The 55,884-nt window shown below is 67.6% G+C and carries 51 protein-coding genes and 2 pseudogenes (2 of these 53 running past the window's edge); 20 read left to right on the top strand and 33 right to left on the bottom strand.

Annotated elements, in window-relative coordinates:
• Positions 1-1,306, top strand: the 3' portion of a protein-coding gene (locus PARN5_RS0118290) for a lysine--tRNA ligase (protein ID WP_018001223.1). Its footprint begins 287 nt before the window's first position; the window shows 1,306 of its 1,593 coding nt (coding positions 288-1,593); its start codon lies beyond the left edge, outside the window; its stop codon occupies positions 1,304-1,306.
• Positions 1,307-1,445: 139 nt separating this feature from the next.
• Positions 1,446-3,740, top strand: a complete 2,295-nt coding sequence (locus PARN5_RS0118285; protein ID WP_018001222.1) for a hypothetical protein — start codon at positions 1,446-1,448, stop codon at positions 3,738-3,740.
• Between the two features lie 39 nt (positions 3,741-3,779).
• On the opposite strand, the gene PARN5_RS0118280 is transcribed toward PARN5_RS0118285, so the two are convergent.
• The 6 genes from PARN5_RS0118280 to PARN5_RS0118255 all read right to left on the bottom strand — a co-directional run bounded on the left by PARN5_RS0118280 (position 3,780) and on the right by PARN5_RS0118255 (position 9,840).
• Positions 3,780-4,265 carry a pyridoxamine 5'-phosphate oxidase family protein gene (locus tag PARN5_RS0118280; RefSeq protein WP_018001221.1) on the bottom strand — a complete coding sequence of 162 codons (486 nt, stop codon included), beginning with the start codon at positions 4,263-4,265 and terminating at the stop codon, positions 3,780-3,782.
• 31 nt (positions 4,266-4,296) lie between these two features.
• Complete coding sequence (locus tag PARN5_RS0118275) at positions 4,297-5,304, bottom strand: oligopeptide/dipeptide ABC transporter ATP-binding protein (RefSeq protein ID WP_018001220.1); 1,008 nt, start codon at positions 5,302-5,304, stop codon at positions 4,297-4,299.
• A complete protein-coding gene (locus PARN5_RS0118270; protein WP_018001219.1) occupies positions 5,301-6,326 on the bottom strand; it encodes an oligopeptide/dipeptide ABC transporter ATP-binding protein in 1,026 nt (341 codons plus the stop codon). Before PARN5_RS0118270 ends, PARN5_RS0118275 begins: the two co-directional genes overlap by 4 nt.
• Before the next feature lies 1 nt (position 6,327).
• Positions 6,328-7,251 carry an ABC transporter permease subunit gene (locus tag PARN5_RS0118265; RefSeq protein WP_018001218.1) on the bottom strand — a complete coding sequence of 308 codons (924 nt, stop codon included), beginning with the start codon at positions 7,249-7,251 and terminating at the stop codon, positions 6,328-6,330.
• Positions 7,252-7,254: 3 nt separating this feature from the next.
• Positions 7,255-8,172: an oligopeptide ABC transporter permease OppB gene (gene oppB / locus PARN5_RS0118260; RefSeq protein ID WP_018001217.1), complete on the bottom strand. Its 918-nt coding sequence runs from the start codon at positions 8,170-8,172 to the stop codon at positions 7,255-7,257.
• Between the two features lie 63 nt (positions 8,173-8,235).
• Entirely contained in the window at positions 8,236-9,840 is a 1,605-nt protein-coding gene (locus PARN5_RS0118255) for a peptide ABC transporter substrate-binding protein (RefSeq protein WP_018001216.1), read from the bottom strand.
• A 144-nt stretch (positions 9,841-9,984) separates the two neighbouring features.
• On the opposite strand from PARN5_RS0118255, the gene cobU reads away from it, so the two are divergent.
• The 5 genes from cobU (at position 9,985) to PARN5_RS0118230 (ending at position 14,391) form a co-directional block, all read left to right on the top strand.
• Positions 9,985-10,512 carry a bifunctional adenosylcobinamide kinase/adenosylcobinamide-phosphate guanylyltransferase gene (gene cobU / locus PARN5_RS0118250; RefSeq protein ID WP_018001215.1) on the top strand — a complete coding sequence of 176 codons (528 nt, stop codon included), beginning with the start codon at positions 9,985-9,987 and terminating at the stop codon, positions 10,510-10,512.
• Positions 10,509-11,465, top strand: coding sequence for a nicotinate-nucleotide--dimethylbenzimidazole phosphoribosyltransferase (cobT, locus tag PARN5_RS0118245; protein ID WP_018001214.1), 957 nt, complete (start codon positions 10,509-10,511; stop codon positions 11,463-11,465). The genes cobU and cobT overlap by 4 nt, the downstream gene beginning before the upstream one ends.
• Positions 11,458-12,204 (top strand): adenosylcobinamide-GDP ribazoletransferase, encoded by a 747-nt coding sequence (gene cobS / locus PARN5_RS0118240; protein WP_018001213.1) that lies wholly within the window; start codon positions 11,458-11,460, stop codon positions 12,202-12,204. Before cobT ends, cobS begins: the two co-directional genes overlap by 8 nt.
• 117 nt (positions 12,205-12,321) lie before the next feature.
• Positions 12,322-12,861, top strand: a complete 540-nt coding sequence (locus PARN5_RS0118235) for a TRAP transporter small permease subunit (protein WP_018001212.1) — start codon at positions 12,322-12,324, stop codon at positions 12,859-12,861.
• 12 nt (positions 12,862-12,873) lie between these two features.
• Positions 12,874-14,391 (top strand): TRAP transporter large permease subunit, encoded by a 1,518-nt coding sequence (locus tag PARN5_RS0118230; protein ID WP_018001211.1) that lies wholly within the window; start codon positions 12,874-12,876, stop codon positions 14,389-14,391.
• Here the strand turns inward: PARN5_RS0118230 and PARN5_RS0118225 are convergent.
• Genes PARN5_RS0118225 through hisA form a run of 4 tightly spaced genes read right to left on the bottom strand, consistent with a single transcriptional unit; the run spans position 14,388 to position 16,682 of the window.
• Positions 14,388-14,882 (bottom strand): MgtC/SapB family protein, encoded by a 495-nt coding sequence (locus tag PARN5_RS0118225; RefSeq protein WP_018001210.1) that lies wholly within the window; start codon positions 14,880-14,882, stop codon positions 14,388-14,390. The two genes, PARN5_RS0118230 and PARN5_RS0118225, sit on opposite strands and share 4 nt — an antisense overlap.
• Before the next feature lies 1 nt (position 14,883).
• Entirely contained in the window at positions 14,884-15,198 is a 315-nt protein-coding gene (locus PARN5_RS0118220) for a phosphoribosyl-ATP diphosphatase (protein ID WP_018001209.1), read from the bottom strand.
• On the bottom strand, positions 15,195-15,956 hold the full coding sequence (hisF, locus tag PARN5_RS0118215) for an imidazole glycerol phosphate synthase subunit HisF (protein WP_018001208.1): 762 nt from the start codon (positions 15,954-15,956) through the stop codon (positions 15,195-15,197). Before hisF ends, PARN5_RS0118220 begins: the two co-directional genes overlap by 4 nt.
• Positions 15,957-15,965: 9 nt before the next feature.
• Positions 15,966-16,682 (bottom strand): 1-(5-phosphoribosyl)-5-[(5-phosphoribosylamino)methylideneamino]imidazole-4-carboxamide isomerase, encoded by a 717-nt coding sequence (gene hisA, locus PARN5_RS0118210; RefSeq protein ID WP_018001207.1) that lies wholly within the window; start codon positions 16,680-16,682, stop codon positions 15,966-15,968.
• 171 nt (positions 16,683-16,853) lie between these two features.
• Here hisA and PARN5_RS0118205 point away from each other — a divergent pair, with 171 nt between their 5' ends.
• Positions 16,854-17,240 carry a DUF2147 domain-containing protein gene (locus PARN5_RS0118205; RefSeq protein WP_018001206.1) on the top strand — a complete coding sequence of 129 codons (387 nt, stop codon included), beginning with the start codon at positions 16,854-16,856 and terminating at the stop codon, positions 17,238-17,240.
• A gap of 12 nt (positions 17,241-17,252) precedes the next feature.
• Here PARN5_RS0118205 and PARN5_RS0118200 read toward each other — a convergent pair whose 3' ends face one another.
• From PARN5_RS0118200 to PARN5_RS0118185, 4 genes are all read right to left on the bottom strand, one after another.
• Complete coding sequence (locus PARN5_RS0118200; protein ID WP_018001205.1) at positions 17,253-18,146, bottom strand: bestrophin family protein; 894 nt, start codon at positions 18,144-18,146, stop codon at positions 17,253-17,255.
• 7 nt (positions 18,147-18,153) lie between these two features.
• Positions 18,154-18,951: a family 1 encapsulin nanocompartment shell protein gene (locus PARN5_RS0118195; protein WP_018001204.1), complete on the bottom strand. Its 798-nt coding sequence runs from the start codon at positions 18,949-18,951 to the stop codon at positions 18,154-18,156.
• A gap of 1 nt (position 18,952) precedes the next feature.
• Positions 18,953-19,990 (bottom strand): Dyp-type peroxidase, encoded by a 1,038-nt coding sequence (locus PARN5_RS0118190; protein ID WP_018001203.1) that lies wholly within the window; start codon positions 19,988-19,990, stop codon positions 18,953-18,955.
• A gap of 144 nt (positions 19,991-20,134) precedes the next feature.
• Positions 20,135-21,796, bottom strand: a complete 1,662-nt coding sequence (locus PARN5_RS0118185; protein WP_018001202.1) for an OFA family MFS transporter — start codon at positions 21,794-21,796, stop codon at positions 20,135-20,137.
• 325 nt (positions 21,797-22,121) lie between these two features.
• On the opposite strand from PARN5_RS0118185, the gene PARN5_RS0118180 reads away from it, so the two are divergent.
• Together PARN5_RS0118180 and PARN5_RS0118175 are read left to right on the top strand one after the other, a co-directional pair.
• Complete coding sequence (locus tag PARN5_RS0118180; RefSeq protein ID WP_018001201.1) at positions 22,122-23,492, top strand: sigma-54 dependent transcriptional regulator; 1,371 nt, start codon at positions 22,122-22,124, stop codon at positions 23,490-23,492.
• Entirely contained in the window at positions 23,485-25,455 is a 1,971-nt protein-coding gene (locus PARN5_RS0118175) for an ATP-binding protein (protein WP_018001200.1), read from the top strand. Before PARN5_RS0118180 ends, PARN5_RS0118175 begins: the two co-directional genes overlap by 8 nt.
• An 18-nt stretch (positions 25,456-25,473) precedes the next feature.
• On the opposite strand, the gene PARN5_RS0118170 is transcribed toward PARN5_RS0118175, so the two are convergent.
• From PARN5_RS0118170 to PARN5_RS0118150, 5 genes are all read right to left on the bottom strand, one after another.
• Complete coding sequence (locus tag PARN5_RS0118170) at positions 25,474-26,778, bottom strand: sigma-54 dependent transcriptional regulator (protein WP_051071043.1); 1,305 nt, start codon at positions 26,776-26,778, stop codon at positions 25,474-25,476.
• Positions 26,779-27,135: 357 nt separating this feature from the next.
• Positions 27,136-27,264: a hypothetical protein gene (locus PARN5_RS25165; RefSeq protein ID WP_018001198.1), complete on the bottom strand. Its 129-nt coding sequence runs from the start codon at positions 27,262-27,264 to the stop codon at positions 27,136-27,138.
• Positions 27,261-28,235, bottom strand: a complete 975-nt coding sequence (locus PARN5_RS0118160; protein WP_018001197.1) for a CoA ester lyase — start codon at positions 28,233-28,235, stop codon at positions 27,261-27,263. Before PARN5_RS0118160 ends, PARN5_RS25165 begins: the two co-directional genes overlap by 4 nt.
• A 43-nt stretch (positions 28,236-28,278) precedes the next feature.
• Positions 28,279-29,169, bottom strand: coding sequence for a bifunctional methylenetetrahydrofolate dehydrogenase/methenyltetrahydrofolate cyclohydrolase FolD (folD, locus tag PARN5_RS0118155; RefSeq protein ID WP_018001196.1), 891 nt, complete (start codon positions 29,167-29,169; stop codon positions 28,279-28,281).
• Between the two features lie 87 nt (positions 29,170-29,256).
• Positions 29,257-30,933 carry a formate--tetrahydrofolate ligase gene (locus PARN5_RS0118150; RefSeq protein WP_018001195.1) on the bottom strand — a complete coding sequence of 559 codons (1,677 nt, stop codon included), beginning with the start codon at positions 30,931-30,933 and terminating at the stop codon, positions 29,257-29,259.
• Positions 30,934-31,656: 723 nt separating this feature from the next.
• Between PARN5_RS0118150 and PARN5_RS0118145 the strand changes: the two genes are divergently transcribed.
• The 5 genes and pseudogenes from PARN5_RS0118145 to PARN5_RS24370 form a co-directional block, all read left to right on the top strand.
• Positions 31,657-33,876, top strand: a complete 2,220-nt coding sequence (locus PARN5_RS0118145; RefSeq protein ID WP_018001194.1) for a heavy metal translocating P-type ATPase — start codon at positions 31,657-31,659, stop codon at positions 33,874-33,876.
• 960 nt (positions 33,877-34,836) lie between these two features.
• Positions 34,837-36,240 carry a cytochrome ubiquinol oxidase subunit I gene (locus PARN5_RS0118140; RefSeq protein WP_018001193.1) on the top strand — a complete coding sequence of 468 codons (1,404 nt, stop codon included), beginning with the start codon at positions 34,837-34,839 and terminating at the stop codon, positions 36,238-36,240.
• 1 nt (position 36,241) lies between these two features.
• Entirely contained in the window at positions 36,242-37,246 is a 1,005-nt protein-coding gene (gene cydB, locus PARN5_RS0118135) for a cytochrome d ubiquinol oxidase subunit II (RefSeq protein ID WP_018001192.1), read from the top strand.
• Entirely contained in the window at positions 37,246-37,362 is a 117-nt protein-coding gene (locus PARN5_RS23700; RefSeq protein ID WP_018001191.1) for a DUF2474 domain-containing protein, read from the top strand. The genes cydB and PARN5_RS23700 overlap by 1 nt, the downstream gene beginning before the upstream one ends.
• Before the next feature lie 435 nt (positions 37,363-37,797).
• Positions 37,798-37,911, top strand: a pseudogene (locus PARN5_RS24370) (IS481 family transposase); the annotation flags it as partial.
• Here PARN5_RS24370 and PARN5_RS0118125 read toward each other — a convergent pair.
• The gene (locus PARN5_RS0118125) at positions 37,908-38,561 is read right to left on the bottom strand and encodes a GntR family transcriptional regulator (protein ID WP_018001190.1); all 654 of its coding nucleotides are present in this window, start codon (positions 38,559-38,561) and stop codon (positions 37,908-37,910) included. The pseudogene PARN5_RS24370 and the gene PARN5_RS0118125 overlap by 4 nt on opposite strands.
• Positions 38,562-38,715: 154 nt before the next feature.
• On the opposite strand from PARN5_RS0118125, the gene PARN5_RS0118120 reads away from it, so the two are divergent.
• The 3 genes from PARN5_RS0118120 to PARN5_RS0118110 are packed head-to-tail and all read left to right on the top strand — an operon-like array spanning position 38,716 to position 43,005.
• Complete coding sequence (locus PARN5_RS0118120) at positions 38,716-40,095, top strand: SLC13 family permease (RefSeq protein WP_018001189.1); 1,380 nt, start codon at positions 38,716-38,718, stop codon at positions 40,093-40,095.
• 33 nt (positions 40,096-40,128) lie between these two features.
• Positions 40,129-41,487 (top strand): malonyl-CoA decarboxylase, encoded by a 1,359-nt coding sequence (locus tag PARN5_RS0118115; protein WP_018001188.1) that lies wholly within the window; start codon positions 40,129-40,131, stop codon positions 41,485-41,487.
• A gap of 12 nt (positions 41,488-41,499) precedes the next feature.
• On the top strand, positions 41,500-43,005 hold the full coding sequence (locus PARN5_RS0118110; protein ID WP_018001187.1) for a malonyl-CoA synthase: 1,506 nt from the start codon (positions 41,500-41,502) through the stop codon (positions 43,003-43,005).
• 195 nt (positions 43,006-43,200) lie between these two features.
• Here the strand turns inward: PARN5_RS0118110 and PARN5_RS0118105 are convergent, their stop codons facing one another.
• The 6 genes from PARN5_RS0118105 to PARN5_RS22585 all read right to left on the bottom strand — a co-directional run bounded on the left by PARN5_RS0118105 (position 43,201) and on the right by PARN5_RS22585 (position 46,323).
• On the bottom strand, positions 43,201-43,980 hold the full coding sequence (locus PARN5_RS0118105; RefSeq protein ID WP_026155551.1) for a DUF1217 domain-containing protein: 780 nt from the start codon (positions 43,978-43,980) through the stop codon (positions 43,201-43,203).
• Positions 43,977-44,381 (bottom strand): flagellar biosynthesis repressor FlbT, encoded by a 405-nt coding sequence (flbT, locus tag PARN5_RS0118100; protein WP_018001185.1) that lies wholly within the window; start codon positions 44,379-44,381, stop codon positions 43,977-43,979. The genes PARN5_RS0118105 and flbT overlap by 4 nt, the downstream gene beginning before the upstream one ends.
• Positions 44,378-44,746, bottom strand: coding sequence for a flagellar biosynthesis regulator FlaF (gene flaF, locus PARN5_RS0118095; RefSeq protein ID WP_081615035.1), 369 nt, complete (start codon positions 44,744-44,746; stop codon positions 44,378-44,380). Before flaF ends, flbT begins: the two co-directional genes overlap by 4 nt.
• Before the next feature lie 65 nt (positions 44,747-44,811).
• Positions 44,812-45,654: a flagellin gene (locus tag PARN5_RS0118090; protein WP_018001183.1), complete on the bottom strand. Its 843-nt coding sequence runs from the start codon at positions 45,652-45,654 to the stop codon at positions 44,812-44,814.
• A gap of 166 nt (positions 45,655-45,820) precedes the next feature.
• Positions 45,821-46,135, bottom strand: coding sequence for a hypothetical protein (locus PARN5_RS0118085; protein WP_018001182.1), 315 nt, complete (start codon positions 46,133-46,135; stop codon positions 45,821-45,823).
• Positions 46,132-46,323 (bottom strand): hypothetical protein, encoded by a 192-nt coding sequence (locus PARN5_RS22585; protein WP_018001181.1) that lies wholly within the window; start codon positions 46,321-46,323, stop codon positions 46,132-46,134. Before PARN5_RS22585 ends, PARN5_RS0118085 begins: the two co-directional genes overlap by 4 nt.
• Before the next feature lie 179 nt (positions 46,324-46,502).
• Between PARN5_RS22585 and PARN5_RS23690 the strand changes: the two genes are divergently transcribed.
• A complete protein-coding gene (locus PARN5_RS23690) occupies positions 46,503-47,630 on the top strand; it encodes a flagellar hook-length control protein FliK (protein ID WP_081615034.1) in 1,128 nt (375 codons plus the stop codon).
• A 9-nt stretch (positions 47,631-47,639) separates the two neighbouring features.
• Entirely contained in the window at positions 47,640-48,305 is a 666-nt protein-coding gene (locus tag PARN5_RS0118070; RefSeq protein ID WP_036744995.1) for a flagellar hook capping FlgD N-terminal domain-containing protein, read from the top strand.
• A gap of 82 nt (positions 48,306-48,387) precedes the next feature.
• On the opposite strand, the pseudogene PARN5_RS0118065 reads toward PARN5_RS0118070, so the two are convergent.
• The 7 genes and pseudogenes from PARN5_RS0118065 to PARN5_RS0118030 all read right to left on the bottom strand — a co-directional run.
• Positions 48,388-49,532, bottom strand: a pseudogene (locus PARN5_RS0118065) (IS3 family transposase).
• 216 nt (positions 49,533-49,748) lie between these two features.
• On the bottom strand, positions 49,749-50,141 hold the full coding sequence (locus PARN5_RS22575; protein ID WP_018001178.1) for a DUF4186 domain-containing protein: 393 nt from the start codon (positions 50,139-50,141) through the stop codon (positions 49,749-49,751).
• A gap of 43 nt (positions 50,142-50,184) precedes the next feature.
• Positions 50,185-51,834 carry a glycerol-3-phosphate dehydrogenase/oxidase gene (locus PARN5_RS22570; protein WP_018001177.1) on the bottom strand — a complete coding sequence of 550 codons (1,650 nt, stop codon included), beginning with the start codon at positions 51,832-51,834 and terminating at the stop codon, positions 50,185-50,187.
• Positions 51,831-53,354, bottom strand: a complete 1,524-nt coding sequence (locus PARN5_RS0118045) for an FGGY-family carbohydrate kinase (protein WP_018001176.1) — start codon at positions 53,352-53,354, stop codon at positions 51,831-51,833. The genes PARN5_RS22570 and PARN5_RS0118045 overlap by 4 nt, the downstream gene beginning before the upstream one ends.
• Positions 53,355-53,462: 108 nt before the next feature.
• Positions 53,463-54,410: a D-ribose ABC transporter substrate-binding protein gene (locus PARN5_RS0118040; protein WP_018001175.1), complete on the bottom strand. Its 948-nt coding sequence runs from the start codon at positions 54,408-54,410 to the stop codon at positions 53,463-53,465.
• A gap of 87 nt (positions 54,411-54,497) precedes the next feature.
• On the bottom strand, positions 54,498-55,535 hold the full coding sequence (locus tag PARN5_RS0118035; protein ID WP_018001174.1) for an ABC transporter permease: 1,038 nt from the start codon (positions 55,533-55,535) through the stop codon (positions 54,498-54,500).
• A 25-nt stretch (positions 55,536-55,560) separates the two neighbouring features.
• A protein-coding gene (locus tag PARN5_RS0118030) for a sugar ABC transporter ATP-binding protein (RefSeq protein WP_018001173.1) crosses the window boundary here: on the bottom strand, positions 55,561-55,884 show its 3' end. Its footprint extends 1,200 nt past the window's final position; the window shows 324 of its 1,524 coding nt (coding positions 1,201-1,524); its start codon lies off the right edge, out of view; the stop codon is at positions 55,561-55,563.

The raw sequence follows: 55,884 nt of genomic DNA, 5'->3' as shown, positions 1-55,884 counted from the left end.
GGAGATGCTGCGCCAGCACCTGCAGGAGCCGCTGACCACCGTGCCGGACCCGTTCGGCGAATACGACAGTTTCGGCGGCCATAACAACGCCATGCTGCGCCGGTTCCTCGACACCTTCGGCTTCGAATATGAATTCATCAGCGCGACCGAATTCTACAAGTCGGGCCAGTTCGACGCCACGCTGCTGAAGGCGGCCGAGAAATACGACGCCATCATGGAGGTCATGCTGGCGTCCCTGCGCGAGGAGCGCCAGCAGACCTATTCCTGCTTCCTGCCGATCAGCCCCAAGACCGGCAAGGTGCTTTACGTGCCGATCAAGCATGTCGATGCCAAGGCCGGCACCGTGACCTTCGACGACGAGGACGGGCAGGAGCTGACCCTGCCGGTCACCGGCGGCCATGTGAAGCTGCAATGGAAGCCGGATTTCGGCGCCCGCTGGGCGGCGCTGGACGTGGATTTCGAGATGTATGGCAAGGACCATTCCACCAATACGCCGATCTATGACGGCATCTGCAAGATCCTGGGCGGGCGGCCGCCCGAGCATTTCACCTATGAGCTGTTCCTGGACCAGCACGGCCAGAAGATCAGCAAGTCCAAGGGCAACGGCCTGTCGATCGACGAATGGCTGACCTATGCGGCGACCGAGAGCCTGAGCTATTTCATGTTCCAGAAGCCCAAGACCGCCAAGCGGATGTATTTCGACGTCATCCCCAAGGCGGTGGACGAATACCACCAGCAGCTGCGCGCCTGGCCCGACCAGACGCCCGAGCAGCAGCTGGCGAACCCGGTCTGGCACATCCATGGCGGCAATGTGCCGGCCAGCGACATGGTGGTGCCGTTCCAGATGCTCTTGAACCTCGCCTCGGTCGCCGGGGCCAAGGACAAGTCGGGGCTGTGGGGCTTCATCCGCCGCTATGCGCCCGAGGCCAGCCCCGAGACCAATCCGACGCTGGATGCGGCGGCGGAATTCGCCGTGCGTTACTTCAACGATTTCGTGGCGCCGACGCGGGTGTTCCGCCAGCCTTCCGAGGTCGAGCGCCGGGCGCTGGAGGACCTGGCCGGCCGGCTGGCGGCCTGGGAGCAGCCCGCCGATGCCGAGGCGCTGCAGACCATGGTCTTCGCCATCGGCCGCGAGCACGGGTTCGAGCCGATGAAGGACTGGTTCCAGGCGCTCTACCAGGTGCTGCTGGGCGCCGACCAGGGGCCGCGCTTCGGCGGCTTCATCGCGCTTTACGGCGTCGCGGAAACCCGCGCCCTGATCGAGCGGGCGCTGGCCGGCGCGCTTGCCGCCCCGGCAAGCGCCTGATCCGGCTTTGAAAATGCCCGTTGCGCGTAGCGGCGTTGCCGCGCGCGGCGGGTTAACGACTGGTTAACGCGGGATTGCCAAATTCTGAACAGACCGCGCGGGCATCCGCCTCGCTTGATCTGGATTAGGGAGAATTGGCATGACCATTGCGATTATCGGGAACCAGTCGCTGATGCCGCGCGCCTTCCGGCTGGGACTGAATCAGTGGTCCCAGACCGACGGGCGGGCGGGCTCTCCGACCTGGGCGGGGGCGGCCAATGCCGCGCTGGTCCCGGCGGACGAGGATTTCGGCAGCTGCCTCGAGATCCTGAAGCAGGAGACGGTGACATCGCTGCGCTACATGCAGCGCACGCCGATCAACCCCGGCAGCTATCTGCGCATCTCGGCCCGGGTCAAGGCCATCGCCGGCAACCTGCCGCAGGTGCGCATCGCGGGCTTTGCCGGCAATGCCGCCGGCACCAATGTCGCCGGCGTGACCCAGACCGGGCCGGCGGTGACGCTGCCGGGCTATGGCCAGGTGGTCGAGGTCGCGGCCGTGGTCGGCACCGGGCGCCGTGACGGCGTCGACATGGCCTGGGGGCGCAATGCGGTCTTCGGCCATTTCGGCCTGGACCTGATCGGCGACAACAACGGCTCGATCCGCATCGAGAGCATCGTCATCGAGGATGTGACGGCGGCCTTCGTGCCCGACATGCTGGACTGGGTCGACGTGCGCGATTTCGGCGCCATCGGCAATGGCACGGCGGACGACCGCGCCGCCTTCGTCGCCGCCGACCAGGCTGCGGCCGGACGCGGCATCCTGGTGCCGGCCGGCGTGTTCTACATCGGCTCGGACCTGAGCATCGCCTCGCCGATCCGCTTCACCGGCACGCTGAAGATGCCGCGCGCGGCCCGGCTGGCGCTGACGCGCAGCTTCGACTTTCCAAGCTATGCCTCGGCCTTCGGCGACGAGACCGAGGGGCTGAAGCGCGGGCTTCAGGCGCTGCTGGGCTTTACCGACCATGCGGTCCTGAACCTGTGCGGCCGCGTCGTCCACCTGACCGAGCCGCTGGTCATCACCGATGCCGTGCCGGGCATGACCAGCTTCGCCAACCGCCGGGTGATCGCGAACGGCCAGATCGCCATTGTGGCGGGCCCGGCCTGGGACACGGGCAGCGTCACCTCGGTCGCGACCTATGCCGTCAACCAGTCGCTGACGCTGTCGGGCGTCGCCAATGTCGCCAATATCGAGATCGGCTCGCGCGTCATCGGCAACGGCGTCGGGCGCGAGGTCTATGTGCGCGAGAAGAACGTGGCCCAGGGCACGCTGACGCTGTCCAATCCGCTTTACGGTGGTCCGGGCACCCGGACCTATACGTTCGAGCGCTATCGCTATGCGCTGGATTTCTCGGGCATGGAGCAGCTCAGCCGCTTCAACTTCGACGACATCGAATTCCTGCTGGAGGGCAATGCCAGCGGCATCATGCTGGCCAAGACCGGCACGATGAACTGCATCCGCGACTGCTATTTCACCCGGCCCAGGGATCGCGGCATCACCTCGATCGGCACCGGCTGCCAGGGCATGCTGGTGGACCGCTGCGAGTTCCTGTCGAACGAGATGGGCGACCTGGCGCAGAACCGCAAGAGCATCGCCATCAACATCAACAACAACGACACCAAGATCCGCCACAGCCGCTTCATCCGCTTCGCGCATTTCGCGGTGATGAACGGCGGCGGCCACATGATCGAGGGCAACCACTGGTTCCAGGGCGACAATGCCCAGAACGGCGTGCGCTTCGGCGGGCTGATCCTGACCCAGACCAATGTGCAGGCGACGATCACCGGCAATTACATCGACAATTGCTCGATCGAATGGACCAACGAGCACGACGCGGCGCCGGATTTCCTGGGCGACGAATATTCCTTCGGCGGGCTGACCATCACCGGCAACACCTTCCTGGCCTCGAACACCACGCTGGGCTTCAACTGGCTGGTGGTGAAGCCCTATGGCACCGGGCATTTCATCCACGGGCTGGCGGTGATGGGCAATGTGTTCAAGTCGCTGAACAACAAGATCACCCGCATCGACAAGGTCGACACCACCTTTGCCGACCTGAACTACCAGCGCATGCGCAATATCCAGTTCCAGGGCAATATGTTCAACGGCGTGAACACCTATGTCGCCAATCCGGTCGACATCAGCCACAGCCAGGCCACGGCCTCGAACCGCTGGGTGATCACGGTGGACAAGGCGCTGCCGTTCAACGGCTGGGTGCGCAACGTGCAATCCGTGGTCGCGACCAGCGCCATCACCAATGCCGCCAATGCCCGGATCAGCGAGATGCCCTGGGTGCAGACGCAGCTGTCGGCGAACCAGCGCCAGATCGCGCTGAACTGGAACGCGGCGGCGCGGGGCTCGGTCAGCATCCGGGCGCGGATGGACAACCCGGACTAGGGTTTTCTGGAAAAGGGTTCTCCCGAGGCCTCCGGCGGATCACTCCGCCGGGGGTTTCAGCATGTCGGCGGGCCCGAGCCGGAAGGCCTGGCCGAAGCCGGCGTTGAGGAGCCCTGAGAGCGGCTCGATGCGCCAGAAGCGGAAGTCGGGCAGGTCGAGATAGACCTTGGCCTTGGGGTCGCGCGCCAGCCACAGCGCCCGGCGCGCCTCGTCCGCCGGGGCGGGCCGGGCGCGGCCCAGGATCGACAGCCGGGCATGGGTCATGGCGTCGCCCTTGGCCGCTTCGGCCACCAGCATCAGGCCGACACGCGGATCGGCGGCGATCGCGCGGCTATGCGCCGCGAGGCCCGAGAGCAGCGCCAGCGGCGCGCCGTCGGCATCGGTCTGCAGCGCGATGCGCGTCACCAGCGGCGCGCCGGTTTCGGGGTCGAGCGTGCCGAGGCTGGCGTGGCGCGCCTGGGCCAGCAAGTCGCGGGCCATGGCGCGGGCGTCGTCGGTGGTCTGGCGAATCGGATCCTGTGTCATGGCCGGATGATGCGCGGCGCCATGGTTGCGTTCAACCGGCCGCGGCCAGTTCCTGCGGCGTCAGCGCGCCGGGGAAATGGCAGGCGGTCAGATGCGCGCCGCCGGTCAGCGCCGGTCGTTCAGCCGCGCAGCGGGCTTCGGCGCGCGGGCAGCGGGTGCGGAAGACGCAGCCCGAGGGCGGGTTCATCGGGCTGGGCAGCTCGCCGCCCAGCGGGATCATGCGCTTGTCGCGCTCCAGCGCCGGGTCGGGGATCGGCACGGCCGAGAGCAGCGCCTGGGTATAGGGATGCTGCGGGTCGGCATAAAGCGCCTGCGCCTCGGCCAGTTCCATCACCCGGCCCAGATACATCACCAGCACCCGGTCGCTGATATGCTTCACCACCGAGAGGTCATGCGCGATGAAGATCAGCGCCAGGCCGAGATCGCGTTGCAGGTCGCCCATCAGGTTGATGACCTGGGCCTGGATCGAGACATCCAGCGCCGAGACCGGCTCGTCGCAGATCACCAGCCTGGGCTCGACGATCAGGGCGCGGGCGATGCCGATGCGCTGGCATTGCCCGCCCGAGAATTCATGCGGATAGCGGTTGATCTGGTTCGGCAGCAGGCCGACGCGGTCCATCATGTCCTTGACGCGGGTCTTGACCTCGGCGCGCGACGGGCCCTTGCGATGGGTGACCAGCGGCTCGGCGATGATCTGGCCCACGGTCATGCGCGGGTCGAGACTGGCCAGCGGATCCTGGAACACCATCTGGATTTCGCTGCGGTATTTCAGCATCTTGCGTGGCGACAGCCCGATCAGGTCGGTGCCGTCCTGCCAGACCGCGCGCCCCGTGGCCGGCACCAGCCCGATCAGCGCCCGCGCCAGCGTCGATTTGCCCGAGCCGGATTCGCCGACCACGCCCAGCGTCTCGCCCGGCATCAGGTCGAAGCTGACGCCACCCACGGCATGCAGCTGGCGCGGCTTCGACCAGGGCAGGGCGCCGGGCTGCGGCACATCGAAGGTCACGCGCAGGTCGCGCGCGGAAAGCAGCGGGGTCATGGCTGAAGCTCCTCGATGGCGGCGGCTTCCGGCTGGTCGGGCAGCAAGGGCGGGCCGGCGCGGACCTCGGCGACCGGGGCGTGGCAGGCGCGCTCGCGCCCGGGGGCAAAGGCGTCCAGGGGCGGCATCGTCTCGCATTCCGCCCGCACATAGGCGCAGCGCGGCGCGAAGGGGCAGCCGGGCGGCGGCGCGGTCATGTTGGGCGGGCTGCCGGGGATCGCCATCAGCCGCTCGCCCTGCTGGTCCACGCGCGGGATCGCGGCGAGCAGCCCCTGGGTATAGGGATGCGCCGGGTTGGCAAAGATCGGCGCGACCGGCGCGCGCTCCATGATCCGGCCGCCATACATGACCATGACCCGCTCGCATGACCCCGCGACCACGCCCAGGTCATGGGTGATGAGGATCATCGCCATGCCGAATTCGCGTTGCAGATCGGCCAGCAACGCCATGATCTGCGCCTGCACGGTTACGTCCAGCGCCGTCGTCGGCTCATCCGCGATCAGCAGTTCCGGCCGGCAGAGCAGCGCCATGGCGATCATCACCCGCTGGCGCATGCCGCCCGAGAACTCGTGCGGATAAAGCCGGATGCGCCCGCGCGCGTCGGGGATCCTGACCGCGTCCAGCATGCGCGCCGCCTCGGCCACGGCGGCCGCCTTGCCCAGGCCCTTGTGCAGCATCAGGACCTCGGCCATCTGGTCCGAGACCCGCATATAGGGGTTCAGGCTGGTCATCGGGTCCTGGAACACCATGGCGATGCCGCGGGCGCGGATGCGGTTCAGCACCTGGGGCGGGGCGTTCAGGATCTCGGCGCCGTCGAAGCGGACCGAGCCCGTGGCGCGGCCGTTCCGCGCCAGAAGCCCCATGATCGAGAACGCCAACTGCGACTTGCCCGAGCCGCTTTCGCCGACGATGCCCAGGGTCTGGCCCTTGGCCACGTCCAGGTCGATGCCGTTCACGGCCGAGACCTCGCCATCGGTGGTGGCGAAGCGCACGTTCAGGTCGCGGATTTCCAGCAGCGCCATGTCAGCGATCCTTCGGGTCCAGCGCATCGCGCAAGCCGTCGCCGACGAAGAAGAAGGCGAAGAGCGTGATGCAGAAGAAAAACAGCGGGAACATCAGCTGCCAGAGCGTGCCGTAGTTCATCGTCCCCGCGCCCTCGGAGATCAGCGCGCCCCAGGAGGTCAAGGGCTCCTGCACGCCGAGGCCGAGGAAGCTGATGAAGCTTTCCGACAGGATCATCAGCGGCACCAGCAGCGTGGCATAGACCGCGACCACGCCCAAGAGGTTCGGCACGATATGGCGCAGCACGATCCGCCACCCCGGGACGCCGGCGGCGCGGGCGGCCTCGATGAATTCGCGGTGTTTCAGGCTGAGGGTCTGGCCGCGCACGATCCGGCTCATGTCCAGCCAGGAGATCAGGCCGATGCCCAGGAACAGCATCGACATCGAGCGGCCGAAGATCACCAAGAGCAGGATCAGCACGAACATATAGGGGATCGACATCAGCACATCGACCGCGCGCATCATCACCGCATCGGTGCGGCCGCCGACATAGCCGGCGGTGGCGCCGTAAAGCGTGCCGACGATCACCGCGATGCCGGCGCCGATCAGCCCGACCAGCAGCGAGACCTGGGTGCCCTGCACCGTGCGCGAGAACAGGTCGCGGCCCAGGTCGTCGGTGCCGAAGTAATGCCCGTTCTGCCAACTGGGCGCGCCCAGTTGCGCGGCCTGGCCCATGACCGAGAAATCCATCTCGTCATTCGGCCAGGCGGCGAGCTGATTGCCGAAGATCGCGAACAGCCCGACCAGGATCAGCACGGCCAGGCTGACCATGGCCGCCCTGTTGCGGCGAAAGCGGCGGCGGGCGTCGGCCCAGGGGCTGCGGCCCTTGACTTCGGGCTGCGACAGGCGGGCGGCCAGCGACTGCATTTTCCGAGTCTCGATCATGGCTCAATACCGGATCTTCGGGTCGATCCATGCGTAAAGCACGTCCACGACCAGGTTGAAGAAGATGGTCAGCGCGCCCACCAGGATGGTGATGCCCATCATCACCGCATAGTCGCGGTTCAGCGCCGAATCGACGAAGCTGCGGCCGATGCCGCCAGTCGAGAAATACATATCGACCACGACCGAGCCGGTGATCATGGTGACGAAGGCCGGGCCCAGGTAGCTGATGACCGGCAACAGCGCCGGTTTCAGCGCATGGCGCAGGATGACGCGCGACTCGGGCAGGCCCTTGGCGCGGGCGGTGCGGATGTGGTTGGAACCCAGCACCTCCAGCATTGACGACCGGGTGATGCGCGCAATCGAGGCCATGAAGCTGGTCGAGAGCGCCACCACCGGCATGATCCAGTAGATCGGCCCACCCCAGCCGCCGCCCGGCAGCCAGCCCAGCCACAGCGTGAACACCAGGACCAGGATCGGCGCCATGACGAAGTTCGGCAGCACCTGCGCCCCGATCGAGACGCCGACGGCGAGGTAGTCGAGCCAGCTGTTCTGCCGGATCGCCGCCGCGACGCCCAGGGACACGCCCACCGCCACCGCCACGACGAAGGCGATGCCGCCATAGGTCAGCGTCACCGGGAAGCCGGCGGCGATGATCTGGTTCACCGAGCGGTCGGGATAGACGAAGCTGGGGCCGAAGTCGAAATGCGCGACGATGCCCCAGACATAGTTGACGATCTGCCGCCACAGCGGATCGTCGAGCCCGTATTTGGCGTTCAGGTTGGCCAGCACCTGCGGCGGCAGGGCGCGTTCCTGCGTGAAGGGGCCGCCGGGCGCGGCGTGCATCAGCAGGAAGGAAACGACGATCAGCAGAAGCAGCGTCGGGATGGCGACCGCGAGCCGCCGAAGGATGAAGCCGAACATGCGCAGGTTCCCAAGGACAGGTGCCGGACGTGTTCAGGGGCGGCGCCGGGCCGCCCCCGAGACTTACTTCTGGATGCGGTAGATGTCCTTGGCATACCAGTCGTTCATCACGTTCTCGGTCGGCAGGCCCTTGATGTCGTCGCGGATCATGTCGACCTTGGCATATTGATAGATCGGCACCAGCGGCATGTCCTCGGCCAGGATCTTCTCGGCCGCGGTATATTGCTGGTTCGGATCGGCCGAGGTTTTCGACTGGTCCATCAGCTTGTCGAATTCCGGGTTGGAATATTTGCCGTAGTTCATGCCCGTGCTGCGGAAATAGTCGAGGAAGGTCGAGGCCTCGTTATAATCCGCGCACCAGGCATAGCGGGCCATCTGGAAATCCTGCGACTGCATGCGGTCGGTGTGCACCTTCCACTCGACGTTGTTCAGCTCGATCTGCACGCCCAACTGCTTGTAGAACTGCTGCGCGGCGACGGCGATCTTCTTGTGGTTCTCGTCGGTGTTGTATTGCAGGGTCAGCTTCAGCGGCTTGTCGGGACCATAGCCGGCCTCGGCCAGCAGTGCCTTGGCCTTTTCCAGCCGCTCGGCCTGGGTCCAGCCGGCATAGTCGATCTCGGGCATCTGGAAGCCCTCGATGGCCCAATGCGTCCAGTTGTAGGCCGGTTTCTGGCCGCCTTGCAGGATCTGGTTCACCACCACGTCGCGCTGCATGGCATAGCTGAGCGCCTTGCGCACGCGCACGTCCTTCAGCGCCTCGGGGGCCTTGTCGCCGACGTTGAACAGATAGGCATAGGTGCAGGAATAGGGGATCGAGATGGCCTGATCCGGGAACTGCTCCTTGAGCCGCGGATATTGCCCGGCGGGGATCTGCACCCGGTCCAGCTCGCCGGCCTGGTAACGGGTCAGGGCGATGTTGTTGTCGTTGACCGTCAGGCCCTTGATATGCTCCATTACCACATTGGCGGCGTCCCAGTATTCCGGGTTCTTGTCCATGCTGATCTGCACACCCAGGTCGTGGCTTTTCAGCACATAGGCGCCGTTGCCGACCAGCTTGCCGGGCTGGGTCCAGGCGTCGCCCTCGGCCTCGACGACCTTCTGGTTGACCGGGAAGGTCGAGGCATGCGTGACCATCTTGGGAAAATAGGGCGTCGGCGCGGTCAGCTTGACCTGGAAGCTGTGCTCGTCCACGGCCTTGACGCCCAGTTCCTCGGGCTTCTTCTCGCCCTTGACCACGGCCGTGGCATTCTCGACGTTCATCAGTTCCATGAACCAGGCATATTCGCTGGCGGTGGCCGGATCGGCCAGGCGACGCCAGCTATAGACGAAATCGCCCGCGGTGACCGGATCGCCGTTCGACCATTTCGCCTCGGGGCGCAGGTGGAAGGTATAGGTCAGCTTGTCGTCCGACAGGTCGAAGCCGGTCGCGACCCCGGGGATCGGCGCGCCCTTGGGATCCTCGTTCAACAGGCCCTCGAACAGCTGCCGGATGATGTCCGAACCCTCGACATCGGTGTTCTTGTGCGGGTCGGCGGTCTTGATCGCATCGAGCAGCCAGAAGGTATAGCTCTGGTTCTCGGCCAGCTTCTCGCCCTCGGCGGGCTGGACGGCAAAGGCGGGCAGGGCGATGGCGCAGGCCAGCGCGGTGGTCAGGAACAGGCGGGTCATGAAGGCACCTCTCTCGAATGTTGCGGGCGCGGTTCTTTTCGGGGGATTTGCCGCGCGATGGATCGAAATTGACCTGAAAAGCTGTAAGACAGCAAGAGCGATTTCCGGCTTTCGCGCGCCCCTGTCCTGTGAAACAAGATCAGCATGAACAAGGTTTCGCGCATCACCATGGTGACCGGGGGCGCCCGTTCCGGCAAGTCCGCGCTGGCCGAAAAGCTGGCGGCGCGCGCGCCGGGGCCGGCGATCTATATCGCCACGGCCGAGGCGCGGGACGACGAAATGACGCAGCGGATCGCGCTGCATCGGGACCGCCGCGGCCCGGACTGGCGCACCATCGAGGCGCCGCGCGAGCTGTGCCGCGCGCTGGCGGATACGGACGGGCAGGGGGTGCGGCTGGTCGATTGCCTGACCCTGTGGCTGGCCAATATCCTTGACGGCGATCCCGGCCCCCGGGTCGAGGCGCTTTGCGCCACGCTCGGCGCGCAGAAAAGCCCGGTGGTGCTGGTAACGAACGAGCTTGGCCTGGGCATCGTGCCCGACAATGCGCTGGCCCGGCACTTTCGCGACCAGCATGGCTGGATGAACCAGGCCGTGGCGGCCGTGGCCGACCAGGTCTGGATGGCGGTCAGCGGCTTGCCCCTGCAGCTGAAACCTTCACGAGGAATGCCTTGAAAAACTATGATGATTCAGCCGCGGCAGCCGCGCGCGACCGCCAGGACCAGCTGACCAAGCCGCCGGGCTCGCTGGGCCGGCTGGAAGAACTGGCGGTGTTCATGGCCGGCTGGCAGGGCCGCGACCGGCCGCGCATCGACCGCGCGCAGGCGCTGGTCTTTGCCGGCAACCACGGCATCGTGGCGCAGGGCGTGAACCCGTTCCCGGCCGAGGTCACCGCCCAGATGGTCGAGAATTTCCGCAATGGCGGCGCGGCGATCAACCAGCTGTGCCGGCTGGCGGGCGCCGATCTGCAGGTGATCGCGCTGGATCTGGACCGCCCGACCGCCGATTTCACCCGCGGCATGGCGCTGGAGGTGGCGGATCTGGTCGCCTCGATCCAGACCGGCAAGGATGCCGTTGACCCCGAGGCCGACGTGATCCTGCTGGGCGAGATGGGCATCGGCAATTCCACCGTCGCCGCCGCGCTGGCCGCCGCGACCTTCGGCGGCACGGCCGAGGATTGGGTCGGCCCCGGCACCGGCGCCGACGACGCCGTCATGGCCAACAAGATCCGCGCCGTGGAGGCCGGGCTGAAGCGCCACAAGGGTGCGGCGACGGCGGCCTCGATCCTGGGCAGCTATGGCGGGCGCGAGCAGGCGGCGATCTGCGGCGCGGTGATCCGGGCCCGCGAACTGGGCATCCCGGTGATTCTGGACGGCTTCATCTGCTCGGCGGCGGCGGGCGTCCTGCTGGTCAACGACCGCAACGCGCTGGACCATTGCCTGATCGGCCATGAAAGCGCCGAGCCGGGCCACCGCCGGCTGATCGCCGTCATGGGCAAGACGCCGGTGGTGGGCCTCGACATGCGGCTGGGCGAGGGCTCGGGCGCGGCGGTGGCGCTCCTGGTCCTGCGCGCGGCGCTGGAATGCCACAACGGCATGGCGACATTTGCCGAGGCGGGGATTGGCTGACCGGGCCGGGCAGGCGGCGACCGCGCTGGTCTGGCTGACCCGGCTGCCGCTGGGCAGGCTGCTGCCGGCCCGGCCGGTGCCGCTGGCGCAGGCCGCCTGGGCCTTTCCGCTGGCCGGGATCGCCGTGGCGCTGCCGGCGGGCGGGCTTTTCTGGCTGGCCGGAGAACTGGGCCTGCCGCCCTTGGCCGGGGCGCTGCTGGCGCTGGCCGCCATGGCGGCGCTGACCGGGGCGCTGCACGAGGACGGGCTGGCGGATTTCGCCGATGGCTGCGGCAGCGCGGATCGCGCCCGCGCGCTGGAGATCATGCGCGATTCCCGCATCGGCAGCTATGGTGTCGTGGCGCTGATCCTGGGCTTTGGCCTGCGCGCCGCGGCGCTGGCGGCCATGGCGCCGGACTTGGGCCTTGCCGCGCTGGTCGCGGCGGCGGCGCTGTCGCGTGCCGGCATGGCGGTGGGGCTGGCAATGCTGCCGCCCGCGCGCGCCGATGGGCTCGGGCGGCTGGCCGGGCGGGCCTCGGCCGGGCAGGCGGGGGCGGCGGCGCTGATCGGCGCGGCGCTGCTCTGGTGGCCGGCGGGGTTGTCGGCCGGGTGGCTCGCGGCGCTGCTGGGTTGCGCGCTGGCGCAGGGATGGGTCGGCCGCAGCGCGCGGCGTCGGCTTGGCGGACAGACCGGCGACGTGCTGGGCGCCATGCAGCAGGCCGGCGAGATCGCGGTGCTGCTGGTGCTTGCCGCCACGTAAACCGACCCGTGCTTGACCGGGTTTTTCCATCCGGCATAGAAAACGAAAGAACGACCGGCGCGAACCGGCGCGCGGCCCGCCAAGCGGCCGCGCAACGACAGGGAGAGGAGTTCAGCCATGGGTGCCCTTCTGGGCCTGTCGCGCGGCATCGACCGCGCCAATCTGCTGATCGGTCGCGCCGTGGCCTGGCTGGTCCTGACCGCCGTTCTGGTCAGCGCCGGCAATGCCATCATCCGCAAGATCTTCAACACCTCGTCCAACGCCTGGCTCGAGGTGCAGTGGTATATGTTCGGCGGGCTGGTGCTGCTGGGCGCGGCGGCGGCGCTTTACCGCAACGAACACGTCCGGGTCGACCTGATCTATGGCGCGGTCTCGGACCGGACGCGGCTGTGGATCGACCTGTTCGGCATCCTGTTCCTGCTGCTGCCCTTTGCCTTCGTCGCGGCCTGGCTGACCTGGCCGGTCTTCGTCGAATCCTGGCGCATCAACGAGGGCTCGTCGAACGCCGGCGGGCTGGTGCGCTGGCCGGCAAAGCTGCTGCTGCCGGTCGGCTTCGGCCTGCTGTTCCTGCAGGCCCTGTCCGAACTGGTCAAGCGCATCGCCGCGCTGCGCGGGCTGATCACGCTGGAAACCAAATACACCAAGCCGCTGCAATAGGAGCCCGCGAGCATGTTCGATTATGGCTTCCTGCCGCCGGCGATGTTCCTGTGCATGATCTGCTTCATGCTCTACGGCTTTCCGGTCGCCTTCACGCTGGGCGCGGTCGGGCTGCTGTTCGGCGCCATCGGCATCGCGACCGAGCATTTCCACCCCTCGTTCCTGTCGGCGCTGCCGCATCGCTTCTTCGGCATCATCTCGAACGACCTGCTGCTGGCGATCCCGTTCTTCACCTTCATGGGCGCGGTGCTGGAGCGGTCGGGCCTGGCCGAGGATCTGCTGGAAGGCACCGGCAAGCTGTTCGGCGGCGTGCCGGGCGGCCTCGCCTATGCGGTGATCGTGGTGGGCGCGGTCCTGGGCGCCATCACCGGCACGGTCGCGGCCTCGGTCATCACCATGGGGGTGATCTCGCTGCCGGTCATGCTGCGCTATGGCTACAACCCGCGGCTGGCGACCGGGGTGATCGCCGCCTCGGGCACGATCACGCAGCTCATTCCGCCCTCGCTGGTGCTGGTGGTGCTGGCCGACCAGCTCGGCCGCTCGGTCGGCGATATGTATCTGGGCGCCATGGGGCCCTCGGCCGCGCAGGTGCTGATCTTTCTGCTGTTCATCCTGGTCTTGTCGATCCTGAAGCCGCAGGACATGCCGCCGCTGCCCAAGGAAGTGCGGGGCGATCTGGACCTGAAGCTGGTGCTGAAGGTGCTGATGGGCATCGTGCCCTCGATCCTGCTGATCTTCCTGGTGCTGGGCACGATCTTCGTCGGCCTGGCCACGCCGACCGAGGCGGGCGCGCTCGGCGTCGTCGGCGCCTTCGTGCTGGCGCTCTTGCATGGCCGGATGACCCTGACCATCCTGCGCGAGGCGGTCTATGCCACCGCCGACCTGACGGTGATGGTGGTGTTCATCCTGATCGGCTCGACCGTGTTCAGCCTGGTGTTCCAGGGCATGGACGGCGGCTTGTGGATCGAGCACATGCTCTCGGGCCTGCCGGGCGGGCCGATCGGCTTCCTGATCTTCGTCAACGTCTTCATCTTCTTCCTGGCCTTCTTCCTCGACTTCTTCGAGATCGCCTTCATCGTCGTGCCGATGCTGGTGCCGGTGGCGCAGTCGCTGGGCATCGACCTGGTGTGGTTCGGGGTGCTGCTCTGCATCAACATGCAGACCTCGTTCATGCACCCGCCCTTCGGCTTCGCGCTGTTCTACCTGCGCTCGATCGCCAGCCGCGACGTCAGGACCACCGACATCTACATGGGGGCGATCCCGTGGCTGGTCATGCAGCTGATGCTGGTGGTGATCGTGATCTTCTGGCCCGGGCTGGTGACGGGGTTGCTGGACAAGGGGCCGGCGGTGGACCTGGACAGCATCCGGATCGAGCTTCCCGCCGGGGGCCTCGGCGATCTGGGCCAGCCCGGCGGCCTGGGCGCCCCGGCAGGCCTGGGCGAGTCCCCGGGCCTGGGCGCGCCGGCCGGGCTGGGCCAGCCGCAGGTTTCGCCGCAGCCGGCGCCGGTCGGCCAGCCGCAGTTCGACTAGCGCGGCTCGTCCTTGGGCGGGGTCGGCACCATCTGCCGGATGAGGTAGAGCACGATCAGCGCCAGCCCGGTCACCAGCATGGCCAGCCGCAGGTCGCCCATGCCGCAGCTGAGCCCGATGGCGCCGCAAAGCCACATCGAGGCGCCGGTGGTGATGCCCTTGACCGAGCCCCGGTTGATGACGATGGACCCGGCAGCCAGGAAGGCCACGCCCGCCGTCACCGCCTCGATCAGCCGCAGGGGATCGGTGCGCTGCTGGTCGGAATGCGCGGCGCCGAACTCGGCCAGTTCGACCGCGACCAGCGTGAAGCAGGCGGCGGCCAGCGCGATCAGCATATGGGTGCGCAACCCGGCGGCGCGGGCATGGGCCTCGCGTTCCCAGCCGATGCAGCCGCCCAGGCCAAGCGCCATCAGCAGGCGCAGCACCATGACCGGAAATGGCAGACTTGACGGTCGCAGGAATTCCTCGGCCAGCAAGTCCAGCATGGTCATGTCACTTTCTTGACGCTTTTTCCTCGATCCCTGAACGCCCCTCGCGGCGGTCCAGTTCATTTTCGACCTCGGCCAGCGTGACATTGCGCGCGGCCAGCATCACCAGCAGGTGGTAAAGCGTGTCGGCGGCCTCCGCGATCAGCTTGTCGCGGTCGCCCTTGACCGCCTCGATGATCGCCTCGACCGCCTCCTCGCCGAATTTCTCGGCGCATTTCTCGGGGCCCTTGGCCAGCAGCTTCGCCGTCCAGCTGGTGTCGGGATCGGCGAACTTGCGTTCCTCGATGGTCTCGGCCAGGCGCTGTAATCCGCTCGTCATGTCAACCTCACCGGGATGCCGGCGGCGGCCAGGTGTTCCTTGGCCTCGCGCACCGAGAAGGTGCCGAAATGGAAGATCGAGGCGGCAAGCACGGCGCTGGCATGGCCTTCCAGCACGCCCTCGGCCAGATGCTCGAGCGCGCCGACGCCGCCCGAGGCGATGACCGGCACATTGACCGCATCGGCCACGGCGCGGGTCAGCGGGATGTTGAAGCCGGATTTCGTGCCGTCGCGGTCCATGCTGGTCAGCAGGATCTCGCCCGCGCCCTTGGCCGCGACGGTCTTGGCGAATTCCACCGCGTCGATGCCGGTGGGTTTCCGGCCGCCATGGGTGAAGATCTCCCACTTGCCGGGCGCCACGGTCTTGGCGTCGATGGCGCAGACGATGCACTGGCTGCCGAAACGGTCGGCGGCCTCGGCGATCACGTCGGGGTTCGCCACGGCGGCCGAGTTGAAGCTGACCTTGTCGGCGCCGGCCAGCAGCAGGGCGCGCACGTCCTGGTGGCTGCGCACGCCGCCGCCCACGGTCAGCGGCACGAAACAGGCCTCGGCCGTGCGGGTCACCAGGTCGAACATGGTGCCGCGGTTTTCATGCGTGGCATGGATGTCGAGAAAGCAGATCTCGTCCGCGCCGGCGGCGTCATAGGCGCGCGCCGCCTCGACCGGATCGCCGGCATCGACCAGATCGACGAAATTCACCCCCTTGACCACGCGGCCGTCGGCCACGTCCAGGCATGGGATCACCCGGGTCTTCAGCATGCCGCCCCCTTACGCCAGCGCCCGCAGCGCCTCGGCCAGATCGATGGCGCCATCGTAGAGCGCCCGGCCCGAGATCGCACCCGCAATCACGCCGGTCGCGCGCAGCGCGTCCAGATCGGCCATCGAGCTGACCCCGCCCGAGGCGATGACCGGGATGTTCACCGCCCGCGCCAGGGCCTCGGTCGCGGCGATGTTCGGACCTTGCATGGCGCCGTCGCGGTCGATGTCGGTATAGATGATCGCGGCGACGCCGGCGTCCTCGAACTGTTGGGCAAGATCGGTTGCCGTCACGTCGGTCTCCTCGGCCCAGCCGCGCGTCGCGACGCGGCCCTTGCGGGCGTCGATGCCGACGGCGATCTTGCCCGGGAAGGCCATGGCGGCCTCGCGCACCAGGGCCGGGTTCTCGACCGCGACCGTGCCCAGGATGACGCGCGACAGCCCGCGCTCGATCCAGGCCTCGATGGTCGCCATGTCGCGGATGCCGCCGCCCAGCTGCGCCGGGACCGAGATGGCCGAAAGGATCGCCTCGACCGCCGCCGCGTTCACCGGCTTGCCGGCGAAGGCGCCGTTCAGGTCCACCAGATGCAGCCATTCCGCGCCGGCATCCTGGAAGGCCCGGGCCTGTGCCGCCGGATCGGTGCCGAAGACCGTGGCCGCCTCCATGTCGCCGCGCAGCAGGCGCACGCAATTGCCGTCCTTGAGGTCGATGGCGGGATAGAGGATCATCGCATCTCTCCTGATGGGTCGCGGCTCCTTTGCCACAGGACGCGGCAAACCGGAAGGGCCCGGCCGGATTCGGCGGAAGATCATCGCCGACCTCACGTCATTCTTGATCGGGCCGGGGACCGCCGGTCATGCTGGCCCCCGGCAACCATGCCCCGGGGAGGGGGAATCATCATGAGAACACTGGCTATCGCCGCCGCGCTGGCCCTGGCCGCAGGCGCGGCCCAGGCCGAGGGCATCGACGGCATCTTCCAGACCCAGGCCAATGACCAGGGCAATATCGGCATGGTGCAGTTCTATGACTGCGGCGGCAAATATTGCGGCAAGCTGGTGAAAAGTTTCGACAAGTCCGGCAAGGAAATCGCCTCGCCCCATACCGGCAAGAACATCGTCGCCGGCATGAACGACGACGGCGGCGGCAAGTTCTCGGGCGGCACGATCTGGGATCCGGGCGCCGACAAGACCTACAAGTCGAAGATGCAGCTTCAGGGCAAGGCCTTGGACGTGTCGGGCTGCATCGCGGTGTTCTGCAAGACCCAGCATTGGACGCGGGTGAAATAGCCGTCTCCGGGCTTACATCGGCTGGCGCTTCGGCGCCGGCGGCTGGGGCAGGGGGCTGGTGCCCATCGCCTCCATCATCTCGCGCTCGACGGTCCGGGCGAGCGTGTCGAGCGGCAGGGCATAGGGGGTCGGGCCAAACGGATCCTCGAGCTGGTGGCCAAGCGCGTCGAGGCCGAAGAAGGTATAGGCCACCAGCAGCACCGGCAGCAGCGTCCAGATGCCCAGCGACCCCGCCAGCGCGAAGGGCAGAAGCAGGCAGAACACCAGCGCCGTGCGGTGCAGCAGCAGCGAATAGGCAAAGGGCACCGGCGTCGTGGCGATGCGCTCGCAGCCGGCCTGGGCCACCGACAGCGCCTGGAGATGGCCCTCGAGCACCGACCAGCGGATCGGGTCCAGCCCGCCCGGCCCCAGCGCCGCCGCCAGCCGCGCCCCGGCCTCGCGCAGCACCGCATCGGTCGGGTTGACCCGGCCGGCCAGCGACAGCTCCGGCTGCCAGCGCGCGATGGCGGCCCGCTCGTCCCGGCCGCGCAGCCGCGCCGCCAGCCCGGCGGCAAAGCCGCAAAGCCCGCGCAAGAGCGGCTCCCGCAGCTCGGGCGGCAGGCCGGCGCTGGCCCGCGCCAGGCCGCGGCAGCCGGTCAGCACCTGGCCCCAGAGCTGCCGCCCCTCCCACCAACGGGCGTAGCAGGTGCCGTTGCGAAAGCTCATGAACACCGACAGGGCGATGCCGATCAGGGTGAAGGGAAAGGCGCTGATCGTGGCGAAGATGCCCGGGTGCAGCCCGGCTGCCAGCACCGCCACCAGCGACACCGCCCCGATCGCCGTCAGCCGGCCCAGGATCGAGGGAATGATCGAGCCATGCACCGTGAACAGGATGTCGCGCAGGCTGGGCTGCGAGCGCCGGATCATCGCCGTCTCAGGCCTCCAGCACCACGACTGCCTCGCCGGTCTGCATCTGGAAGGTCAGGCTTTCCTGCAGATACAGCGTCACCGTCTGCGCGTCATGCGCGAGGTAACCGATGGCGATGTCCTGGCCCAGCCAGAGGTCGAAATCGCCGCCGCGCGTCGTCACCACCGCGCCGCCCTGCAAGGCCTGGCTCCAGGCCACTGGCGCGTCGACCAGCTTTTCCAGGTGCTTGAGCACCGGATAGCCGTCCTCGGCCCCGCCGCTCGCCGCCGTGAAGCCGGCGGTGCCCAGGACCAGCGCATAGGGCCCGTTCACCCCGGCCAGCCGCAGGGCGCTGACCGCGCGCGCCACCGCCTCGGGATAGTCGGCGACATCCTCGGGCAGGGGCACGGCCGGATTGCTGGTCTCGGGCAGGATGCCCTTGATGCCGGCCTCGGGATAGCCATGGAACACCAGCCGGTCCTCGGCCAGGGCGAGCTGGCGCGCGGCATCCTTCAGCGGCTGCCAGTCGCTGTCATTGGCGCCGCGCGCCACGTCGTCCACGGCGGCGCGGGTCAGGCTGAAGGGCACGCGCAGCTCGACCAGCGGGTTCACCTCGCGCTGATGGCAGGCGACGCCCTCGGCCAGGGCCGGCGCGGGCTTCAGGTGGCCGGTGCCCACGGCGGAGAGCGCAAAGCCCTCGGGCCCGTGCAGGTCGACGACGCGGCGCGCGCCCAGGTAGCGTTTCAGCGTGCGCGCGGCCTCCTCCTCGATCTGCGCCCAGACGGCGCTGCTGATCGGGGCCAGTTCGCGATAGAGATTGTCCATGTCAGTTCCCCTGTCCAGTCTCGCGTTTCAAGGATCCCAGGCCCAGCGAGCCGTCGGGCGGTGCCGCGGCTGCCGGGGCCGGCGCAGCGGCCTGCGCCACGGGCTCTCCGGCGCCGATACGTTCCAGCACATCGACGGTCGGCACGAAGAACAGCCCGCCCGTCACCGCCGTCGAGACATCGAGGATGCGGTCGTAATTCCCCGGCGGCAGGCCGATGAACATATTCTCCAGCATGGTCTCGATGCGGCCCGGCTCGCGGGCGTAGCCGATGAAATAGGTGCCGGCCTCGGCCCGGCCGGGGCTGCCGAAGGGCATGTTGTCGCGCAGGATCTGCAACTGATTGCCCTGCGCATCGTTGATGTTGGTCAGCACGTTATGGGCCGAGCTGGCCTTTTCGGCATCGGGGAACTCGATATCCGAAAGCTTGTGGCGGCCGATGATGCGTTCCTGCGCGGCCACGCCCATCGCCTCCCATTTCGCGAGGTCGTGCAGGTATTTCTGCACGACGACATAGCTCGAGCCGGTGAAGGCGGGGTCTTCGTCGCCGACCAGCACGGCCTCGGTCCGCTGGGCGCCCTCGGGGTTCTCGGTGCCGTCGACGAAGCCCAAGAGGTCGCGGTTGTCGAAGAACTTGAAGCCCTGAGTCTCGTCCTCGAGCGTCGTGACGGGGCCAAGGCGCAGCATGAGCTGGCGCGCGAGTTCGAAGCAGAAATCCGGCCGCGCGGCGCGGATGTGCAGCAGGATGTCGCCCGGCGTCGCCGGCGCGTGATGCACGCCCGAGAGGGCGCGGAACGGGTGCAGGCCCTGCGGCGTCGCGCCCATCTCCAGGCGCTGCCACAGCGCATGGCCGATGCCCATCACGCAGTTGAGCCCGGCGGCGGGGTTGCGAAAGCCCACCGCGCGCACGAGCCCCGCCAGATCGGCGCAAAGGTCGCGGAAGGCCTGCAGCGCCGCCTCGTCCTGGTCCAGCGACAGCGTCAGGAAAATCGCATTCGCCGTCAAGGAGGCGTCCGCGGGCTGGCTGGCGATGGGCGGCATCAACGAATCTCCTGCTGGCTTGAGGGGAAGGAAAGCCCAAACCGGCGGGCGGGAAAAGGGCCAGCCGGGCAGCGACCATGGATCCGGTGCGCCAACCATGCGCCCAGGCAGGGCTTCGCCACCGCCGGCCGGCACGGCCCGCCGTCAGTGAAACAGCGCCGCGGTCTTCTGCGCCGTCATCCACACGCCCCAGGCCAGCGGGATGCCGACCGCCGCCCAGGCCAGCAGCGCCGGCAGGTCGAAACGGCCGCGGTCGATGCCGAAGGAGCCGCTCCGGACTTCGGCGGTCTTGTGCTCGCGCGCCTGCAGGGCCGCCAGTTCCTCGGGCTTCATGAACCATTTCTCGTCCAGCGGCCGCACCAGCAGGTTGCAGATCAGCCCCAGCGCCAGGAAACCGGCAAGGATATACATCGTATAGTCATAGACCTGCGCCCGCGGCACGCCGGCGGCGATCTGCGCCTCGCGCAGATAGTTCACCACCACCGGCCCGACGATGCCCGCCGTGGCCCAGGCGGTCAGCAGCCGGCCGTGGATGGCGCCGACGAACTGCGTGCCGAACACATCCGCCAGATAGGCCGGCACCGTCGAGAAGCCGCCGCCATACATCGAGATGATGACGCAGATCATCGCCACGAACAGCACCTGGTTGCCGGAATGCGCCACGCTGGGCGCCAGGGTGTAAAGCGCGATGCCCAGGATGAAGAAGATGAAATAGGTGTTCTTGCGCCCGAACCGGTCCGAGGCCGAGGCCCAGCCCAGCCGCCCGCCGATGTTGAACAGCGACAGAAGCCCCGCGAAACCGGCGGCGATGGCGGCGATGGCGGCCTTCTGCCCGGTGTCGAGCTGGGTAAAGTCCAGGTCGGGCCGGCCGATCAGATGGCCGGCGAAGATCTCCTGCAGCATGGGCGAGGCCATGCCGATGACCCCGATCCCGGCCGAGACGTTCAGGCACAGCACCAGCCAGATCAGCCAGAACTGCCGGGTCTTGTGGGCGTCGCGCAGGTGGACGTGGTGCTGGGTGATCATCGCGGCCTTCCTGGCCGAGACCTTGGGCTGCCAGCCCTCGGGCTTCCAGCCGGCCGGCGGCACGCGATAGGCGAAGGCGCCGGCCAGCATGAAGACCAGATAGATCGCCGCCATGGCAAAGAAGGTCTGCCAGACGCCGACCTCATGGGCCGACTGGAAATGGTTCATCAGCCGGTCGGCCAGGGGTGCGCCGATCATCGCGCCGCCGCCGAAGCCCATGATCGCCATGCCGGTCGCCAGCCCGCGCCGGTCGGGGAACCACTTAATCAGCGTCGAGACCGGCGAGATATAGCCCAGGCCCAGCCCGATGCCGCCGATGACGCCCGAGCCGAGCCACATCAGCCAAAGCTGGTGCGTCATCACCCCGATGCCCGAGATGACCATGCCGCCGCACCAGCAGCAGGCCGCGACCACGCCGGCCTTGCGCGGCCCCGCGGTTTCCAGCCAGCCGCCCCAGATCGCGGCCGAGGATCCCAGCAGCACGAAGAACAGCGTATAGATCCAGCCCAGGTCGGCGATGCGCCAGTCGCAGCTGGTGGTGAACAGCGCCGAGACCAGGCTCATGCCCTCGCAACTCACCGGGTCGCTGACGCCGATGGCGCGCGACAGCGGCAGCCAGAACACCGAGAAGCCATAGGCCATGCCGATGCACAGGTGGATCGCCAGCGCGGCGGGCGGCACCAGCCAGCGGTTGAAGCCGGGCTTCGCGATCGTGCGGTCTCGGGACAGCAGGCCGGCGGAAGCGCCGATCTCTGTCCAGCTTTCCTGAAGATCCGTCATGTGTTGTTTTCCTCCCTGGGCATGCGACCTGGGGCGCGCGCGTTGCCGCCGGCTCCTCTTCCGGCGTGCGGCTCGCGGTCGCGGATGCGCGTGAAAAGGGATGAAGCCAGATCAGCCTGTTGATATCAATTGACAATATGTCCGCCTTGCCTGGACAATCTGTCCCGCGCCTGGCGCCGGGACGCATCGACGGACAGGCTGTCCGCGGCACCCGGACCGCTTGTCCGTTGACCTGCGCCCCGCCCGGGTCCATCCGGCAAGAGCCGGGCGCTTGCCAAGCCGGGCGGGGGAATGCGACTGTGTCTTCTCGGGGGGAAGGGGTGTGATGCAGGCGGAAACCGACCCAAGGCCTGGAACGCAAGGCGCATTCGGCGAGGCGACCGCCCAGGCCGCGATCCTGGTCGTCGAGGACGAGCCGGGCATGCGGAATTTCCTCGAGCGGATCCTGGCCCCGAAATGCCGCGCCATACGCCTGGCCGCCAATACCGCCGAGGCCAGCGCCCTGATCGCCGAGACCGACTTCGACCTGGTCATCCTGGACAACCTGATGGAGGGCCAGCGCGGCGTCGACTGGCTTTCCGAGCAGCGGCGGCTGGGTTTCTTTCCGCCCGCCATCCTGATGACCGCCTATGCCGACATGGAAACCGCCATCCAGGCCCTGCAGGCCGGGGCGTCGGATTTCCTGCTGAAACCCTTTCGCACCAACCAGCTGCTGAACGGCATCACCCGCTGTCTCGAGGGCGAGAGGCTGCGGCGGGAAAACCTGGTGCTGCGCCAGGAGCTGCGTAACAGCCTCGACCAGGACCGGCTGCGCAGCGAGCTGGTCGGCGGCTCTCCGGCCATCGAGGCGGTGCGGCAGGTGATCGCCCGCGTCGCCGCCACGCCCTCTTCGGTTCTGATCACCGGCGCCTCGGGCACCGGCAAGGAGGTGGCGGCGCGGATGATCCATGCGCTGTCGGATCGCGCCGACCATGCCTTCGTGCCGGTCAATTGCGCCGCCATCCCGCAGGACATGCTGGAGACCGAGCTTTTCGGCCATATCCGCGGCGCCTTCCCCGGCGCCCAGCAGAACCGCGAGGGGCTGTTCATGTCCGCGCGCGGCGGCACGCTGTTCCTGGACGAGATCGCCGAGCTTTCCGTCGGGCTGCAGGCGAAGCTCTTGCGCGTCATCGAGGATCGCCGCATCCGGCCGCTGGGGTCCGAGCGCGAGACCCCGGTGGACGTGCGGCTGATCTTTGCCGCCAATGCCGATCTCGACAAGGCGGTGGCCGAGGGGCGGCTGCGGGCCGACCTGCTCTATCGCATCAACGTGCTGCATATCGCCATGCCGACGCTGGTCGAGCGCGGGCCGGACCTGTTCGACCTGGTGCATCTGTTCATGGACATCCTGTCGCGCCAGCTCGGCATGCGGCCCGTGCCGATCACCGCCGAGGTGCGGGCGAACCTGGCCACCTATGACTGGCCCGGCAATGTGCGCGAGCTGCGCAATGCCGTCGAGCGCGCGCTGATCCTGGGCCGCTTCCCGCCGCTGGCCGCCCAGCTGGGCCGCCGCGACAGCCAGACCCTGGCCGAGATCGAACGGCGGGCGATCATGGGCACGCTGGCGGCGCTGGACGGCGACCGCGAGGCGGCGGCGTCGCGGCTGGGCATCTCGCGCAAGACCATCGACCGGCGCCTGGCGGACTGGAATGGCTGAGGCGACCCGCCGCTGGCGTCATTCGGTGCGCTACCGCCTGCTTGCCATCGCGCTCTTGCCGGTGCTGGTGATCCTGCCGGTGTTCCTGGGCATCACCATGTATCAATGGTCGCTCAAGTTCGACCGGCTGCTGACCGCCAAGGTCAACAGCGACCTGACCATCGCCCAGCAATATCTGCAGAACATCCTGGAAACCGCCGGCGAGCGGATCGAGATGCTGGCGCGTTCCGAGGAATTCGCCCATAGCGCCGACCTGGCCGGCTTGCTGGACCTCTACCGGGTGCGGCTGGGGCTCGACTATCTCTACCTCGCCAGCCCGGCCGGTGGCATGGTCGCCGCCAGCCCGCGGGGGGCGCGCCCGCTGCATGTGCCGGGCGCGGCCCCGGTGCGGGGCGCGCGCAACCTGATCGAGATCCTGGACCAGGCCGAACTTCGCGCCATCTCGCCCGGGCTTGCCGCGCGGGCCGAGATCGTCATGGTCGATGCCACCGGCCAGAAGCCGCAGCAGACCGAGACCCGCGGCATGGTCGTCCAGTCGGTCGTCGCGGCCAACCGGCCGGATACCGGCGCGCCGGCGATCATGGTCGGCGGCATCCTGCTGAACCGCAACCTGTCCGTCATCGACCGTATCAACGAGCTGATCTATCGCCCCGACACCCTGCCGCCGGGCGCCCATGCCACGGTCTCGCTGTTCCTGGGCGACATGCGCATTTCGACCAATGTCACGGTGGCGGGCGGGGCGCGGGCACTGGGGACCCGCGCCTCGGCCATCGTGCGCGACCGGGTGCTCGGCCAAGGCCAGGTCTGGCTGGCCCGGGCGCAGGTGCTGCAGGACCGCTATATCTCGGCCTATGCCCCGGTCGAGGACAGCGCGCGCCAGCGCATCGGCATGATCTATGTCGGCATCCTCGAGCGCCCCTTCGCCGAGGCCAAGCGCCGCACGGTGCTGCTGGTCCTGGCCGCCTTCCTGCTGGTGGCGCTGGTCACGGTGCCGGTGTTCCTGGGATGGGCGGGCAGCATCTTCCGCCCGCTCGAGAAGATCGCCGAGACCTTTGCCCGGCTGGGCAGGGGCGACCTTTCCGCCCGGACCGGCGTCACCCGCGGCGCGGACGAGATCACCGGGCTTGCCATGCTGCTGGATACCTTGCTGGCGCAGTTGCAGGACCGCGACCGGCAGCTGCGTGCCTGGAACGACGCGCTGAACCAGCGGGTCGAGGAACGCACCGTCGCCCTGCGCCGGGCCGTGCATGAACTGCAGGTGGCGACGCATCAGCTGGTGCAATCCGAAAAGCTGGCCGCCCTGGGCGAGATCTCGGCCGGGATCGCGCATGAGATCAACAACCCGCTGGCGGTGATCCAGGGCAATCTGGACGTGCTGCGCGAGATCCTCGGCCCGGCGGCCCGACCGGCCGAGACCGAGCTGCGGCTGATCGACGAACAGATCCACCGCATCTCGCAGATCGTGACGCGGCTCCTGGACTTCGCCCGGACGGACGAGCCGGGCGAGGGCGACCCCGCAACCGATCCGGTGCAGGCGGTCGCGGATTGCGAACCGCTGGTCCGGCACATGCTGGCGCGCGGCACCGTCGCCCTGCGCCACGACCTGCGCTCGACGCGGATGGTGCGGATCGGCCGGGTGGCGTTGCAGCAGGTGCTGGTGAACCTGATCGCCAACGCCATCCACGCCATGCCCGAGGGCGGCGAGATCCGCATCGCCAGCCGCGACGCGACGCTCGACGGGGCGCAGGGCGTCTCGCTGGAGCTTTCCGACACCGGCACCGGCATCCCGCCCGAGATCCTGGGGCAGATCTTCGAGCCCTTCGTCACCAGCCGCGGCCGCAAGGGCGGCACCGGGCTGGGCCTGTCGATCTGCCGCCGGCTGATCGAGCGCCAGGGCGGCAGCATCACGGTCGAGAGCGACGCGACCGGCAGCCGCTTCCGCATCTGGCTGCCCGCGGCGTGATCGCGCCGCGCGCGCCGCTTACAGCCCCCAGCGCGCGCATTTCCGCTCGATGGTCTTGCGGGACACGCCCAGCCAGTCCGCGGCGCGCGAGCGGTTGCCGCCGGCCAGTTCCAGCGCCTGCAGGATGTGCCGGCGCTGCACCGCATCCAGCGGCTCGATGTCCTGCGGCGTGGCCGGCCCCAGCGTCTCCAGCGGAAAGCGGCCGAAGATCAGCGACCGCTCGACGAAGTTGCGAAGCTCGCGGATATTGCCGGGCCAGGGGTGGCGCAGCAGCGCCGCGCGCACCTGGGAATCGATCGGCAGGGGCTCCAGCCCCAGTTCCGCGGCCAGCCCGGCCATGAAGAAGGCGGCCAGGTCGATGGTGTCCGTGCCGCGCAGCTTCAGCGGCGGCATCTCGATCTGCAGGACGTTGACCCGAAAGAACAGGTCCTCGCGGAACCGGCCGGCCTCGACCTCGGCCGCGAGCGTCTTTCCGGTGGCAAAGACGAAGCGCAGGTCCAGCGCCCTCTCGCGCTCCGAGCCGACCGGGCGGATGGTCTGCCTGTCGAGCACCCGCAGCAGCGCCGCCTGCGCCGGCCTGGGCAGTTCGGCGATCTCGTCGAAGAAGACGGTGCCGCCCTCGGCCGAGACGAACAGGCCCGTCCGTCCCTGGTCCGCGCCATGCGGCGCATGGCCGAACAGCTCCGCTTCCAGCATGTCGGCGGGGATGGTGGCGCAATTGATCGCGACGAAGGGCCGGTCGGCGCGGCCCGAGAGCGCATGCAGGAAGCGCGCCGCCTCCTCCTTGCCGGTGCCCGAGCCGCCCGAGATCAGCACCGGCGTCGGCAGCCCGGCCACGCGGCGCAGCCTGTCGCGCACCGCCTCGATGGCGGGCGAGTTGCCCAGGAGCTGGCTGCGCTGGCTCAGCCGCGCCCGGTCGAGTTCGTGGCGCAGCAGCAGGTTCTCGCGCCGCAGCGCGGCCAGTTCCATGCTGCGCCGCACCGCGTTCAGCACCTGGTTGGCGCGGCACGGCTTGAACAGGAAATCCGCCGCCCCCGCCCGCATCGCCTCGACGGCGGTATCCAGGTCGGGAAAGGCGGTGATCATGATGGCCTCGAACCGCCAGCCCTGATTGCGCTGCTGCACCAGCCAGTCGATGCCGCGCGGGCCGGGCATGCGGTTGTCCAGCAGCACGATGTCGAAGCGCTGCTGTTGCAGCATGGCGCTGGCGATCCCGACATCCGCCGCCTCCAGCACCGCGCGGCAATGGGGTTGCAGCGTCTTGACCAGGAAATTGCGCATCCCCGGTTCGTCGTCGACGACCAGCACGCTTGCCTGGCGCATCAACGGGTCGGATCTGTCGGCGGCGGGCGCCGTCGCCTGGGCTTCCAATGCAACCTCCCGTTCCGTCCGGTCCCTGCGGACGCCTGCCTTTCGTGATACAGCAAGACGGCCCCCGAAACGAGCAAGACTCGCGATGCGCAATCGGGGCGGGCCGCGATGGCCCGGCCCTGTTTGCCTTGTGGCTCTGCCTTCTTGGCGTCGCCATAGAACATGCGGGTGTTGCCCTTGTGGAAGCGGGTTCACGATGCCCGAATGGCCGGTGCCCTGTTTCGACACGAAGACCTGCTTGGCCTCCCAGACCTCCAGGGCCGAGCGCGTCATAGGGCCGATGCGCCGGTCCCTTTCCTCGGCCGCAGGTCAGCCGGCATCACCCCACCCGGATGCTGCCGCGGCGCGGCGCACCGCCAGCGCCGGGTCGGCGGCGCTGACCGCAGCGGCGAAAAGCCGCTGCGCCATCGTCCGCATCTCGGTCAGGCCGACGCTCACGCTGCGATCTGCCTGGCCTTGGCGACCAGCACCTCGGCCTGGCGGATCGAGGCATAGTCGATCAGCCGCCCATCCAGCGAGACCGCGCCCTTGCCCTCGGCCTCGGCCTGGGCCATGGCGTCGAGGATGCGCTGTGCCCGGTCCACCTCGGCGGCCGAGGGGCTCATCACCTCGTTGGCCAGCGCGATCTGGCTGGGGTGGATGGCCCATTTGCCCTCGCAGCCCAGCACCGCGGCGCGATAGGCGGCGGCCTTGTAGCCGTCGGGGTCCGAGAAATCGCCGAAGGGCCCGTCCACCGGCCGCAGCCCGTTGGCGCGCGCCGCGACCACCATGCGCGACAGCGCGTAATGCCACATATCGCCCCAATGGATCTGGCGCGCGCCGTCGGCCAGCGGGTCGGTCAGCACCGAGTAATGCTCGTTCACGCCGCCGATGACGGTGGTGCGGGCTCGGGTCGAGGCGGCGTAATCGGCGACGCCGAAATGCAGGCTCTCGTTGCGCTTCGAGGCGGCGGCGATCTCGTTGATGTTCTGCATGCCGAGCGCGGTCTCGATGATATGCTCGAAGCCGATGCGCTTTTTATAGCCCCTGGCATCCTCGATTTGCGTCACCAGCATGTCGACGGCATAGACATCGGCGGCGGTGCCGACCTTGGGGATCATGATCAGGTCCAGCCGCTCGCCGGCCTGTTCGACCACGTCCACGACGTCGCGATACATGTAATGCGTGTCGAGCCCGTTGATTCGCAGCGACATGGTCTTCTTGCCCCAGTCGAGCTCGTTCAGGGCCTTGATGATGTTCTTGCGCGCCTGCGGTTTTTCATCCGGCGCCACCGCGTCCTCGAGGTCGAGAAACACCACGTCGGCGTCGGATTTCGCAGCCTTTTCAAACATGTTCGGCTGGCTGCCGGGAACCGCAAGCTCGCTGCGGTTCAGGCGGGCGGGGGCGGGGTCGGTAACGTGAAAGCTCATGGCGGATTCCTTCTTCCTTCGGTTCGACTTCGCCGCCCCCCGGTCAGGAGGTCAGCCCTTCCGGTTCGGCCAGCCCATTCGCCCGCGAGCAGGCGGTCAGCGTATTGGCCAGCAGGCAAGCGATGGTCATCGGCCCGACGCCGCCCGGGACCGGGGTGACGGCGCCCGCGATCGCCGCGGCGCTGTCGAAATCCACGTCGCCGACCAGCCGGGTCTTGCCCTCGCTCTCGATGCGGTTGATGCCGACGTCGATCACCGTGGCGCCGGGCTTCACCCAGTCGCCGGGGATCATCTGCGGCCGGCCGACCGCCGCGACCAGGATGTCGGCGTTGCGGCAGAGTTCGGCCAGGTCCCGGCTCCGGCTATGCGCGATGGTCACGGTGCAGCTGTCGCCCAGCAGCAGCTGCGCCATCGGCTTGCCGACGATGTTCGAGCGGCCGACGATGACCGCGTTCAGGCCCGAGAGCGAGCCGTGATGCTCGCGCAGCATCAGCAGGCAGCCCAGCGGCGTGCAGGGCACCATGGATTTCTGCCCGGTTCCCAGCAGCCCGACATTCGAGATATGGAACCCGTCCACATCCTTCGCCGGGTCGATGGCGTTGATGACCACGTCAGGGTCCAGATGCGCCGGCAGCGGCAGCTGCACCAGGATGCCATGCACCGCGGGGTCGTTGTTCAGCCGCTCGATCAGCGCCAGCAGGTCCTGTTCCGAGGTATCGGCATCCAGCTTGTGCTCATAGGAGTTCATCCCCGCCTCCAGCGTCGCCTTGCCCTTGGAGCGGACATAGACCTCGCTGGCCGGGTTCTCGCCCACCAGCACGACCGCCAGTCCGGGGGTGATGCCGGCGTCCGCCTTCAGCCGTTCCACGGCCGCGGCAACCCGGTCCCGGACCGTCGCTGCGAAGGCCTTGCCGTCGATGATCTTGGCGTTCATTGTCTTCCTTTCCTGATGATGCGCCCGGTCCCGCAGCGCGGGCAGGCGACCGCGCTGGTTCGCCTGGCACGGGCAAGGGGCGGGCGGTCAGAACAGACCGACGACCTCGCGCGCGCCGTTCAGCCCGATCGCCTCGGCCGCGGGCTGCCGGGGCAGTCCGGGCATGGTCATGATCTCGCCGCAGATGACGACGACGAAGCCGGCGCCGGCGGCCAGCCGCACCTCGCGGACCGGCACGGAATGGCCCTCGGGCGCGCCGCGCCGATCCGGGTCGGTGGTGAAGCTGTACTGGGTCTTGGCCATGCAGATCGGCAGGTGGCCATAGCCCTGGTCCTCCCATTCCTTCAGCTGGTTGCGGATCGCGGTATCGGCCAGCACCGCGTCGGCATAATAGATGCGCTTGGCGATGGTCTCGATCTTGGCGAAGAGCGACAGGTCGTCGGGATAGAGCGGGGCGAATTCCGCGCCGCCCGCCTCGGCGATCTGCACGACCTTCTGCGCCAGATCGACCGCGCCTTCCGAGCCCTCGGCCCAGTGCCTGCACAGGATCGCCTCGACCCCGCGCGCCCTGGCATAGTCCTGCAACGCGCGAATTTCGGCCTCGGTATCGCCGGCGAAATGGTTGACCGCGACGACCACCGGCACGCCGAAGGATTTCATGTTGGCGATATGGCGGCCCAGATTGGCGCAGCCCTTGCGCAGCGCCTCGACATTCTCGGCCGCGAGCTCCGCCTTGGCGACGCCACCGTTCATCTTCAGCGCGCGCACCGTGGCGACGATCACCGCCACGTCCGGCTTCAGCCCGGCCTTGCGGCATTTGATGTCGAAGAATTTCTCGGCCCCCAGGTCGGCGCCGAAGCCGGCCTCGGTCACCACGTAATCGGCCAGTTTCAGCGCCGTGGTGGTGGCGATCACCGAATTGCAGCCATGGGCGATATTGGCGAAGGGGCCGCCATGCACGAAGGCCGGGTTGTGCTCCAGCGTCTGCACCAGGTTGGGCTGCATCGCGTCCCTCAGCAGCACGGCCATCGCGCCGTCCGCCTTGATGTCGCGGCAATAGACCGGCGTCCTGTCGCGCCGATAGGCGACGATCATGTCGCCCAGCCGCCGCCCCAGGTCGTCGAGATCGGTCGCCAGGCACAGGATCGCCATCACCTCCGAGGCGACGGTGATGTCGAAGCCGGTCTCGCGCGGGAAACCGTTGGTCACGCCGCCCAGCGAGCAGGTGATCTGGCGCAGGGCGCGGTCGTTCATGTCCAGCACCCGGCGCCAGACCACGCGGCGCAGGTCGATCTGCTGCTCGTTCCCCCAATAGATATGGTTGTCGATCATCGCCGACAGCAGGTTGTGGGCGCTGGTGATGGCGTGGAAATCGCCGGTGAAATGCAGGTTCATGTCCTCCATCGGGATCACCTGCGCATAGCCGCCGCCCGCCGCGCCGCCCTTCATGCCGAAATTCGGCCCGAGGCTGGCCTCGCGGATGCAGATGCAGGCGCGCTTGCCGATGCGGTTCAGCGCGTCGCCCAGGCCGACCGTGGTGGTGGTCTTGCCCTCGCCGGCCGGGGTCGGGTTGATCGCCGTGACCAGCACCAGCTTGCCCGAGGGCCGGTCGGCCAGCCCGTCGATGAACTGCCGGCTGATCTTGGCCTTGTCGTGGCCATAGGGCAGCATGTCCTCGACCGCGATGCCGAGCTTTGCCGCGACGTCCCGGATCGGCAGCTTGGCCGCCTCCGAGGCGATTTCCGAGTCGCTCTTGTATGCCATGATGATGTTCTTGGTGCTGAAGGTTGTGCCTAAACGATCACCCGCCGGCCGGCTTCACCCGCCGGCCCGGTCGATTCCGTCCGATGTCAGAGATCTGTGCGGCGCGATGCGCGCGGCGGTACGAGGCGCCGCGGAGCCGGCCGCGATGCAGCTCACACCCCTGGACAGGGTCGCGCTTTGAGGCAGGCCGCGGCCCGCCGGGCAATTGGCGCCGCTGGCTGCGGCCGTGCCGGCATGCTGGAATGACGCATCATTTCCTCCCTTCCCCTGACGGCCGGTGCCCGCACGAAGCGTTCCGACGATGCTCCCCAAGTGCAGGAACGCCATATTGGCTCTGGCTGTCAATGTTTTATTGATTTATATCAGTATGTTGGTTGGCAACATTGTCCGCCTGCCGCGACGCGGCCGCCCAATATGTGGACATTCTGGCCATGGAGCAGGCGGGTTGGACGGTCAAACTGGTACATTCTGTCCAAATGAGCCCTTTTCGGTCGGCGCGATCGACCCGCCGTTTCATCCCGGCAAATGGGTCTGGGCTGCTCGGAAACGGCGAATCGGTTACGACATGCGGAAAGAGTCGGGTCATCGCGCCGCGGCGCTCGGGCTCGGAGTCCAAGAACGGTCCGGCATGAAACCTCTTGAAGCTCTAGTTGCTAGAGCCCCTAGATTTCCGAATCGATGGAGTTACGCGGCCCCGGCAAAGGCCGGGCAGGAGAGACGGCGATGGATCAGACGACACGGCGCGAATGGACGGTCAGCGGCATGGATTGTGCCGCCTGCACCCTGAAGGTGACCCGGGCCGTGGAACGCCTGCCCGGCGTCAGCGGCGTCAGCGTCGCGCTGATGGCCGAGCGGCTGAGCCTGGATCTCGCCCCCGCCGGCTCGGCCGATGCGGTCGAGGAAACCGTGCGCAAGCTTGGCTATCGCATCGCGCCGCGCGGCACCGAGGCGCCGCGACACGGGCAGGGCGCGCAGGAAAGCTGCTGCAATGGCCACGGCCACGACCACGGCGCGCCGCAGCTCGGGACCGGCCATGGCCACAGCCACGACGCCCCGGCCGAGCGCGGCCTGCCCTGGTATCGCACCGGCAAGGGCCGGCTGGTGATCCTGACCGGCGCGCTCCTGGCGCTGGCCTGGGCGGTCGAGCTGCTGAGCTCGGCCCGCATCGGCGCCTGGGCCTTTCTCGCCGCCTGCCTGATCGGCGTCGCCCCGGTCGCGGCCCGCGCCTTCCAGGCGCTGCGCATGGGCCAGCCCTTCACCATCGAAGGCCTGATGACCATCGCCGCCGTCGGCGCCCTGGTCATCGGCGCGGCCGAAGAGGCGGCGCTGGTCGTCTTCCTGTTCGCGGTCGGGGAACTGCTCGAAGGCGTCGCCGCCGGCAAGGCCCGCGACGGCATCCGCGCCCTGGGCGCGCTGGTGCCCAAGACCGCGCTGCTGGAGCAGGACGGCCGCACGCGCGAGGTGCCGGCCGAAACCCTGCGCATCGGCCAGGTCGTGCTGGTCCGGCCCGGCGACCGCATCCCTGCCGATGGCGAGATCGTCGAGGGCAGCAGCGGCATCGACGAAAGCCCGGTCACCGGCGAAAGCGTGCCGGTGACGCGCGGGCCGGGCGAGGCGGTCTTCGCCGGGGCCATCAACACCGAAGCCGCCCTGCGCCTGCGCGTCGGGCGCGAGGCGGCCGACAACACCATCGCCCGCATCATCCGCCTGGTCGAAGAGGCCGAGGAGGCCCGCGCCCCGACCGAGCGTTTCATCGACCGCTTCAGCCGCTGGTACATGCCGGCGATCGTCGCCCTGGCCGCGCTGGTCATGCTGCTGCCGCCGCTGGTCCTGGGCCAGGACTGGGGCACCTGGGTTTATCGCGGCCTGGCGCTGCTGTTGATCGGCTGCCCCTGCGCGCTGGTGATCTCGGTCCCGGCCTCGATCGCCTCGGCGCTGTCGGCGGGGGCGCGCAAGGGCCTGCTGATGAAGGGCGGGGCGGTGATCGAGGCGGCGGCCGGGGTCAGCCGCGTCGCCTTCGACAAGACCGGCACACTGACCCATGGCAAGCCGCAGGTCACCGACCTGCTGCCCGGCCCTGGCGTTTCGGAGGCCGAGCTGCTGGCGGTCGCGGCCGGGGTCGAGGCGGGATCAAACCACCCGCTGGCGCGGGCGATCCTGGCGCGGGCCGAGGCCGCCGGTATCGCCCCGCCGCCGGCCACCGAGGCCCGCGCGCTGCCCGGCAAGGGTGCCGAGGCGCGGGTCGGGGGCAGCCTGGCCTGGGTGGCCTCGCCCCGCCACGCGCATGCGGCGGGCGGTATCGCGCCCGGCCATGCCGACCGGGCCGCCGCCCTGGAATCGCAGGGCAAGACCGTGGTCGCGGTGTTCCGCGAGGCCGCGCCCCTGGGCCTGATCGCGCTGCGCGACGAGCCGCGCGCCGATGCCGCCGCGGCCATGGCGCAGCTGCGCGCCCTGGGCATCGCGCCCCTGATGCTGACCGGCGACAACCCCCGCACCGCCGAGGCCATCGCCGGCCAGCTGGGCATCGACTTCCGCGCCGAGATGCTGCCCGAGGACAAGCTCGCCGCCATCCGCAGCCTGCAGGCGGAGGCGGGCGTGATGATGATCGGCGACGGCATCAACGACGCCCCGGCGCTGAAACAGGCCGGTGTCGGCATCGCCATGGGCTCGGGCACCGACGTGGCGCTGGAAACCGCCGATGCGGCGATCCTGCGCGACCGGGTCGAGGACGTGCCGGCGCTGATCCGGCTGGCGCGGGCGGCCATGGGCAACATCCGCCAGAACGTCGGCATCGCGCTGGGGCTGAAGGCGGTGTTCCTGGTCACCTCGATCCTGGGCATCACCGGGCTCTGGATCGCCATCCTGGCCGATACCGGGGCGACGGTGCTGGTGACGCTGAACGCCCTTCGCCTGCTGCGCTTCGATCCGACGCGGCAGGGCTGATCCCGGTCCCCGGGGCGCTGCGTGACGCCGCCCGATCGGCAGCATCTCGGCTTGCCCGGGACCGGATCGGCCACTATCCGGCTTTCCCGAACCGCCAGCATGCCGGCGGGCGGGCCGTGGAAATCGGCCACGGCGATCGCCCGCCAGCGCAGCCCCTTCATCTGCGCCATTTCGACATGAGGCAGGCCAGCAGGTTGACGATGGCGGCGCGCGTCATGCGCATCATAGGCGCCACCGCGCCATGCGCGAACTGGTCGAGGACGGCATCACCGAGCGCAAGCGCAAGGCCGACACGAACGGCAGATTTTCTGGGAAGGCCGGCCGATCACCTTCGTGCGCATGGTCTATCGCTGCGGTAGCCGGCCGATCCCCCGGCATTGGTCCCGAGGGACGATGTTGCCGTAGTGGGCTCGTTCATGGTGCCGAAGCGCGGCAGACATCTCGCTGAAGCCGGATCTGCCGCAGAGACAGCACCTTGCCATGGCCGGCCAGCGCGCCGGGCAGGCATCGCGGGCTTGGCAAGCGGGCAGGGGTCTCGTCCGGCCCGATAGAAAGAACCGCACCGATGCCCGACCGCAAGTCTGCAAGGCCTGTCACCATCCCGCCAAGGCTTGGACGCGGCGCGGCCAAGGTCAACGCCCCCCGGCTGCTGCGGCTGCCTGCGAGCCGTTCCCACGACACCAACGATCGGATGCTGCTGTTCATGGATGCGGCCGACATCGTCGCGCGCGGCCTTGCCGACGGCCGGCGGGTGGCTCTGGACACGATCAGCTGCGACGGGCTGCTGCGGCGGATCGCGGGGCTGGCGGTCGTCCCTGCCGATGCCGCGCGGTTTTGTCGCGGGATAATATCGGAACCGAATCCGCCTCTGCCGCTTGATACATGGACCGGATCAGCGGCACGCCCGCCGCGAAATCCATTCCCGTTCGCATCGCCACCTGATCCCCCGGAGGGGCAGCCATGCTTGAACATCTGGATGCCGTCGTCCTGGCCCGTGTGCAATTCGCCTTCACGGTCTCGTTCCACTTCGTCTTCCCGGCCTTCTCGATCGGGCTGGCGAGCTATCTGATGGTGCTCGAGGCGCTGTGGCTGCGCACGGGCAAGGGCGTCTATGCCAACCTGTTCCGCTATTGGCTGAAGATCTTTTCGGTGGCGTTCGGCATGGGCGTCGTGTCGGGCGTGGTGATGTCCTATCAGTTCGGCACCAACTGGTCGGTGTTTTCGGAAAAGGCCGGGCCGGTGATCGGCCCGCTGATGGCCTATGAGGTGATGACGGCGTTCTTCCTCGAGGCGGGGTTCCTGGGCGTGATGCTGTTCGGGATGAACAAGGTCGGCAAGGGGCTGCATTTCCTGGCCACCTGCATGGTCGCGCTGGGGACGCTGATCTCGGCCACCTGGATCCTGGCGGCGAACAGCTGGATGCAGACCCCGGCGGGGCATCTGGTCACCGAGCAGGGGCAATTCGTGCCGGGACCGTCCTGGTGGGCCATCGTCTTTACCGCAAGTTTCCCTTACCGGCTGGTGCATACGGTCATCGCCGCCTATCTGACCACGGCGCTGGCGGTGGGGGCGGTCGGGGCCTGGCACCTGCTGCGCGACCGCGCCAATCCCGGCGCGCGCAAGATGTTCTCGATGGCGATGTGGATGGCGGCCATCGTCGCGCCGATCCAGGTCCTGGTCGGCGACGCGCATGGGCTGAACACGCTGGAGCACCAGCCCGCCAAGATCCTGGCCATCGAGGGCCATTACGAGCCCAGCCCCGAGGGCGCATCGCTGATCCTGTTCGGCATGCCCGACAGCGAGGCCGCGCGCGTCGATTACGCCATCGAGGTGCCGAAGCTCGGCTCGCTGATCCTGAAGCACGATCCGGACGCCGCCCTGCCGGGGCTGAGCGATTTCCCGCGCGAGGACTGGCCGCCCGTGGCCATCGTCTTCTGGTCCTTCCGCATCATGGTCGGCCTGGGCTTCGCCATGCTGGGACTGGGGCTCTGGAGCCTGTTCGCGCGCTGGCGCGGCGGGCTTTTCGACTGGCGCTGGCTGCACCGGGCGGCGCTGGTCATGGGGCCTGCGGGCTTCGTCGCGGTGATCGCGGGCTGGGTCACCACCGAGGTCGGCCGCCAGCCCTTCACCGTCTATGGCCTGCTGCGCACAGCCGAGTCGCATTCGCCGCTGGCCGCGCCCGCCGTCGCGACCTCGCTGATCGCCTTCGTCGTGGTCTATTTCTTCGCCTTCGGGGCGGGGATCTATTACCTGCTGCGCCTGATGGCCAAGCCGCCGCAGCCGGACGAGGCCGAGCCACCGCCCCAGCCGCAGCGCGCCGCCGGGATCACGCCCGCGCCCGCCACCGCCAGCAAGGAGCGTTGACATGGAAAGCATCGACCTGACCGTCGTCTGGGCGCTGATCATCGGCTTTGCCGTCTTCGCCTATGTGGTCATGGACGGGTTCGACCTGGGCATCGGCATCCTGTTCCCGACGCTGAAGGTCGGCCCGGAGCGCGACCAGGCGATGAATTCCATCGCGCCGGTCTGGGACGGCAACGAGACCTGGCTGGTGCTGGGCGGCGGCGGGCTGATGGCGGCCTTTCCGCTGGCCTATGCCATCATCCTGCCCGCCACCTATCCGCTGATGATCGCCATGCTGCTGGGCCTGATCTTTCGCGGCGTCGCCTTCGAGTTCCGCTGGCGCGATCCCCGCCACCGCGCCTTCTGGGACCTGGCCTTCAACGTCGGCTCGGTGGTGGCGGCGCTGTCGCAGGGCATCGCGCTCGGCGCCATCCTGCAGGGCATCCGGGTCCGGGAAGGCGCCTATGCCGGGGGCTGGCTGGACTGGCTCAGCCCGTTCAGCCTGCTGACCGGGGTGGCGCTGCTGACGGGCTATGCGGCGCTTGGCGCGGCCTGGCTCAACTGGAAGACCGAGGGCGGCGCCCAGAGCCATGCCCGGCGCATGGTGCATCTGCTTGTCCCGGCCATGATCGCCATGCTGATCGCGGTCAGCGCCGCGACGCCCTTCCTGAATTACGACTACTGGCGGCGCTGGTTCGACTTCCCGGGCGTGCTGCTGACGGCGCAGGTGCCGCTGCTGGTGGCGATCTGCGCCTTCGTGCTGCTGCGCAGCCTGGCTGCCGGGGCCGAGCGGCTGCCCTTCCTGATGCTCCTTGCCCTGTTCCTGCTGTGCTTCGTCGGGCTGGGCATCAGCATCTTTCCCTATGCGGTGCCGCGCTCGGTGACGATCTGGGCCGCCGCCGCGCCGCCGCGCAGCCAGTCCTTCATGCTGGCCGGCGCCGTGTTCATCATCCCGATCATCCTGGCCTACACCGGCTGGGCCTATTGGGTGTTCCGCGGCAAGGTCGGAACGCACGGCTACCATTGATGGCGGGCGAGGCCCCGCTGTGGAAGCGGCTGGCCTGGATGGCCGCGATCTGGACCGCCAGCGTCCTGGCCCTCGGCCTTGTGGCCATGGCCATCCGCTGGGTGCTCGCACCGTGAGTTTGCGCACCACGACGCGCCGAACCCACGAGGAGGAGCCAGTGGCGACCGAAATATGCCGGATCCGCGGAGCCCCCCCGCAGCCTGTCATGTGACCGTCATGCAGGACGGCGAACGCAAGCAGACGGACATCTGCGAAGAGGCGCGGCATGGGGCGACGCGAGTGCTCCGGCCGGGCCGTCACGACCGATGCGGTCGGTGATGTGCGGACAGTTCGGCGAGCAAGCCGAGGCCATGCTGCAGAAGCCGATCGAGCGCATGAGCCTTGCGCGCTTCTTCGGCCCTGCGCGATGGTCGTCTCGACCGGAAGCCTGCTCACCGGAATGCGCGGTCGGTGCTGCTGATGCCTCAACTTCATTCACCGCAGGTCCGGCCCGGCGACGGAGCCCACATCGAGCCCCGCAGTCCTGGCGAGCCTATTGCATCGGCCGGTCTCCGATCTGGCTCCAACGCTACAATTGGCACAGGCCGCACCGCAGCTTAAACTCAAAAACACCAATCAGTCGCCTCAGCCGAACAGGGGACACCCTATTGAGGCTCCACCCCTAGCCCTTGCGCATCGCGGCGATCAGGTCGTGGAAACGGTCGCCCTGGACGATGACATGGTCGCGCAGGGCGGTGGCGGCGGCTTGGGCGTCGCCGGCGCGGATATGCGCGACCACCGCGTCATGTTCGGCGAACGAACGCGCCATGCGGTTCCTGACCTTCAGCTGCATGCGCCGGTAGGGTTGCAGCATGGCATGCAGCCGCGACGCCTCGCGCTCGAGAAAGGCGTTGTGGGTCGCGCGATAGATGCAATGGTGGAAATCCGAATTGCGGGCGTAATAGGCCTCGACCTCGCCGGCCTCGGCATGGCGGCGGCAGTCCCGGTGGACCTGCTCCAGCGCGGCCAGCTCGGCCTCGGTGATGCGGCGGGCGGCCAGGCGGCCGCAGCTCGCCTCGACCTCGGCCATGACCTCGAAGCGCTCGGCCAGCTCGCTCGGCGTCCATTCGGTGACGAAGGTGCCGCGCTTGGGCACGACCCGCACCAGGCCCGAGGCCTGAAGCTGGTGCAGCGCCTCGCGGATCGGGGTGCGCGAGACCTCGAATTCGCGCTCCAGCGCCTCGGGATCGAGCCGCGCGCCGGGCAGATAGACGCCTTCGACGATGGCATTCTCCAGCGCGTTGCGGATGCGGAGCGTGTTCGGAATCGCGGCCATGGTCCCCCCTTTGTGCAAGAATAGGGAGCCGGCAAAGATTTATCCATGGCCAAGTCTGTTATATACAACAACCCAAGGCCGGATGTATAACACCGGGAAGGGATTCGCGGGCTTGGGAGGGCTCGCCCAAGGATGCAAGGAGGAGGAGCCGCGCATGACCCCCTATCTGATTTCGATCTATGCCCTGGTCGCCATGTTCGTCGTCGCGACGATCTGGCCGATCAACATGGGCGTGCTGGCCTTTGTCGGCGCCTTCCTGGTCGGCACGCTGATGGCCGGCCAGACCACCAAGGACATCATCGCCGGCTTTCCGGGCGGGCTGTTCCTGACGCTGGTGGGCATCACCTGGCTGTTCGCGCTGGCGCAGAACAACGGCACCATCGACTGGCTGGTGCGCATGGCGGTGCGCGCGGTCAAGGGGCGCATCGCGGCGATTCCGTGGATCATGTTCGGCATCTCGGCCGTGCTGACGGCGGTGGGTGCGGTCAGCCCCGGCGCCGTCGCCATCGTCGCGCCCATCGCGCTGGGTTTCGCCTTTCGCTACCAGATCTCGCCGCTGCTGATGGGCCTGATGGTGGTGCATGGCGCCCAGGCCGGGGGCTTTTCGCCGATCAGCATCTATGGCGGCATCACCAATGGCGTGGTGCAGAAGGCCGGCCTGCCGCTCAGCGAGATGACCACCTTTGCCGCCAGCTTCCTGGTCAATGCGGCGGTGGCGCTGATCCTTTTCGCGGTCTTGGGCGGGCGCAAGCTGATGGCGGCGCGCGACAGCGTCGAGCCGGTCACCGTGCCGCATGTCGAGATCGCCCGCCCCGCCACCGGTCCGCAGATCTTTGGCGATAGCGAGGCCGAGGCGCTGAGCCGGCGCATCGGCGAGGAAGGCGGCGGCACGTCGAACCGGCTGGTCGCCGAAGCCGAGGAGGCCGACCAGCCCGACGGCACCCCCTATCAGATCGCCACGCTGGCCGGGCTGGTGGCGCTGGCGGTGCTGGTCCTGGCCTTCAACCTCGACATCGGCTTCGTCGCGCTGACCATCGGCCTGGCGCTGGCGCTTTGGGCACCGACGATGCAGAAACGCGCCATGGCCCAGGTCGCCTGGCCGGAAATCATGCTGATCACCGGGGTTTCGACCTATGTCGCGGTGCTGGAACACATGGGCACCATCGATTATGTCGGCGAAAGCGTGGCGGGCATGGCCTCGCCCATGCTGGCGGCCCTGATGCTGTTCTTCATCGGCGCGGTGGTCTCGGCCTTCGCCTCATCCACGGCGGTGCTCGGCTCGCTGATCCCGCTGGCCGTGCCGTTCCTGCAGGCAGGGACCGGCGTCGGCGCCATCGGCTTCATCGCCGGCATGGCGGTCGCTTCGACCATCGTCGACGTCAGCCCGTTCTCGACCAATGGCGCGCTGGTGCTGGCCAATGCGCGCGGCGTCGACCGGCAGGGGTTCTTCCGCCAGCTGCTGGGCTATGGCGCGCTTGTCACCGTGCTTGCGCCGGTGGTGCTTTGGATGATCTTTGTCCTGCTGCCGGGCTGAGCCCGGCGGCCCTGTCGAACGGAGGCCCGTGACATGACACCCTCGACCCGCCGCGCCCCACCACGCCCGGCCTTCCTTTCCGAGCTGTTCGAGTCGCTGACCGACCGCACCCGGCGGCTGCTGGGCCGGCGGGACGGCGGGGCGGTGCCGGAAGCGCCCGAGCTTTCCGAACTGGCCGAGGCGCTGTTGTCGCGGCGCGGCGAGGCTTCGGGCGTGGCGCTGGCGCAGGGGCTGCTCGACGCCTTCCAGCGCGCCGATCCGGCCGAGCGGCTGGCCTTCCTGGTCACCCTGGCCGAGCGCTTCGGCCCCGATGCCGAGGCCGTGGCCCGGGCGCTCGACACCCTGCAACGCGACCCGGCTGCCGTCGAGGTGCTGCACATCGCCAGCGAGCCCCGGCGGCAGGAGCTGCTGCGGCGGCTGAACCTCGCCCCCGGCGGCACGGCGGCATTGGTGCGGATGCGCGAGGAATTGCTGCGCCATCTCAAGGACACGCCCGCCCTGCGCCGAGTCGATGCGGATTTCGCGCATCTCTTCGCCAGCTGGTTCAACCGCGGCTTCCTGGGCCTGCGCCACATCGACTGGGACACGCCGGCGAGCATCCTGGAAAAGATCATTCGCTACGAGGCGGTGCATGCGATCCAGAACTGGGACGACCTGCGCAACCGCCTGCAGCCGACCGACCGGCGCTGCTATGGCTTCTTTCACCCGCAGCTGGTCGATGAGCCGCTGATCTTCGTCGAGGTGGCGCTGACGCGCGAGATCCCCGGCCATGTCGCGGGGCTGCTGGACCTAGATCGCAAGCCCATCGCCGCAGAGCGCGCGGATACGGCGGTGTTCTATTCGATCTCGAACACCCAGCGCGGGCTCGCTGGGGTCAGCTTCGGCAATTTCCTGATTAAGCAGGTGGTCGAGGAGCTGAAGGCCGAACTGCCCGGCATCCGGACCTTCGTCACCCTGTCGCCGGTGCCGGGCTTTGCCGGCTGGCTGGCGGAACAGCGCGCCGACGCGAACTCCGAGCTGATCGACGCCGACCAGCGGCTGGCTTTCGCGGCGCTGGACCGGCCCGACTGGCACCTGGACCCGGCGCTGGCCGAGGCGCTGCGCGCGCCGCTGCTGGCCGCCGCTGCCAGCTATTTCTTGGCCGCCCGCGATGGCCGCGGCCGGGTGATCGACCCGGTCGCCCGCTTCCACCTCGGCAATGGCGCCCGGCTGGAGCGGCTGAACCACCTGGGCGATGTCTCGCAGAATGGGCTGCGGCAATCGCACGGGCTGATGGTTAACTATCTCTATGACCTCGAGCGCATCGAGGCCAATCACGAGGGCTATGCCGAGCGCGGCGATGTCGCCGCCTCGGCCGCGGTCGGCCGCGCCCTTGCCCAACCGAACGCCTGAAAGGACCGGCGCATGAGCGAGAACCTTTTCGACATCCTGGAGCGCGGCATCGCCGACCCCGAGGCCACCGCGATCGAAACCCCGGCCGGCGAGCGCATCCGCTACGCCGATCTGGTCGCCTGCACCGGGCGGATGGCCAATGCGCTGGTGTCGCTGGGCGTGGAGCCCGGCGACCGCGTTGCCGCGCAGGTGGAAAAATCGGTCGAGGCGATCGTGCTCTACCTTGCCACCGTGCGCGCAGGTGGTGTGTTCCTGCCGCTGAACACCGGCTACACCCCGGCCGAGATCGACTATTTCGTCGGCGATGCGCGTCCGCGCGTCTTCGTCTGCGATCCGGCGCGCGCCGATGCGCTGGCCCCCATCGCCGAAGCGGCGGGCGCCCGGTTGATGACGCTGGACAGCGACGGGCGGGGCTCGCTCGCCGATGCGGCGGATGCCGCCGTGTCGGAATTCGCCACCGTGCCGCGCAAGGCGGACGACCTTGCGGCGCTGCTCTATACCTCGGGGACGACCGGGCGGTCGAAGGGCGCGATGCTGACGCATGGCAACCTGGTCTCGAATACCCTGGCGCTGCGCGAGGCCTGGCATTATTCGGCCGAGGACGTGCTGATCCACGCGCTGCCGATCTTTCACACGCATGGGCTGTTCGTCGCGACCAATGTGACGCTGTTCTCGGGCGCCTCGATGATCTTCCTGCCCCGCTTCGACGTGGACCGCATCTTCGAGGCAATGACCCGCGCCACCGTGCTGATGGGCGTGCCGACCTTTTACGTGCGGCTGTTGCAGGACGACCGGCTGACGGCCGAGACTGCCAAGGGGATGCGGCTGTTCATCTCGGGCTCGGCGCCGCTTCTGGCCGAGACGCATCGCGAATGGCAGGCCCGGACCGGCCACGCGATCCTGGAACGCTACGGCATGACGGAAACCAACATGAATGCCTCGAACCCCTATGAGGGCGAGCGCATCGCCGGCACCGTCGGATTGCCACTGCCGGGAATCGAGATCATCGTCACCGATCCCGAGACCGGCGCCGAATTGCCACGAGACGAGATCGGCATGATCGAGGTGCGCGGCCCGAACGTGTTTTCAGGCTACTGGCAGATGCCGGAAAAGACCGCGGCCGAGTTGCGCGCGAACGGCTTCTTCATCACCGGCGACCTGGGCAAGATCGACCAGCGCGGCTATGTCCACATCGTCGGGCGCGGCAAGGATCTGATCATCACCGGCGGCTACAACGTCTATCCGAAGGAGATCGAGGCCGAGATCGATGCCCTGCCCGGGGTGACGGAAAGCGCAGTGATCGGCCTGCCGCACCGCGAATTCGGCGAGGGCGTCACCGCAGTTCTGGTCGGCCCGGCGCCGCCCTCGGAGCCCGAGGTGTTGGCGGCGCTGGAAGGCCGGCTTGCGCGCTTCAAGCTGCCCAAGCGCGTTGTCGTCGTCGACGAGCTGCCGCGCAACACCATGGGCAAGGTCCAGAAGAATCTGCTGCGCGAGAGGTTCAAGGATCTTTACGAATAAGGGGCGATACCGCCGATGCGCCGACATCACGGCTTTGACGCTGCTTTTGGGCGGCGTCATTCCTGCCCTGTCTCCGGCGCTCCTCTGCCGTACCTTCTGCCTTTCTGTCCTTGCAATCCCCGGACTGCGTTGCAGTTTCCGCAGTAACCGATCTGTTGCAGTTCCCGAGTATCCCTTGGCGTCCCGATGCTTGGATCACCCCCTTAGCAAGGTGAGGGCATTTGCATGGCTCGATGCTGTGGCGGATGCCTGGATCTGGTTGCGCAAAAGATACCTTCGAACAAGCGAATCCACAGAGGTGGATGATTCGAACTGGGCTGCTGAATCGGATCCTGTGAACTGCTCTGTCTTCGACTTGATTTCGGAAAGCTGTCGGTCGATGGGAAGCGCGGAGAAACTGCTGCCAAGACCATAGGCGACTTCAAATACCTGGCGCAAGGACTTGGAGCCGAGAATCTGGTACCATTTCGCATTGTCGCTGGTTTCCGAAGATGCAAGGCTCGGCAGCTCTCGCTGCGCGTTCAACGCCAGCTCGATTTCCGGATAGCGCTCACCAATGTTTTTCTCGAAAGAACGATCGTCGTATTTCGTGATGATCGCGGCGGCGTCGACGGTCCCCGATGAAGCGGAGCTGCTCAGCTTCATTTCTTGATTCATCTTCAGGTAGCGCTTGTCAGCCAGCCTGTTGACCAAGCTCGATTCGTCGTTCGGATCTGCTTCGAGAACCTTTTTGATGAAAAAGCGGTTATTTATGTCAGCGTCCAGGCCGAATGCACGCAGCGTTACGGTAAGAAGCTTGTAGTTTCCGACAAGATCATCCGCACTGCTGATGCTGGAGATGTTTTTCGTGAAATATTCCTTGACCGATTTCTCGGAGACAGTTTGCGAGAAAACCTCTTTCTGACGCGCCATGCTGCGTTCGAGTATCTTCCAGCCGACGTAACCGCCAGACCCGACCTGAACATTGTATGTCATGACCTATACACCGCCAGGAGACGCTTCTCACGCGAGAGTAGGGCCCGTATGTGCTTGAGCGTGCGGTAGTAATCCTGCTCCGCTGTGGCCTCGGTGGCCATGGCGAGGACAGATCTGCTGTCCGGATCGGTAAAGACATGCGAGAGCTGCTCGATACCGAGCAGCAGTTGCCGATGGCCTTCGTCACGATCCGCATCGCCGCTGAGGACGAGCTGACAGATGTAGCACAGGCGTGAGACAGGCGAGTTCACCTCGTCCGGGTGGATTGCATCCTTGAGGCGCAGGACATTCGCATTGGGGGTGCGGATCGAGATCTTTGCACGCTTCTCGCCGTTCTCGATAACGGCGCCATTGATCAAGACGCGCTCGTTCGGAGCGAGTTTCAGGATGAGCCCGGTCACGGCTGAACCTCGCCGCGCAAGCCTTTCATGATCTTCAGGTTGATTTCGATCAGCGGTTCGGCCGATGCATTTTCCGAGAGCACCTTCTGTCCGCGCTTGATGGAAAATATCGCCAGCGAGAGCAACCCTGCCTTGACTTGCTCCGGCAAGGCATTGGTGGGCTGAGCCAAATCGGCGGCCAGAACGGTCCAGAGTTGATTGTTCCCATAGGCTGCCTGGATCATTGCGTGACGATCGCCGCTGTCGATGGCCTGTTGCAATTGGCGAGTGATACGCGAAAATGCCAGGTATTCCTGGTCGCGCGCTGTTTGAATATGCTGCGATCCGAATTTTGCAGGTTGACTTTTCAGTGAGACGAAAGTCACGTTTGATCCCCCATTCTAGGTCTTTGGCAGGTCGAGGGGCGCCCGAGAGGGCGCCCCTTTCAAGATCAGCGGAACAGCGACAGGATGGTCTGCGGCGCTTGGTTGGCGATCGACAAGGCCTGCACACCCAACTGCTGCTGGGTCTGAAGCGCCTGCAGCCTTGCTGAGGCTTCTTCCATGTCGGCGTCGACCAGTGCACCCGAACCAGCCGCCAAGTTATCGGCCAGTTTCGAGACGAAGTTCGACTGGTCATTGATCCGCTTGGCGGCGGTGCCCAGATCGGCAGCGCCGGTTTTGGCGATGTCGAGAAGGTCCTCGATATCACCGATCGCCGCGATGGCGGTAGCGCTGTCGGTAATCGTCGTGATGGTCGCCCCGACGATGTCTGCTTCAAAGTCGACCGAGGCCACGGTGATGGACACCGCCGTGGTCCCTACGGTGCCGGACTCGCGATCCAGCGAGGCCAGAACCGAGAACTCCGTCGCGGTGCCCAAGGGGTTGGTCTTCAGCAGGTTGACACCGTTCAACTGGCTGGCGTTCACGATTGCGGTGATCTGGTCCTTCTTTGCGACGATCTGGCTGTTCATCGTCGCAAAATCGCTGGCATCGCTGCCGGCGCCGCTGGCCAGAGAACGCATTTCATTCAGAAGCTTTTCGACCTGTTCCGCACCGTCACGGCCAGTCGTGACGACGGCTTCGGCCAGGTTCAGGTTGCTCTGAATGGTCTTGAATACGCTCTGGTCGCTTTCCATCACTTTCGAAATCGACCAGACGGCGGCGTTGTCCTGCGCGTTGGCGACCTTCTTGCCGGTCGAGATCTCATCCTGGGTCTTGGCCAGGTTCGAGTTGATGCCTTTCAGGGTCTGAAGGGCCACCATCGCGCTGTTGTTGGTCAGAATGCTGGACATTTTTATCTCCGTTCATTGGGCTGTTTTACCCATGTTTACAAGGTTCGGCCTTCTGACCTGCGGGACGGACCCGGTGATCTGCATCACGTTGTCCGGTGTATCCGTCTGGAATGAATAAATCCTGAATTCCGCCATCGTTTCAATTCGAATGTCGGAACAAGTTTATTCAAAATCGTTTCTCCCGCGGTTGCGCGACCGGACTGCCGATACGCCGGCCCTCGCGATCATAGGTATCAAGCTTGCGCGACAGGGCCGATATCTCGGCGAGCTGGCGTTGGGCGGCCGCAACCCCCTCGCGCGCCGCATCGGCCAATGCCCGGACGGCGAGCAGCGCCTGCGAACAGGCATTCACGCTGTCCTTGCGGACCTGTCCAGCCAGCAGCGATTGTTCGAATTCCTTTATCCTTTCAAGGGCGATGTCCGGTTCAGAGGCGAGCAGGTGCCGCCTTGCCTGTTCAAGAAAGGCCAGTGCTTCGGTCATTTCCCGCCTCCATCACCGGGGATGAGCTTCAGGTCGATGCGTTCGCTGATTGCCTGCGCATAAGCGTCATTCAGCATACTCGCGAATTGCGATTCGCCTATGCCGCCGCCGAATTCGCCACTGGCTTCGCGCGGGCCGGCGGATTTCAACATTTCCGAAAGGAACGCTTGCTCCAGGCCATCCGCCATGCCGCGCGCGTTCTTCAGCGGCGGCTGGCTGATCCTGGCTATAGGGCTGACATCCAAGAAAGCCTCCTGATGAATAAAAGTTTCGACAGCTAAGACTTTACGGGGGATCGGTAAATATTTGGTAATCACCCTGTGCCAATGTCGCGCAAGTCGGTTCGGCTGGGAAAGGTTGCCTGCGGATGGAAATCATGAGCTTGCAAGGCTGCGCTGTGGCGCCGGGGCAGGCGCCGGTCATGACCGAGCGCGGCAAAGATTCGGGTGCTTCCGCGTTTGCGGCGCTTTTCGAGGAAACGGCTGTCGCGGAGGAAGATGTCGCGGCGGAGGAGAACAGCGAAGATATTGATGAAACGCAGGATCCGGAAGACCAGGCGGAACTCGACACGGTTCCCGAGGCGCCGCTCCTTGTCTCACCGTCGCTCGATGCGGCGATTCTTCCCGCGGAAGAAGAGATACAGGGCGTCACGCTCACGGTTGAACGCGCAACGCCTCCTGTCGTTACCGGAGGCGGGACGGATGTCGTGCTGCCGAGCACGTCCTTGGGCGCAGCTGGTCAGGAAGGGCAGGTGCCTGCTTCAATGCAAGCGGCCGCCGTCGCCCAAAGCAGCCCAGACGAATCAGCCGACGCCCAAGAGCTATTGCCTGCACCGACAGCGACAATCCGTGAAAGTGCGCCGAGCCAGTCGGTGTCAGCATCATATGCCGACCCGGTGCCTCCACGTGAAGCGAGCCCAGCCGTGGATGCCAAGGCGCCGCAGCCGGAAAAGCCGGCAGTGAATCAAACTGGTGACAAGCCTGACAAGACGGCGTCATTCGACCTGCCGGACCAGACAACCGTGGCGATTTCCATGCATGAGGGCAAGGCCGCAGCTGCACCGCCGGAAGCCCACGGCAGCATGCGCGCGCAGGTTCCCACCGAGCCGCGGCACCTGTTGCGGCAACTGGGCGAGAAGCTTTCCGAAGGCGCGGAGGGTGTGGTCGAGATCGCGCTTTCTCCCGAGGAGTTGGGCAAGGTCCGGCTGGTGATCGCATCCGGCGAAAAGCCCGCCGTGACCGTTTTCGCCGATCGCCCCGAGACCTTTGATCTCTTGCGCCGCAACGCGGAGACGCTGGACAAGGAACTGCGCAATGCCGGCATTTTCGGAGCGGACATCTCGTTCTCGGGCGGGAACGAAGGCCGTGACCGCAGCAATTTCGTGCGCGACCTGCGCGGCTCCGGCCAGCGCGATCTAAACAACATTCTCGCCGAGCAAGTTGTGCCGGCAAGACCTCGGCCGATCGCGGATCGGCGAATCGACATCAGAATCTAGGATCAGAAGATGGCAAGCATATCGGCGGCAACAGGCGTGGGCTACTCCAGCAGCCAGAACAGCACGGGCACCGCATCCGAAAGCAGCGGGACGAACAGCGAGTTCGAAACCTTCCTCAAGATGCTGACGACCCAGATCAAGAACCAGGATCCGCTCAACCCGATGGAGGGAACGGAATTCGCGGTGCAACTGGCAACCTTCTCGGGGGTCGAGCAGCAGGTTCAGACCAACCAGTTGCTCAGTCAGTTGCTCGAGGGGACCAGCGGCGGCGCCTTGGGCCAGTTGTCCGGCTGGATCGGCCGCGAGGTCCGCACCAGCGCGCCGGTCTGGTTCGATCAATCTCCGATGACGTTGCAAATCGAGAGCGTGGCGGATGTGGACAAGATCGAGCTTGTCACCCTGGATGCGCAGGGGAATGAAGTTCTGCGTGAAAGCATCGGCACCGGCTCGGGCGAGGTCGATTGGCAAGGCAAGCGCGCCAATGGCGATCTTTTGCCCGAAGGATTGTACAGCTTCCGCATCGAAGGTTCGAAAGATGGCACGATCGTCGAAACCAAGGAAGTCGAGGCCTACACCCGCGTGACAGGCGCCGAGATGACGACGGACGGAGCAAGGCTGGTGCTCGCGGGCGGCGGCTCGGCCACGCTCGACGAGGTAACGGCATTGCGACAATGAGAAGCGGGCCGGGAGCCATGCGGCAGAAGAGGTCACGCTTCACTGAGCTACTCCCCATCTCTTGGACAGTTTCCGGGATGATTTAAGCTACTCTCTGCCCCTGCTGATCGGTTTCGATCTGGTTGAAGTAGACCACGGCGGGCGGCTGTCCGCCATGGGCGGCGTGGGGCCGCTGGTGGTTGTAGAAGGTGATCCATCGGCCAACGCCCGCCTTCGCCTGCGAGCCGGTCTCCCAGGCGTGCAGATAGACGCACTCATACTTCAGGGACCGCCAAAGGCGCTCGATGAAGATGTTGTCGAGACACCGGCCCTTGCCGTCCATCGAGATCCGGGTGCCGATCCGTTTCAGCCGGTCGGTCCAGGCGAAGGACGTGAACTGCGAGCCCTGATCGGTGTTCATGATCTCGGGCGGGCCGAAGCGGTGGACCGCCTCGTTCAGCGCCTCGACGCAGAAGTCGGCTTCGAGCGTGTTCGAGATGCGCCAGGCCAGCACCTTGCGGGTGAACCAGTCCATGATGGCGACCAGGTAGAGGAAGCCTCGTCGCATCGGCAGATAGGTGATGTCGGCACACCAGGCATGGTTGTGCCGATCGACCCGCAGGCCACCCAGCAGATAGGGGTAGGTCTTGTGCCCCTTCGCAGGCTTGCTGGTGTTGGGCTTCTGGTAGATCGGCATCAGACGCATGAGCCGCATCAGCCGCCGGATGCGCTTCATGTTCACTGGGTGCCCTTCGTTCTGCAGGTGCCAGGTCATCTGCTGGACGCCGTAGAAGGGGGTTTCCAGGAACTGACGGTCGATCAGCCGCATGAGCGCCAGGTTCATCTCGGTCTCGCCCTGCGGTGCGTAGTAGAACGACGACCGCGAGATCGACAGCAGACGGCATTGCGCCCCGACCGACAGCGTGGGGTGAGAGCGTTCGATCATCCCGCGCCTCACCTGCCGGTCCAGGGCTTGAGCTTTCGTGACAAAAAATCGTTGGCGACGGCCAGCTCTCCGATCTTGGCGTGCAGCGATCGCACCGTCTCCTCGTCGACCTCGGCCTTCTTCTTCCTGCCGCGTTCGAAGATGTCCGATGCCCCCTCGAGCAGCGCCTTCTTCCACTGGTGGATCATCGTCGGATGCACGCCGTATTCCGCGGCCAGCTCCGACACGGTGCGCTCGCCCTTCACGGCTTCCAGCGCCACGCGAGCCTTGAAGCCCGCGTCATGGTTCCTGCGTTTCGACATCGTCTGTTCTCCTCGTTCTTGGAGACCAGCAGACGGAAGATCAGAGCTTACGTCACTGTCCGATTTTCGGGGAGGTGCTCACACCGCCCTCGTTTCCGCAATTATGGATCAAGCATTTCGGGCGGCATGCGAAGCTCGGGCAGCCAGGAAAAGTTGACCGTGGTTTATCATTGCCGGCCAAGCGGCGGCTTTTCTCCAACAGGAGAGAGCTACCGGTCAGGCCGGATTGCCGTCATGCCTGGCTTGGGGCGGCGCATAGCCCATCTCGTGGTCGATCCAGCGCATCAGCAGCGTGACCAGCCGCGCCTGTTCGGACGGGGTCAGCGCGCGGCCGGGCGGCAGGCCGTGCCATTTCGCCAGGCACGACCGGCAGCAGCAGGCGGTGGCATGCTGGGCCAGGAAGACCGGATGACCGCGCATCGGCGTCTGCCGGCCGTCATTGCGCGGCTCGGCCGGCGCCAGCCGCGTGGCGATGAAATCGCCGGCATGGCGGGCGATAGCACCGCGGCCCTTGCTGTCGGCATAGGCGCGCTCGGCCGCGCCAAGGTGAAAGCGGGCGCGGAACCGCGACCGGGAAAGCCGCTGCAGGAGGGCGTCGAATTCGTCCATCCCTGGCAGATAGGATCGCGCGGGCCGCGGGAAAACCCCCCGCTCAGCCCAGGCGCAGGCGATGACGCGCGGTCAGCATCTGCCGGGTCGCGGCCAGCTCCGCCGCCCGGCGCGCCTCGTCCCAGCCGAGCGCCCGGGCGCAAAGCGCGGCGATGCTGTCCAGATCGCGGCCCGAGAGCCGGCCGGCGACGGCGATGGCGCTGCGGCGCATCACCACATCGGCCAGGCTGCGGACCTGCTCGTGCCGGATCATCCAGTCGAATTCCGCCAGGCTGTAGCCCGGCGCATCGGCCAGCCGCTCGGGCCGCGCGCCCTCGGCCGCGAGGATCGGCAGCGCAGTGCTGCCATAGCGGTCCAGGAGTTCCGCCGCCCGTGCCGGATCGGCGCCGGTCTGGGCGCAGGCGCGGGCGATCCAGTCCTGCCGCGCCGCCGCATCGCTTGGCAGGTCGCGGCCGCCGCCAATCGGCAGGCCGCGGGTCGAGACCTGCCGCACGCGGCCCAGCCGCGCGAGCAGGCTGTCCGTTATCTCCTCGGCAAAGCCGCGGAAGGTGGTCCATTTGCCCCCGACCAGCGAGACCACGGGCCAGCGCCGGCCCCCCTCGGGCTCGGCCACCGGGGCCGAGTGGTCGCGGCTGATCAGCCCCGGCGCCACGCCCTCGGAATTCGGCAGCGGCCGGATGCCGGCATAGGCATAGACGATCTGGCTGCGGTCGAACCGCAACCCGGGCAACAGGCTGCCAAGCGCGGCAAGGAAATAGTCGATCTCGGGTTCCGTGCAGGTCACGCTGTCGGGATCCTCGGCGCGGATGTCGGTCGAGCCGACCAGCGCCCGGCCCAGATAGTCGAAGACCAGGCAGATGCGGCCGTCGTCGGCCTCGAAATAGATCATGCGGCCGTTCAGCGCCGCCAGCAGCTCGGGATGATCCAGCAGGATATGCGAGCCCTTGGTGCCGCCGATCAGCTTCGAGGGCAGGCCAAGCTGGGCATTGATCCGGTCGATCCAGGGGCCGCCGGCATTGACGACGATGCGCGGGCGCAGGGCCAGCGGGCCCTCGGGCGTGTCCAGCGTCACGCGGTCGCCGTCCGTGCCGGCAATGGCCGTGTGGTTCAAAGCGCGGCTGGCCGGGTTGGCGCGCAGCCCGTCGGCGATCAGCTCCCAGACCAGCCGCTCGGGCTGCGTCACCGTGGCGTCGTAATATTGCCCGGCGGCGACGATGCGCGGGGTCAGGGGCGGGATCTCGCGCAGCGCCCGCGCCCGCGACCAGAGCTGGTGGCGCGGCATCGCCCGGTGGCGGCGGCCGTAGAAATCATACATGGCCAGGCCCAGCTTCATCAGCACCGCGCCCCGGCTGCGCGGCGCCGTGGTCGAGCCCATCAGCGTGCGCAGCGCCGCCGGGATGCCCTTGAGCCAGGAAAAGATCGGGATCACCGTGGGCAGCGGCCGCACCAGATGCGGGGCGTTCTTCAGCAGCAGGTTGCGCTCCAGCGTCGATTGCGCGACCAGCCCCAGCTCGCCGGTTTCCAGGTATTTGATGCCGCCATGGATCAGCCGCGACGGCGCCGCCGAGGTGCCGCCGCCGAAATCGCCCTTGTCCGAGATCACGCTGGTCACGCCCTGTTCGCAAAGATCCCGGAACAGGCCCGCGCCGTTGATGCCGGCGCCGAGGATCAGCACGTCGATGTCTTCCGTCATGGGGCTTCCTTTGCCAGCGCCTCGATCCTGGGCCAGATCGGCGCCAGCGCCTGGGTCAGTTCGGTAAAGAGGGCATAGCGTTCGGCCAGCGCCGCGCTGCGGGCGGGATCGGGGGCGTAATGGCGGGTCAGCGCCGCCATGTCGCGCGGATCGTGGCGCGGGCTTTGGAACAGCCCCACGGCGGCGCCCGCGCAAAGCGCCGCCCCCCAGGCGGCGGCCTCATCGGTGTCGCTGACCGAGACCGGCATTCCCAGCGCGTCGGCAAAAAGCTGTGCAAACAGCGGGCTGCGCGAGATTCCTCCGGTCAATCGAGCCTTGGTGGGCTGAAAGCCCTCGCGCAGGGCATCGACATGGATGCGGTGGTTGAAGGCGATGCCCTCGATCACCGCGCGCAGCATGTCGCCGCGATCCTGCCAGCCGCGCAACCCGAAGAAGCCGGCGCTGGCCGTGGGCCCCAGCGGCGAGCCGAACAGGAACGGGTGGAAGATCGCGGTCGAGGGCCGGACCATGGCGGCCTCGATCTCCGGGATGATCTCGGCGTGGAAGGCGCGGCCCTGCGCCTCGGCTTCGCGGCGCTCGGCGCCGCAGAGCGTGTCGAGGAACCAGTCGTAATTCGCGGCCGATGCAGGAGAAATCGACATGGCGTTCCACGCGCCCGGCTCCAGCCCGTTGCGGCAGAACCAGCGCGGATCGACCTTCGGGGTGTCCGAGACGGTCTCGTTGATGGAATAGGTGCCGGCGACGATGGCGACCGTGCCGGGCGCATGGCCGCCCGCGCCAAGCGCCGAGGCGGTCACGTCATGCAGCCCGGCCGCGACCGGCGTGCCGGCGACAAGGCCGGTCAGGGCGGCGGCCTGCGGCGTGACATGGCCGGCGACGGCGCCGGGCAGCAGGATCGACGGCAGCGTCCCGGCCAGCGCCTCCAGGCCGAACAGCGGCAGGATGTCGGGCGCGTAGCGCTGGGTCGCGACATCGGTGAAGGAGGTGCTGGCCTCGGTCAGGTCGGTGGCGATGCGGCCGGTCAGGCACAGGCGCAGCCAGTCTTTGCAGGCGAGCACATGGGCGATGCGGGCAAAGCGTTCGGGGTCGTGGTCGCGCATCCAGGCCAGCAAGGCCGAGGGCGCCGAGGCATGCGGCATCTGCCCGGTGCGGGCCAACGCGCGTTCGGCGGTGCCGTCCGCCTGCCAGCCGGCGACAACCGCGCCGGCGCGGCTGTCCAGCGACAGGATGCCGTTGCCCAGCGGACGGGCGTCGCGGTCCAGCACATAGACGCCGTCGCCATGCGCGGTGGCGGCCACGGCGGCGATCTCGCCGGCCGGGCGGCCGCAGGCGGCGACGGCCTCGGCGATGGCGGCGGCGGTCTGGGTCCAGAGCACGTCCATGTCACGCTCGACATGGCGCGGGCGCGGCATGATCTGCGGCACGCGGCGGCGCGCGGTGGCCAGCACTCGGCCGGCCTGATCGAAGATCACCGCCTTGGTCACGGTCAGGCCGTTGTCGATGCCAAGCAGCAGGGGCATGGGAACCTCGTCGGGCACAAGTGCGCGCCCCGCGCCGCGAAAGGGGGAGGGCGGGGCGCGGGGCGTGCAGGGCCGGGGGCGGAGCGGCTCCGCACCCGGCAGCGGCGGTTATTGTTCCAGCACGAAGGGCGCCGTGTATTTGTCGGCGTTCGACTGGTCGATCAGCAGGCAGTCGAACAGCTGCTTTTCGGTGTCCACGCCGGTCTTGCCGGTCTTGATTACGGCATCCGCCTGCTTGACCGCCTCGGCCGAGAAGATCGCCACCGGCTGCAGCACGGTATATTGCAGCTCGCCGGCCTTGACCGCCGCCACCGCATCGGGCGAGCCGTCGAAGCCGCCGACCTTCACCGCGTCCAGCTTGCCGGCCTCTTTCAGCGCGGCAATCGCGCCCAGTGCCATCTCGTCATTGCCCGAGATCACGCCGTTGATGTCCGGGTTGGCCTGCAACAGCGACTGCATCTTCTGGTAGCCCTGGGTGCGGTCCCAGTTCGCGACCTCCTGGCCGACCTTCTCCAGATCGGGATACTGGCTCAGCACCGTTTCATAGCCGTTCGAGCGGGTCTGGGCGTTGTTGTCCGAGGGCGCGCCGAACAGTTCGACATATTTGCCCTTGTCGCCCACGGTCTCGACCCAGGCCTGGGCCCCAAGCGCCGCGCCCTGGGCGTTGTTCGACACCAGCTGCGCCTTGGCCAGGCCTTCCTGGTTGATCTCGGCATTGACCAGGATCACCGGGATGCCGGCATCGACCGCCTTCTGCACCGCGCCGACCGAGCCGTCCGCGTTCGCGGGGTCCAGGATGATCGCCACCGACTTGTTGGTGATCGCGGTGTCGATCAGCGTGCTTTCGGTATTGGTGTCGCCGCGATGCGCGGCCACGTTGGCGGTATAGCCCATCTCCTCGGCGGTCTTCTTGGCGACCTCGCCCTCGGTGAACCAATAGGGGTTCGCCGGGTCGTTGACGATGATCGAGATCAGGCCCTCGGCCGAGGCGGCCGCTGCCATCAGGGGCAGCGAAGCAGCGGCGGCCAGCAGCGCGCGACGGGTCAGTTTGAACATTCTTCTCACTCCCTTGGGGTTGGTTTCCTGCCTTGCGGCAGGCTTTCGCCGGGCAGCCGTTCCGCCCGGCGGGAAGGTCATGCGGGGTCAGCCCTTGCGGCCACCGCGCCCGTATTGGATCGAGTTCATCAGCACCGCGAGCACGATCACCGCGCCGGTGAACACGGTCTGCCAGTAGGAGCTGACGCCGATGATGACGAGGCCCGCCGACAGGAAACCGATGACGAAGGCGCCCAGCATGGTGCCGCGCACCGTGCCGCGCCCGCCGGTCAGCGCCGCGCCGCCGATCACCACCGCCGCGATGGCGGTCAGCTCGTAGGTGGTGCCGGCGGTCGGCCCGGCCGAGGTCAGCTGCGAGGACAGTACCAGCCCGGCGATGGCGGCCAGCGCGCCCGAGATGGTGTAGACGGTGATCTTGACCCGGCGGGTTGGCACGCCCGAAAGCTCGGCCGCGCGTTCGTTGCCGCCCGAGGCATAGAGCCAGCGCCCAAAGGCCGAGCGCGACAGCATCAGCCCGGCCAGCACCGCCACCGTCGCCAGCACGATGACCGAGATCGGGATGCCGGCGATGCGGTTGAAGCCCAGCCAGTTGAAGCCGGTGTTGCCCAGCTCGGCCGAGCCGCGCAGGTTGTTGTAGGTCAGCCCGTTGGTCATCAAGAGCGCGACGCCGCGGGCGACATACATCACCCCCAGCGTAGCGACGAAGGGCGGCACCTTGAAGATCGAGATCAGCACCCCATTCAGCGCCCCCACTGCTGCGCCGACGGCGATGGTCAGGATGACGACGGCCCAGACCGGCGGGTAGAGGATCACCCCGGCCCAGTCGAGCTCGACCCCCTGCATCATCGCGCCGGCGACCACGCCGCAGAGCGCCAGGATCGAGCCCACGGACAGGTCGATGCCGCCGTTCAGGATCACCAGCAGCATGCCGATGGACAGGATGCCGTAGATCGCCACCTGCGAGGACATGATGAGAAAGTTCGCCAGGGTGAAATAGTTCGGCGACAGGAACGAGAAGACCGCGATGATGGCGATCAGCGCAAAGAAGGCCCGGCCTTCCAGCAGGAAGCGGCCGATGCTGAACTCGGCCTTCTTGGGGGCGGTGGCGGCGGTCGTGGCGGACATAGGTGTTTCCTCCCTCACAGGACCGTCAGGCAGCCACGGACTCGCCCGAGGCGGCCATGATCTTTTCCTTGGTGACGGTGGAATCGAATTCGGCCGAGATGCGGCCCTTGTGCATGACGATGATGCGATGCGCGATGGACAGGCATTCGCTGACCTCGGATGTGGAATAGAGCACGGCAAGGCCCTGTTTCGCGCCCTCGGCCAGCAGGCGGAACACCTCGGCCTTGGCGCCGATGTCGATGCCGCGCGAGGGCTCGTCCAGCATGATGACCTTGGGCTTGGTCGCCAGCATCTTGCCGATGACGACCTTCTGCTGGTTGCCGCCCGAGAGCGAGCCGATGGCGGCATG

The organism is Paracoccus sp. N5 (assembly GCF_000371965.1).
Classification (GTDB): Bacteria; Pseudomonadota; Alphaproteobacteria; order Rhodobacterales; family Rhodobacteraceae; genus Paracoccus.
This window is presented reverse-complemented; position numbering and strand designations above follow the sequence as displayed.

Bases quoted from the DNA above. Each gene is read 5' to 3' on its own strand.
- PARN5_RS0118285 (WP_018001222.1), top strand. From the start codon at position 1,446: ATGACCATTGCGATTATCGGGAACCAGTCGCTGATGCCGCGCGCCTTC.
- PARN5_RS0118280 (WP_018001221.1), bottom strand. From the start codon at position 4,265: ATGACACAGGATCCGATTCGCCAGACCACCGACGACGCCCGCGCCATG.
- PARN5_RS0118275 (WP_018001220.1), bottom strand. From the start codon at position 5,304: ATGACCCCGCTGCTTTCCGCGCGCGACCTGCGCGTGACCTTCGATGTG.
- PARN5_RS0118270 (WP_018001219.1), bottom strand. From the start codon at position 6,326: ATGGCGCTGCTGGAAATCCGCGACCTGAACGTGCGCTTCGCCACCACC.
- PARN5_RS0118265 (WP_018001218.1), bottom strand. From the start codon at position 7,251: ATGATCGAGACTCGGAAAATGCAGTCGCTGGCCGCCCGCCTGTCGCAG.
- oppB (WP_018001217.1), bottom strand. From the start codon at position 8,172: ATGTTCGGCTTCATCCTTCGGCGGCTCGCGGTCGCCATCCCGACGCTG.
- PARN5_RS0118255 (WP_018001216.1), bottom strand. From the start codon at position 9,840: ATGACCCGCCTGTTCCTGACCACCGCGCTGGCCTGCGCCATCGCCCTG.
- cobU (WP_018001215.1), top strand. From the start codon at position 9,985: ATGAACAAGGTTTCGCGCATCACCATGGTGACCGGGGGCGCCCGTTCC.
- PARN5_RS0118235 (WP_018001212.1), top strand. From the start codon at position 12,322: ATGGGTGCCCTTCTGGGCCTGTCGCGCGGCATCGACCGCGCCAATCTG.
- PARN5_RS0118230 (WP_018001211.1), top strand. From the start codon at position 12,874: ATGTTCGATTATGGCTTCCTGCCGCCGGCGATGTTCCTGTGCATGATC.
- PARN5_RS0118225 (WP_018001210.1), bottom strand. From the start codon at position 14,882: ATGACCATGCTGGACTTGCTGGCCGAGGAATTCCTGCGACCGTCAAGT.
- PARN5_RS0118220 (WP_018001209.1), bottom strand. From the start codon at position 15,198: ATGACGAGCGGATTACAGCGCCTGGCCGAGACCATCGAGGAACGCAAG.
- hisF (WP_018001208.1), bottom strand. From the start codon at position 15,956: ATGCTGAAGACCCGGGTGATCCCATGCCTGGACGTGGCCGACGGCCGC.
- hisA (WP_018001207.1), bottom strand. From the start codon at position 16,682: ATGATCCTCTATCCCGCCATCGACCTCAAGGACGGCAATTGCGTGCGC.
- PARN5_RS0118205 (WP_018001206.1), top strand. From the start codon at position 16,854: ATGAGAACACTGGCTATCGCCGCCGCGCTGGCCCTGGCCGCAGGCGCG.
- PARN5_RS0118200 (WP_018001205.1), bottom strand. From the start codon at position 18,146: ATGATCCGGCGCTCGCAGCCCAGCCTGCGCGACATCCTGTTCACGGTG.
- PARN5_RS0118195 (WP_018001204.1), bottom strand. From the start codon at position 18,951: ATGGACAATCTCTATCGCGAACTGGCCCCGATCAGCAGCGCCGTCTGG.
- PARN5_RS0118190 (WP_018001203.1), bottom strand. From the start codon at position 19,990: ATGCCGCCCATCGCCAGCCAGCCCGCGGACGCCTCCTTGACGGCGAAT.
- PARN5_RS0118185 (WP_018001202.1), bottom strand. From the start codon at position 21,796: ATGACGGATCTTCAGGAAAGCTGGACAGAGATCGGCGCTTCCGCCGGC.
- PARN5_RS0118180 (WP_018001201.1), top strand. From the start codon at position 22,122: ATGCAGGCGGAAACCGACCCAAGGCCTGGAACGCAAGGCGCATTCGGC.
- PARN5_RS0118175 (WP_018001200.1), top strand. From the start codon at position 23,485: ATGGCTGAGGCGACCCGCCGCTGGCGTCATTCGGTGCGCTACCGCCTG.
- PARN5_RS0118170 (WP_051071043.1), bottom strand. From the start codon at position 26,778: ATGCGCCAGGCAAGCGTGCTGGTCGTCGACGACGAACCGGGGATGCGC.
- PARN5_RS0118160 (WP_018001197.1), bottom strand. From the start codon at position 28,235: ATGAGCTTTCACGTTACCGACCCCGCCCCCGCCCGCCTGAACCGCAGC.
- folD (WP_018001196.1), bottom strand. From the start codon at position 29,169: ATGAACGCCAAGATCATCGACGGCAAGGCCTTCGCAGCGACGGTCCGG.
- PARN5_RS0118150 (WP_018001195.1), bottom strand. From the start codon at position 30,933: ATGGCATACAAGAGCGACTCGGAAATCGCCTCGGAGGCGGCCAAGCTG.
- PARN5_RS0118145 (WP_018001194.1), top strand. From the start codon at position 31,657: ATGGATCAGACGACACGGCGCGAATGGACGGTCAGCGGCATGGATTGT.
- PARN5_RS0118140 (WP_018001193.1), top strand. From the start codon at position 34,837: ATGCTTGAACATCTGGATGCCGTCGTCCTGGCCCGTGTGCAATTCGCC.
- cydB (WP_018001192.1), top strand. From the start codon at position 36,242: ATGGAAAGCATCGACCTGACCGTCGTCTGGGCGCTGATCATCGGCTTT.
- PARN5_RS23700 (WP_018001191.1), top strand. From the start codon at position 37,246: ATGGCGGGCGAGGCCCCGCTGTGGAAGCGGCTGGCCTGGATGGCCGCG.
- PARN5_RS0118125 (WP_018001190.1), bottom strand. From the start codon at position 38,561: ATGGCCGCGATTCCGAACACGCTCCGCATCCGCAACGCGCTGGAGAAT.
- PARN5_RS0118120 (WP_018001189.1), top strand. From the start codon at position 38,716: ATGACCCCCTATCTGATTTCGATCTATGCCCTGGTCGCCATGTTCGTC.
- PARN5_RS0118115 (WP_018001188.1), top strand. From the start codon at position 40,129: ATGACACCCTCGACCCGCCGCGCCCCACCACGCCCGGCCTTCCTTTCC.
- PARN5_RS0118110 (WP_018001187.1), top strand. From the start codon at position 41,500: ATGAGCGAGAACCTTTTCGACATCCTGGAGCGCGGCATCGCCGACCCC.
- PARN5_RS0118105 (WP_026155551.1), bottom strand. From the start codon at position 43,980: ATGACATACAATGTTCAGGTCGGGTCTGGCGGTTACGTCGGCTGGAAG.
- PARN5_RS0118090 (WP_018001183.1), bottom strand. From the start codon at position 45,654: ATGTCCAGCATTCTGACCAACAACAGCGCGATGGTGGCCCTTCAGACC.
- PARN5_RS0118085 (WP_018001182.1), bottom strand. From the start codon at position 46,135: ATGACCGAAGCACTGGCCTTTCTTGAACAGGCAAGGCGGCACCTGCTC.
- PARN5_RS22585 (WP_018001181.1), bottom strand. From the start codon at position 46,323: ATGGCGGATGGCCTGGAGCAAGCGTTCCTTTCGGAAATGTTGAAATCC.
- PARN5_RS23690 (WP_081615034.1), top strand. From the start codon at position 46,503: ATGGAAATCATGAGCTTGCAAGGCTGCGCTGTGGCGCCGGGGCAGGCG.
- PARN5_RS0118070 (WP_036744995.1), top strand. From the start codon at position 47,640: ATGGCAAGCATATCGGCGGCAACAGGCGTGGGCTACTCCAGCAGCCAG.
- PARN5_RS22575 (WP_018001178.1), bottom strand. From the start codon at position 50,141: ATGGACGAATTCGACGCCCTCCTGCAGCGGCTTTCCCGGTCGCGGTTC.
- PARN5_RS22570 (WP_018001177.1), bottom strand. From the start codon at position 51,834: ATGACGGAAGACATCGACGTGCTGATCCTCGGCGCCGGCATCAACGGC.
- PARN5_RS0118045 (WP_018001176.1), bottom strand. From the start codon at position 53,354: ATGCCCCTGCTGCTTGGCATCGACAACGGCCTGACCGTGACCAAGGCG.
- PARN5_RS0118040 (WP_018001175.1), bottom strand. From the start codon at position 54,410: ATGTTCAAACTGACCCGTCGCGCGCTGCTGGCCGCCGCTGCTTCGCTG.
- PARN5_RS0118035 (WP_018001174.1), bottom strand. From the start codon at position 55,535: ATGTCCGCCACGACCGCCGCCACCGCCCCCAAGAAGGCCGAGTTCAGC.